Below are 47,522 nucleotides of genomic sequence, written 5' to 3' on the forward strand. Positions count from 1 at the left end.
CAGAAGCTGAAACCCCAGAAGCTGAAACCCCAGAAGCTGAAACCCCAGAAGCTGAAACCCCAGAAGTCGAGACTCCAGAAGCTGAAACTCCAGAAGCTGAAACTCCAGAAGCTGAAACTCCAGAAGCTGAAACTCCCGAGGCTGACTTAGAGCTCGTCGAAGAAGATGCCCAAGAAGGTGAAGTTGCAGAAGGAGAAGAAGGTGCGGTGAATCTTAATGTTTCTGTGCGTGGAGGAGGAGATAATCAAGATGTCCAGACTGTTTCCCTTGATGAGGGGGATGAAGCAACATTGACAATGGGTGAAGAGGAATCTGAGGCAGCGCTTGATGATATTCGCCTTGAAGAAGAAAGTGATGACAGTAATGTTGGTGCGGATGTTGATATTTTGGCAGGAGATAATGAAGTCAGTGCGCAGCTGGATGCTGCTCGGGCTTATGTGTTAGCAGAGGATGTTGATAGTGCCAGAAGGGTGCTGCGCGATGTGCTTAAACAAGGGGACAGTGGCCAACAAGATGAAGCACGTCAGTTGTTGGCAGAGCTTGATGGGGCTGAGGAAGCTTCAACGTAAGTAACGGTGTGCACGAATAGCCGGTAAAAAGGGCTCAGGGTCAATCTTAATATCGGTACGCTGTGCGCGTAATGGATTCTTCTCTTGCTTATTGCCGGCTGCTTTAATTTCAGGGAATGCATCGCCCGTTGCGTGCGGATAAAAAACAGGCAAGGGTGCTTTAAGCATAATACGATTTTTTTCTTCTCCCTTAGAGAACACAATATTGGCGCGTAAATGTGGGGCGAGCTCTTGGACAATGGCTAAAAGTGTATCTGAGCGGAGCTTTTGTACCTTTTCTAATTGTTGTAAAATACCAGGGTCTTTGCCATTTTTTTTGCAGCAAGGTGATACAGTCGGCTGCACTAATACGCTTGATGGCCCGAGTATGGGCCCAGGTCCAGCTGATTTTATTAGGACGTTCTTCAAGCAGGGGGATTTTTCGATAACATTGTTTAAGGTGTAAGCGTGCAAGGCCCATTTTCTGTAAGTGGCTCCGAGTGCCCTTTGAGCGTGTTTGCAAGTGGCTTTCAAAATGAGAGACTAAAGCTGGGTCATGAACGGTTATTTTTGCGGCTTTTAAGGCAAGCATGGCCTGCTTGAACTGTACTTTGGCTTCATTGACTTGTTTGACACAATCGAGTGTTTGAGGCGAAGCTGCAATTAAACCTGCACAAATGAGGGTTTCTTTAGGAGGTTGGTCAGATAAATATTCAAGCTGGCCGATGGCTTGGTAGCTTGATTGACGGGGAGCGCTGGGATTGCCTTCTATCCATGAGGGCAAATGCTGGTCATTATTAATCGCATGCTCTAAGTTTGATAGGGCCTGATTAAGAGCCTCGTAAGCGTTAATAACATCGATTCTAAATTCAGCGTCTAAGGGCATAATATGCCTATTATCTATCTAATTTATCAGTATTTTTCTATTATCGATGATCGCTAAAACTAGGTCAATGGCTATTGGGAGGTGTATAGTGATAAAACTCTCCGTATAATAGAGCGGTAGATAATAAGTTTTGGGAATGAAGAGGTAGGATAATGACGGATGCAACCGCCGATAAAGGCCAGTCTCAGGAATGGCAGCAATTTTCTACAATGACCGAGGAAGTGTTTGCACAAAGCCAAAAAGCATTTGCACAATTTATCGAAGGCCAACAGTCAGGCAATGTCGGTATGGGGAGTGTGAAACAAATACAGCAAGTCGTTCAAGATACCATGCTAGCCTGGATGAATAACCCCATCGGCTTTGTTGAATCACAAGTGCAGCTTTGGAATAACTACATGACTTTGTGGCAGCGGACAATGCTTGGATTTATGGAAGGCAAGCCGGTATCTCCATTGATTAGCCCAAGTAAGGGAGATCGTCGTTTTAAGCATGAAGACTGGGAAAACATGCCCTTATTTGATTTTATCAAGCAAGCTTATTTGCTGACGGCAGATCATATTACCGAAACGATTAATAACCTTGAGCATTTGGATGAAAAGCGCTCACAACAAGCGGCTTTTTATACCCGGCAGTTTGTTGCTGCTTTATCGCCGAGTAATTTTGCGGCGACAAATCCCGAAGTGCTTAGGATGATGGTCGAAAGCAAGGGTGAGAACCTGATCAAAGGGATGCAAAACCTGATTGATGATTTTAAGCGCGGTAAAGGTGTTTTAAATATTCGCATGACCGACTTAGAAGCCTTTGAAGTCGGCAAAAATATTGCGACCACACCCGGGCAGGTCGTTTATGAAAACGAAACCATGCAGCTGATTCAGTACACACCGACGACGAAAAAAGTGTATGAAAAGCCAGTATTAATTATTCCACCTTGGATTAATAAATATTATATTTTGGACTTGCAAGAAAAAATTCATTTGTTAAATACTTGCTTGACCAAGGCTTAACTGTATTTCTAGTCTCTTGGGCTAATCCAGATGGTAGTCAAAAAGCTGAAAATTTCGCGGATTATATGCAAGAGGGCATTTTTGATGCGCTCACTGCTATTGAAAAGTCAATCGGTGTTAAAGAGACGAATGTGATTGGCTATTGCATTGGCGGCACGCTACTGGCCTCGACACTCGCTTATATGGCAAAGAAAAACGATGACCGGATTAAGAGTGCGACCTTCTTTACGACCTTGCTTGATTTTGAAGAGCCGGGGGAAATCGGTGTCTTTATTGATGAAGAACAAGTCACTGAACTTGAGCAACTCATGAGCGAAAAAGGCTATCTGTGTGGCCGCAATATGGCGCTGACTTTTAATATGTTGCGTGAAAATGATTTGATTTGGTCTTATTTTGTGAATAATTATCTGTGTGGCAAAGAGCCATTCCCGTTTGATTTACTCTATTGGAATTCAGATTCGACGAACTTGCCAGCTAAATTGCACAGTTATTACTTGCGCAATATGTATCTGAAAAACGCATTGACGACTCCGGGAGGCTTAGAATTTAATGGCGTGCCTATTGATCTAAGCGCAGTGAAAGTGCCGAGTTATTTCTTGTCGGCTGAACAAGATCATATTGCGCCTTGGAAGTCGACCTATGCGGGTGCAAAATTGTTGGGTGGTGATGTGAAATTTGTGCTGGGAGGTTCCGGGCATATTGCCGGTGTGGTCAATCCACCGACCAAGAATAAATATGGTTATTGGAGCAGTGATAGTTTGCCACCATCATCGGATGCTTGGTTGGAAGCGGCAGAACAAAATGAAGGCTCGTGGTGGCCGCATTGGGTGAGCTGGGTGGCCGAGTATTCGGGTAAGAAGGTCGCTGCTCGTAATCCGAACGCTGGTGGCCTTAAGCCCCTCGAAGCAGCTCCTGGGCGCTATGTGAAGGTGAAAGTTGATGATATGTTTGAATCACATGCCTCAGACGTTGCTTAACGCGTAAGTAAAAATTAAAAGAGCGATAAAAAAGCCTCGATACAGAGGCTTTTTTTATGACTTGATCTTATTGTGTTTGTTGCTCGGCTTCTTGAGGTGATAATTTTTTTTGCTCGACATAATCGAATACTTTGACTACTTTTCGTACTCCATCGGTGGTGCGGGCAATTTTAGTGGCTGCTTGAGCTTCAAATGGAGTGACGATGCCCAGTAGATAGACAGCACCATTTTGAGTGACGACCTTCACACGGGTTGGGTCCACTTTGCCAACCATGCGTGTCTTGACTTTGGTGGTAATCCAGCTGTCTTGAACTGCTTGGCTGGTGCTTTCAGGAGCTCCAACGGTGAGTTGGTTGTAGACGACACGGGGTTTAATAGAAAGGGCGATTTTGGTGATTTGGTCTTTATCGGTGCGACTTGCAACTTGACCGGTAATAAGCAGTGCACCGTTATAGGCGGTAAAGTTGATATAGTTATAGGCTTGGCCTTTTTCTAGTTGTGGCATTTCCTTGATCATTTTTTGTCTGGCGTCATAGGCTAAGTTGACATCATCCCAAACACCAGAAGGCGGATTGCGATTATGGGCGACGTAAGCGCCCGAGGCGGCTGCAGACACTGCGATGACGGCAGGAACGCAGCCTTGTAACATGAAACTTGTGAGTATCAGGCCACCTGCAAGGACGGGGAGCGTGCGTTTTTTGACTGAGGACAGTTGAATCATAAGTGCTCTCTATGTGTTTATTGTGCTGTATTGCTAATTTTAAAGCTTTAGTGGTTATTGATTATAATGTCTTTGTTTTAAATTAGAATTAATTTTAATATGATCGCTTGTTTTGTTAATTAGAGGATTATTTTGACAAGATTTAAGATTACCGTTATGATTGCGTGCTTATGTTGAGTCAAGATTTACTACCGCAACAGATTGATATTGTGAAAAGTTGCCAGAATCGCACGCGATTCACAGGCCAGGTTCCGTTAGCGAAGTTACCCCGTCTTGGTGACATGTTAGCTGGGCAACATGGCAATATTAACGCTGATTTTGTATGCTCTGTCGATGAGCAGGGTTTGTTGTATTTTGATGGGGCGATTGAGGCCTCATTAGAACTAAGCTGTCAGCGTTGCTTGGATATCTATAATGAGCAGGTGGCCGGTGACTTTTGCTTTAGTCCCGTTTATGGTGAGCAAGAAGCAAAGCGATTACCAGAGAGTTATGAGCCTGTAGTGATTGAAGAGAGCGGTGTAATTTCCTTGTATGAACTCATTGAAGATGAATTAATTGTTAATATGCCTCTTGTGCCTAAGCATCCGATTGAGGACTGCAAGGCAAATGGGTATACTAGGGCATTTGGTGATGATCAGGTCGAGGAAGTGGTTGAAAAACCGAATCCGTTTGCGTTGCTTGAGTCACTTAAAGTGAAATAGTGATTAGGAGTTTTAAAGATGGCTGTACAGCAAAACCGTAAAACACGTTCTAAGCGTGACATGCGTCGTTCTCATGATTCATTAACTGGACCGACGTTAACTGTTGATGCAACAACAGGTGAAACGCACCGTCGCCACCACGTCAGCCCAAATGGTTTTTACCGTGGTCGTAAAGTCATTGATGTTGAGTAACTATCGACCTTATAATTAGTTATCCATAACAATAACAAAAGAGTAATTTTTTGATTACCATTGCTTTAGATGCGATGGGCGGCGACTTTGGTTGCGAGGTTGTCGTCCCTGCGGCCTTTGAAGCGCTCTCACGATGTGATGATATCCAGGTTGTTCTGGTTGGAGACCGTAGCACTATAGAAGCTGAGCTTGCCCGTGCAGGCCAGACTTCGGAGCGCTTGTCTATTCATCATGCTTCAGAAGTTGTAGAGATGGATGAGTCCCCAGCGCTTGCCTTACGTGGCAAAAAGGACTCATCAATGCGTGTATCGATTAATTTGGTCAAAGAAGGCCAAGCCCAGGCTTGTGTGAGTGCAGGTAATACGGGAGCTTTGATGGCAACCGCACGGTTTGTCTTGAAAATGATCCCTGGCCTTGACCGTCCAGCCATTGTTTATGCGCTTCCTACCATGAATTTCTCAGATCCCCAAAGTATTCTTAACGAGCGTGTGTATATGCTGGATCTTGGTGCAAATGTCGATTGCACGGCTGAGCATTTGCACGAATTTGCCGTGATGGGGTCTGTTCTTGTTTCTGCGGTTCGTGGCATCAAGCAGCCGCGAGTGGCACTTTTAAATAACGGTTCAGAAGAGATCAAAGGCAATGAGCAGGTGAAAGCTGCCGCTCAGATTCTTGCTAATAACTCTATGCTTAACTATACCGGTTATGTGGAAGGCGATGATATTTATAAGGCGCAAGCAGATGTTATTGTCTGTGATGGCTTTGTTGGTAATGTGGCCCTTAAAGTGACCGAAGGCGTCGCTAAACTTATTAAAATTTTAATTGAAGATAGCTTCACTTCTTCAGTATTCCGTAAACTCTGTGCGGTGACTGCGATGCCAGCGCTACAAGGCTTAAAACATCAATTAGATATGGATCGCTATAACGGCGCGAGTTTCTTAGGTCTTAAGGGTACTGTGGTTAAAAGCCATGGGAGTGCCTCGGTTTCAGCGTTTGCGACAGCCATCGAAGAGGCGCGTTTAGAAGCCATTGAAAATGTTCCTAACCGTATTCAGCAGCAAGTGCAGGCCTTGCTTGAAAAGAAGGAAGGGTAAAGCTTATGAGTTATACACGTATATTGGGAACAGGAAGCTATTTGCCGAGCCAAATAGTAACAAATCAAGAGCTTGCAGAGCGTATGGAAACCTCTGATGAGTGGATACGTGAGCGTACTGGGATTCACCAGCGTCATGTTATCTCAGGGGATGAATCAACAGCGTCCATGGCGACTGTTGCCGCTCAAAATGCCTTAGATATGGCTGGTGTCAGTGCCAATGAGATTGACTTGATCATCGTCGCTACAACGACGGCAGATCGTGTTTTCCCAAGTATGGCCTGTGATGTGCAGCAGCGTTTAGGTTTGAGAGGTTGTGCGGCTTTTGATGTTCAAGCGGTATGTTCAGGCTTCATTTATGCGCTGGCAACTGCGGATCAATTTGTTCGTTCAGGCATGGCGAAAAAAGCCTTAGTGATTGGTAGTGAAGCGATGTCTCGTATCCTTGATTGGGATGATCGGGCCACTTGTGTTCTATTTGGTGATGGTGCTGGTGCTGTCGTTCTTGGAGCGGATAGCCAAACAGGCATTTTATCGTCTCATTTACATGCAGATGGTAATCAAAGAGAGCTACTGTGGACGCCAGCAGAGCAATTCAATGATGAGCCTTCTTATATCGCGATGGAAGGGCGTAAGGTCTTTAAAGAAGCGACAACCGCACTGGGCCGTCTGGTGACTGATACCCTTGCTGCGAATCACTTAAAATCAGAAGATCTAGATTGGTTGATCCCTCATCAAGCCAATTTACGTATTATTCAAGCCACCGCTAAAAATTAGCAATGTCAATGGATCAAGTCGTTGTGACTGTCGATCAACATGCGAATACCTCGGCAGCATCGATTCCTTTAGCTTTGGATGTCGCCGTTCGCGATGGTCGTATTCAGCGTGAGCAATTGTTGTTGCTTGAGGCCTTTGGTGGTGGATTCACTTGGGGCTCAGTCTTAGTCCGCTTTTAGTAATAATTCCAGAGTAGTTAGAGTTTAACGAGGCGATTATGAGTGAATTATCAGCATTTATTTTTCCAGGGCAAGGTTCACAACATGCAGGCATGTTAAGTGAAATAGCAGATACGACTGGTATTATTCAAGACACCTTTGCCGAGGCATCGAGTGTTTTAGGCTATGATTTGTGGGCGCTCACTCAAGAAGAGTCTGCTGAACGCTTAAATCAAACAGAGTATACCCAGCCAGCATTATTGACTGCGAGCGTTGCTTTATGGCGTTTATGGCAGCAACAAGGGGGCCAGGTGCCGGATTTTTTAGCCGGTCATAGCTTGGGCGAATACTCTGCACTGGTGGCGGCTGAATCTATAGAATTTAAAGATGCAGTAAAGCTTGTTGCCGCGCGTGGTCGCTTTATGCAAGAGGCTGTTCCAGTGGGTGTTGGCGCGATGGCTGCCCTATTAGGTTTAGATGATGAAAAAGCCGTTGAAGTGTGCCAGGTGGCTGCAAAAAAGGGTGGTGTTGTTGAAGCGGCGAATTTTAATTCTGTCGGCCAAGTTGTCATTGCCGGAGAAGCTGCCGCGGTGGATCAAGCGATTGAATTAGCGAAAGAAGCCGGCGCTCGTAAGGCCATGAAATTAGCAATGAGTGTACCTTCACATTGTAGCTTAATGAAGTCAGCAGCCGAAAAGTTAGCGCTTGAGTTAAAAAATATTGAAATTAAAACGCCAAAAATTCCTGTGATTCACAATGTTGATGTTGCAAGTTATACAGATGCTGAGCAAATCCGTGATGCTTTGGTTCGTCAGCTTTATAACCCTGTACGTTGGGTCGAAACAGTGAAGGAGCTTGAAAAGAATCAAGTTACACGTTGTTTTGAATGTGGGCCAGGAAAGGTATTGGCGGGTTTAGGTAAGCGTATTGCCAAGCAAGTTCAATGCTCACCGCTTTCGGGAGCAGAAGGCATCGCTGCTGCGATGTGTTCATAAGAGTCTTGATGGAGTTTAACATGAGTGAAAAATTAGCATTAGTGACCGGGGCGAGCCGAGGCATCGGTCGTGCCGTACTTAATGAATTGGGGCGTCAAGGCTTTATCGTTGTTGGCACGGCGACAACAGCAGCGGGTGCTGAAAAAATTACTAGCTTTATCAGTGAACAAGGCTATAAGGGTCATGGACTGGCTTTGAATGTCACTGAGCCTGAGCAGATTACATCAGCCATTAGCCAAATGACCAAAGAATTTGGCCCCGTTCAAGTTTTGGTCAATAATGCGGGCATCACACGTGATAATTTAATGTTGCGAATGAAAGATGATGAATGGGATCAAGTCATTGATACAAACCTTTCTTCTATTTTCCGTGTGACTAAGGCGTGTCTAAAAGGCATGATGAAGGCGCGCTGGGGACGCATTATCAATATCGGTTCTGTGGTTGGGGCGATGGGAAACCCGGGGCAGGCGAATTACTGTGCAGCGAAAGCCGGCTTAGTGGGTGTGACTAAATCGATGGCGCAAGAGTTCGCCAGTCGTAACATTACAGCAAATGTTATCGCTCCGGGCTTTATTCAAACGGATATGACCGATGCTCTGGGTGAAGAGCAGCAAGCGACGCTGTTAGAGCATATTCCAGCAAAGCGTTTAGGCCAGCCTGAAGATATTGCCCACATGGTGGCATTTTTGAGTTCGGAACAGGCGTCTTACGTTACTGGTCAAACTTTGCATGTCAACGGTGGCATGTTGATGCCCTAATGGTTTTGATTTTCTGTGATTGTGGTACTATAAGCGAAAATTTGTAACTGACCTATATTAGGTTTTAATTGATAACTGAGGTGAAATGATGAGCACTATCGAAGAACGAGTTAAAAAAATTGTTGTAGAACAACTAGGTGTTAAAGAAGAAGATGTACGCAACGAAGCGTCTTTTGTTGATGATTTAGGTGCGGACTCTTTGGACACTGTTGAGCTTGTTATGGCATTGGAAGAAGAGTTTGAAACTGAGATTCCTGATGAAGATGCTGAAAAAATTGCAACAGTTCAAGATGCAATGGACTATGTGAAGCAGCGCGAAAACGCAGCTTAAGGTCAAGATTAAGCATCTTTTGTTTGAATTTGTTTGAGACTGGGAGAGAACATTGAGTAAACGACGTGTTGTTGTTACAGGTTTAGGTATGGTATCGCCATTAGGCTTAACAGTGAAAGAAAGCTGGGATGGCATTTTGGCGGGAAAAAGCGGTGTAAGAGCGATTACATCCTTTAATACTGATGATCTCTCGACCAAAATTGCTGCAACGGTCGAAGGCTTTGATCCCTCTGCGCATATTGCGCCAAAAGATGCTAAGAAAATGGACTTGTTCATTCAGTATGGTCTCGTGGCCTCTGATGAAGCGATTGCTGATGCAGGTCTTGAGGTGACCGAAGAGAATGCCTCACGTATTGGTGTTGCGATTGGTTCAGGGATTGGCGGATTAGGCACGATAGAAAAAGCCTATGAAACCTTGCAAGAAAAGGGTGCGCGTCGCGTGTCGCCCTTCTTTATTCCGGGAACAATCATCAATATGATTTCTGGCAATCTTTCTATTAAACACGGTTTTAAAGGACCAAATATTGCCATTGTGACGGCTTGTACGACAGGGACACATAACCTGGGTTATGCTGCACGCGCGATTGCGTATGGCGATGCAGATGTCATGATTGCAGGTGGTGCTGAAAAAGCAGTGACAACGCTTGGTATCAGTGGTTTTGCTGCGGCGCGCGCTTTGTCTAAACGTAATGATGATCCGGCTGCGGCAAGTCGTCCTTGGGATAAAGACCGTGATGGCTTTATTTTAGGTGATGGTGCGGCTGTTCTGGTACTCGAAGAGTACGAGCATGCGAAAAAGCGCGGTGCGAAGATTTACGCTGAGCTTGCAGGCTTTGGTGCGAGCGCGGATGCTTATCATATGACCTTACCTGATGGTATTGGTGGTGAGACAGCGATGCGTAATGCCTTGGCGGATGCGAAGATGAACCCAGAGCAAGTGCAGTATGTCAATGCGCACGGGACATCGACGCCTGCTGGAGACCAAGTCGAGAGTGCAGCGATTGAACGTTTATTTGGTTCTGATATTAAGGTCAGTTCGACGAAATCAATGACAGGGCATTTGATTGCAGCAGCCGGTTCTGCTGAAGCGATTTTCTCGATTCTTGCGATTCGTGATCAAGTCGCACCGCCAACGATTAATCTTGATAATGTTGATGAAGGCTGTAATTTAGATTACATTCCTCATACGCCAAAAGAGATGAAGATCGAGGGTGTGATCTCTAATTCCTTTGGTTTTGGTGGCACGAACGGCACCTTATTATTCAATAAAGTATAGACTCCAGGCTATCGGCCATGTTTGCGGCCTTAGTCAATGGACAAAAAGACCACGCCAAGGTATCTATCCTTGAGCGTGGTTTTTGTTATGGTGATGGCTTATTCGAAACGATTCTAGTCAAAAATAACCGAGCTATTTTATTAGATTATCACTTAGAACGCTTATCCCAGGATGCTAAGCGTTTAGGTTTTACTGGGGCTGATCCAGTATGTTCACGTCTTTATCAGGAAATTGAAGAATTATTAGCGCTCTCTCCAACTCACTGTATTTTAAAAATCATGCTAACGCGTGGTTGTGGCGGCCGTGGCTATAATCCTGCCGGAATAGTAGAGCCGACACGGGTATTAGCAAGTTTCCCTTTGGCTGACTATCCAAATAATTATTATCATCCCGGAGTAAAAGTAAGAGTATGCCAGACACGTTTAGCCCGTCAGCCGCAGCTCGCTGGCATTAAGCATTTAAATCGCTTAGAGCAAGTGCTTGCCCGTGCAGAGTGGCAAGATAAAAGTATTGCTGAAGGCATTGTGCTAGACACCGTAGGTAATATAGTTGAAGGGACCTTTACTAATTTATTTATTATTGACTCAGCGGGAGCTATTAAAACCCCTGATTTATCCTACTCTGGCGTTAAAGGGGTGATGCGTCGCTTTATTCTTGAACAATGTAATGCGCTTGGTTTTAATGTGAGTGAGGATGAATTATCACTAAACGACTTGGAACAGGCTCGTTCTGCCTTCTTAACCAATAGCATTATTGGTTTGTGGCCGATATATTCTTGTAATAATTGGCAATACTTAGGCTCTCGTTGTCAAACCACGCTAAAATTAAAACAAGCAATAACAACTTTATTTGGCGTAAAGTGAAAGTAAAATTTATTTTAATAAGTCTAATGAGCCTGATCGCATTAGCTTCATTTGTATCGGGTGCTTATTTAAGCTTACGCAGCGTGCAGTTTCAGCCGCTACATGTTGAAAAAAAAGAGCGCGTGCGTATTCAGCCGGGAGATTCTCTAAACACGGTTGCCTATGAGCTTTATAACAAAAAAATATTAAATTATCCGCGATTATGGGTATTTTGGGCTTGGCTGCATGGCAAATCCAGACTGGTTCAAGCTGGTGATTATTCGATCACACCAGGCTTAAGTGCCGAGGCTTTATTAGTGAAAATGGTTACAGGGGATGTACTGCATTATGATTTCACTATTATTCCCGGTTGGACATTGCAGCAATTACTCGCTGCTTTAAATCAAGATCCGAATCTCGATCATGAGTTAACCGGCTTATCTACTGGGCAGGTTATGGCCAAGTTAGGTTTGGCTGGATTGGACGGTCAAGGGCAGTTTTTTCCAGAAACCTATCGGTTTTTAGGTCAAACCAGTGATTTGGATATTTTAAAGCGTGCGCATAAATTACTAGTGAAGCGTTTGGCGAAGGCTTGGCGTCATCGTGCTGTCGGTTTGCCTCTAAATAACCCTGAAGAAGCTTTGATTTTGGCCTCTCTTGTGGAGCGGGAAGGGCGATTAAATCGAGAGCGCCCTTTGATTGCCAGCGTGTTTTATAATCGCTTAGCAAAGAATATGCGTTTACAAACGGACCCTTCGGTTATTTTTGCAATGGGGGATAAGTATCAAGGTAAAATCACGCGTAAAGACTTGCGTATAGACTCGCCTTATAATACTTACCGTTATAAAGGCTTACCGCCGGGGCCGATTGCGATGGTGAGTGAGGCATCACTGCTGGCGACTTTGCACCCACTTAATACCCCTTATTTTTATTTTGTCGCACGGGGGGATGGTAGTCATGTCTTTTCTAAAACTCTAAAAGAGCATAATCGCGCAGTCAAGCGCTACATTCTTGATGCGAAAGCACGGCCATTTACCTGGCGAGATTTATTACTTCAAAAAACGGCTTAAGTTTGCTTTTTTATGGCTCACAGCGCACAATAAGCTGATATTTTAAGGCGAATTTTATTAATTTTTATGAGGCTGAGTGTATAAATGTCAGGTCAGTTTGTTGTCGTTGAAGGCTTAGAAGGTGCCGGTAAATCAACCGTTCTAAGTGTTATAGAAGAGTATTTAATTAAAAAAATCTGTTCCGTTATGAAAACACGAGAGCCTGGAGGAACAGCGCTTGCTGAGGAAATTCGCAGTTTATTACTCAAGCATGATGCAAATGAAGTGATTGTTCCTGAGGCTGAATTATTATTGATGTATGCCTCGCGTGTGCAGCATATTGAATTAAAAATTAAACCTGCTTTGCAGCAAGGTCAGTGGGTGCTTTGTGACCGTTTTGCGTTATCTAGCTTTGCTTATCAGGGGGGTGGGCGTAATTTATCCATGAGTACGTTACAGCAGGTACATGATGCAGTGGTGCAAGGTTTTAGCCCGAATTTAACTTTTTATCTGGATATAGACCCCTTATTAGGCTTAGAGCGTGCAAAGCGCCGCGGCGAATTAGATCGTATTGAACAAGAAAAAGTCGACTTTTTTATCCGCGCCCGTGAAGTTTACTTAGAGCATGCTCACAGTGACCCTACTGTTATTTTAATTAATGCAGAGCAAAGTATGGAAAAAGTTGCAAATGATGTATGTCAGCAACTGGATAAAGTTATTCTATAAGATTTTTAGGCTTGTATCGTAATCTTAATTTTTGTTTTAGAGGTCTTTGATGGAGAAAAGCTTAACTTTAAAGCTTGCGGTTTTGCTCTATGATGGCTTTGAATTGCTCGATGTGTTTGGTCCCTTAGAGGTTTTCGGCCAGTGTGATAATCAGTTTGAAATTAGCCTTATTGGTGAAAATGAGATTATTCAGGCTTACCAAGGCCAAAGGTTGGTCACAGATTATAAACTTGATGATAATACAGAGAAATTTGATGTGATCTTAGTACCGGGTGGGTTAGGTTCTCGTCAGCAGATCTATAGTTCTAAATTAGGTGACTGGCTGATCAAGCATAACCAAGCGGCTCAATATATTTTATCCGTATGCACAGGCGCTGTTTTTCTGGCTCAATATGGCTTATTGAGCAATAAGCGAGCAACAACGAATAAAATGGCTATGGATTGGGTGATGGAATTTGGTGAAAATATCCATTGGCAGAAAAAGGCGCGCTGGGTGGTTGATGGGCAGATCTGGACTTCTTCGGGGGTTTCTGCCGGAATAGACATGAGTCTTGCTTTTGTTGCTGAACTTTTTGGTTTTGAGTATGCAAAGGCCGTTGCTGATAAAATAGAGTATGTTTGGAATGCTGACTCTGATTGCGATCCTTTTTATCTTCATGGGCTATAGGTGATAATTTTCACTAGGCTTGCATTGGTATTTCCTTATAAAACATGATGGTAGGAGACTATATTTTTCCATAAGGAAATGCTAATACAGTCTAATTATTCCGATATTAAAATGAACTATAATTTACATTAAAGTTTATGATTATGCAGCGGTGCCAATAGCGATGAAATCTAATTGTATTCTAGCTAGCTTTGTTAGTTTAGTGTTTGTTGGTAATTTGTATGCTACTGAAAGTATTAGTATTTGTGAAGATGGTGCCGAGTGGCCCCCATTTAATTACATAAAACGTGATAATGGCAAAAAAGTTATGGATAGCAGTGAAGGCTACTCTGTTGATGTTATCAACAAAATTTTTCAAAAATCACAATTCAAGTATTCGAAAATAGATTTTATACCCTGGAAGCGCTGTTTAAAAGAAATGTTAAAAGGCAGGTACGATTTAGTATTAAATGCATCATGGAATAAAGAAAGAGCAAAAAATTATTTGTACTCAAAAGCATACTATGAAATGAGGCCGGGATATTTTTATTCGTTGAAGAGGTACCCAAATGGGTTGTCAAATGTAACTTCAGGTCCATCATTGTCTAAATATAAGCTTTGTGGTTTAGCCGGCTATTCTTATAATTCGTTTAATATTGACTTAAGTCAACTAGATACAGGGTCTAAAAACTTCGCTTCGGTGACTAAAAAAGTGCGTGCAGGTCGATGTGATGCCTTTGTTGCCCGTATAGAATTAATGGCTGGATTCAAAGTAATAGGTCAGGATTTATTAAAGGACGATTTAGGCTATAAGCCAATTCCTGGTGCTAAAGCCAGTAAGTTCTACATGATTATATCAAAAAAATCGAAAAATGCTGAAACTTTGAAAAGTGTTATTGACCAGGGGATAGATAAGCTAAGAGCAGATGGAGAATTGAAAAAAATACTTGATAAATACTTACAATAAATATTGGGTAGGCAGTAGAGACTTTAGTAATGATATTTAAGTTCAACAAGGTCACTCTTTATCTAACATTAATCTTGATTATGTCTAGTTTTAGTACTTATGCGAGAAGTTTAGAAGGTCAAACTATTCGTGTGTGTGATGATGGTGCTGAGTGGCCTCCGTATACTTATTTTCTCAGAGAAAATGGTGTCAAGACAGATAAGGTTGTTGGCTTTTCTGTCGATGTTGTAAACTCTATCTTAGAAGGTGAATACAAGGCGAAAGTGATCTATAAGCTCCCACCGTGGAAACGCTGTTTGCGAGAATTAGCACAAGGGCGTTACGATTTAGCAATGAACTCATCCTACAATAAAGAAAGGGCAAAGACATATACTTTAACATTACCATATTACAAGGTAACACCCAGCTATATATTTTTTAAAGGTGATTATCCCAACAACGATGATGGTCCAGATATTAAAAAGTCATCAGATTTTAGTAAATATATCGTTTGTGGACTACGTGGTTATAATTATGAAGACTTTAATATGGATGTATCAATTATTAATTCCAATGCAAGCACATTTAAACAAGCTTTTGCAAAATTAAGATATAAACGTTGTAACCTCATTCTTGCTAGAATAGAAATTCTTCGAGGATTCAAATTTCTTGATCAGGACTATTTAACAGGTGCATTTGGTTATAGGCAAAACCCAGGAAGTGAAGCTAGTCAATTTACTATGCTCATTTCAAAGGAGTCCCCCTATCATGACCAGCTTAAGTCTGCACTAGATCAAGGAATACAGAAGCTTAAAGACACTGGAAAACTCAAAAAAATGTTAAATAGATATTTGTATGATTAAAAAAAGAGTTGCCTTACGTTTGATCTTGGCTATTTAGTTGTAGTATCTCGAATTAATAGACATGTTTTGTCCCGCATTATTTTAATCTATACTGTTTACTTATTGAAAATATATTTTATTAAAACATAAAATTTGTCTTATTTGTGTTGATAAATATAATTATCGTTCAGAGGTAAATTTTTTGTGGCTAACCTCCAAATTCTTCTTAGCCCTAAGCGGTTCTTTTTTGATAGCACGGGCCATAGGATCATTTTTTCAGAAAATTCTAACTCAGCTTTACTTATAGAGTGCTGGTTGAGAGAATTATTTTGTAATATCTCTTTTCTTATTACAGGAAAGTTGCCGAGCTGACCAATCACAACTTCAACTTGAAAATTAGGTGAAAGGGTGTGGTTTAGCCACTCCTCTGCTACCATTTTGTGCTGTGGTTTGTTTTTGAGTCTATGAGATAGTGCATATGAATCAATCCACGCAGGAACACCCTCTTGAGGGATAGTCATTGACCACTTCTCATTATATTTATCATTTAATGCGTTAATAGAAAACCCCCAAGAGGTAGCCATTCTTAATCCTTTCAAATTTTCAGGTTTATCTACGCCTATCCAAAATCTAGCTGAATTTTTAACAAGTTGACGAAGCTTCAAGATGAACTTTTTTATTATTCAAAGTATCGTAACTATGTATTTGATTCCCACGATAACCTAACGATAATGCAGTAATGTATATATTAACTTCATAATAATCTTTACTAATTGCATACTGTTTTTTTTGTTTGGAATTCCAAAGTGAGAGCCAACTTTGTGGTGGAGACTCAATATAGCGTTTATTATAGGCAAGGCCATAGTAACCATAAATAAAAGGGATGGAGTAAATTTTGTCTTGATCTTTATTGTACTTTATATTCTTAATTTTTACTTCTAAGTTTTTATAGTTTGGAACATTGTTTAAATCAATAGGCAGTAATAATTGATTTTTAATCATTTTGTATCTTTCATCTTTTAAAAGGTTGTGTGTGGGAGCAATTAAATCTACCTTTTTACGCTTAAGAGCATGAAAAAAATCTTCTGGATTAGAGATGTAATTAACTTTCATTTTTACATCTAAGTTGTATTTATCTCTTATTTTTTCTGTAAATTCTCTAATCTGGTTTTCCGGAGCATAACCCTCCCAAGTCAGTAAAGTTAGGTCAATTGTTTGTTTAGTAAAACTAAGTGCAGGGGGAAAAAAAATGATATAAAAATCAAAGCCGTTTTAAAAAATACATTACTTTTGGATATGTTTTTCATTTGCTTTATTATGTGTCTATATATTGTGATTTTATTATAGTTTACAGGCAAAATAAAATGTTGATTTTTACTTTCATATATTGGTAATTGAAACACGCTGTAACTACAATCTCATTTTATCTACTATGTTAGCTTTTATACGGTTTTTATTGGCAGTACCAAATTTGAGGCCTAATATAGTCACCCATTATTACAATAAGGGTTAGCTCATAAAATGTTTCAATATTTCCCTATAGAGTGAAATTCTCAGATGCAAGTAATGTAGGGCAAAACATGACTATTAATGTGAGACACTACATTTAGTCTCCAGTTGAGGCACCATATTATAAGAGTTGAGGTATGTGAGTGAATAGTTTTATACTTCTTTTTGGGATGTACTTTCTCATTTTTTTTTGAAAGGCGACATAAATGGTTTATAAGTTGTACTTTGCTATTCTGGCGGGTGACCTCAACTCTTGAAATTGCAACAGAGAGTGACTTTTGAGGTCCTCTAGATTTGGCATTCGCATAGGTGAGTGATTTAGTTTTCAAATAATGATCAAGCTCCTTGCAAAAGTTATTGATTTGGAACAAAATAAAGGTTTATTGATGTGTTTTATATCTATATTAAAATCAAGCCATAATCAATATGGCACACATTAACCTCTTGCTTTAAAACTCAGAACTCAGCTACTTATATACTAAGACCAATTGATGGAAATGGGGTTTAATAAAGAGGATGATTTTTAAGTTGAAGGCTGAAGTATAATGCTGATAGCCTTTGGTGCTGCTCACAACTGCCAAGTTGATGATTGAATCACAGGATGCTGGGAAAAGGCTTAATATAGATATACTCGTGAAATTAAAACTCGAACTGAGATTTTAAATTAAATTTAGATAGGGAAAAATTATGAAAGAATACAGTCCTGTATGGCCGCATGGCGAGATCAAAAATATTTTTGAAAATATTTATATTGTGCGTGGTACGAATATAACAGAGTATGAAGGGATGAAAATTCAACACAGTAGGAACATGACAATTATTAACCAAAATGGTGATCTGACGCTCATTAATACAGTGAGGTTAAGTGATGATGGCCTTAACCAGTTGGATAATATCGGTCAGGTTAAGCACGTTGTGCGTATTGGTGCATTTCATGGTCGGGATGATGCATTTTATTTGGATAGGTATAATGCAGAATTTTGGGCTTTTGGCTCTATTGAAAAGCCTGTTGGTCAAAAAATAAATCACTCTTTGAGTGATAGTAGCAGCCTACCAATAAATGATTATCAGTTTTTTAAATTCTTAGGGTCATCGCCTGAAGAAGGTTTTATTTATTGCAATTGCCATGGAGGCATTATTTTTACTTGCGATAGTATAAAAAATTGGATAGAAGTTGATCAGTTCTTTAGTGGTGAGTCTGGCAGGGCTGCTAGTGAAGCAGGAGAAATCGCAAAAGCGCGTATATCGCCTATTTGGCTTGAAGCAACAGGGATGAGAAAGGAAGCATTTAATCAAATATTAGGTTTAAAATTTAAGCACCTTATCAGTGCTCATGGCGATGTTTTAAAAAATACAGCGTATGAAAGTGTAAAAAAATCGATTTTAGAATTGTAGTCGCAAAGACTTATGCTTTTTCATTGTCATTACGAATAGTATGAGGTTATTTGAGAATAGCTGGTTATAGAAGCTTTAAGCCTCTATAACTAACTTATAGGCTGGAAAAGAACAGGTAAACTCGCTGCCTTTTTGCTCTATGCTTTTAATACTGAGTTCGCCATCATGGCGAAGTAATACATGCTTGACGATAGCAAGCCCTAAACCAGTACCGCCGACATCACGCGAGCGCCCTTTATCAACGCGATAAAAACGCTCGGTGAGGCGTTGGATGTATTTTTTCGGGATGCCAATGCCAGTATCTTTGACGGTAACATGAATGCCTTGGTCATCTTTATAGGCTTGAATCGATATTTTGCCTTCTTTTGGCGTATAACGAACGGCATTATAGGAAAGGTTAGTAAAGGCGCTGCGCAGTTCTGAGCGGTTGCCTTTAATCTTGATTGTTTCGTCGATTTCAAGCTCGATTTCATGAGATTGCTGGCTTAGTGTTAAAGTATCTTGGTAAACACCTTGCAACATATTCGCTAGAGGAATGACCTCATCTTCTTCTTTATTGGGTGCTTGACCTTCGAGTCGTGATAATAATAATAAATCGGCAACAATAGATTCCATACGTTTGGTTTGTTGCTGCATTTGATTATAGATATGTAAATAAGGGTTTTGTTCGTTTGTGCTGTCGTTTTCACTAAAATCGATGAGAGTTTCTAGATAGCCGTGAATAACAGTGAGAGGGGTGCGTAGTTCATGAGAAACATTAGCGACGAAGTCTTGGCGCATTTTATCTAGAAAATAACTTTGCGAGATATCTTTAGCAACAAGCAGTTGTTCACCACTTTCAACCGGTAATAGCATAGCGGTGATGGCTTTATTGATTTTTTAATGTGCACTGCACACTGTCTTTTGGGTCTTTTAGAAATTCAGTAAAGTCAGTGTTATTAATGATCCCGGTGATGGCTTGATGTTTGTGTTGGCTTTTTAAGCGTAGTAATTTGCGCGCGGCCGGATTCCACCACTTGATTAGAAAATCCTGATCTAAGCAGACAATCGCATCGGAGAGACTAGCGATGAGTGGGTTATTATAGTGGAGGTCGACACTCATGAGGCGTTGTCCTCAGCAGGTAAGCGTAAGCTGTAGCCAGAGCCACGAGTGGTGTGAATATAGTTGTCACAACCGGCGGATTCAAGAATCTTCCTCAGGCGGCGAATATGTACATCAACGGTGCGCTCACTGACATAGACTTGAGGCCCCCAGACGCGATTAAGGAGTTGCTCGCGACTAAAGACTTTATTGGGGTGAGTGAGGAAAAAGCAGATCAGTTTATATTCAATTGGACCTGTTTTAACGGCTTGATCATGAACAAACACTTGTTGACTGTCTTGATTGACCGAAAGGCTGCCGAGGCGGATAAATTGCACTTCTTCTGTAGTGCTATTTGTTTTTGATTGGCTGCGGCGCAGTACGGCTTTAATACGGGCGATTAACTCACGTGGGGAGAAAGGCTTAATGACATAATCATCGGCTTGTTCTAAACCACGGACTCTAGATTCTTCTTCAGCACGGGCAGTGAGCATAATAATGGGTAGGGCCGGGTATTGCGCTTTTAGGGTTTGGGCAAGGTCTATCCCTGCTTGGTCCGGGAGCATCCAGTCGAGTAACAATAAGTCTGGAGTGTCCTCAATGATTTTACGCTGGCCTTCTTTGGCGGTTTCAGCTTCGATCACTTCAAAGTGTGACAGCTCTAGGGCAAAGCGTACCATGTCTCGTATTGGTGCTTCATCATCGATGATCATAATACGGGCAGTCATAAATCAATCTTCCTCACTGTTTGATAGGTTTCAACTATATACCACAAATACCGGTTAGACTCATAGGTTTTTTGATTGGGACTAAAAAATAAGCTGCTAAATTTATATAGAAATTCTATTAACTGAATGATTTTTTTAAAGATGTTGATATTTCATTGAAGCGTAATTCCACTGTAACAAAGCTGTAACTTTGCCTGCCTATACTCCAATTGTACTCAATGAGTTAATACTAATTTTACTTATATGTGGGATAGAAAAGATGAAACGATTGATCGCTGTTCCTGCAAGCATTGCTCTTGTTTGTGGTTTGGCAGGTTCTGCATTTGCTGCTGGAGAGGCTGTGACAGGAGCGGGTTCTACGTTTATTTACCCTGCCTTGGCAAAGTGGGCGGCGGCTTATAAAGATAAAACAGGTCATAAAATCAATTACCAAGCGATTGGTTCTGGCGGCGGTTTACGTCAGTTGGCCAAAGGTACGGTTGATTTTGCTGCGTCTGATAAGCCATTAACAGCAACAGAGCTTAAAGAAAAAGGCTATATGCAGTTTCCTGCTATTGTCGGTGGCATTGTGATGAGTTACAACCTCCCTTCGGTGAAGAAAACATTAGTATTAAATGGGCAAACAGTTGCTGATATTTATCAGGGTAAGATTAAATATTGGGATAACGCAGCAGTTCAAAAATTAAATCCTGGAGTAAGCTTACCTCATAAATATATCACAACGGTTCACCGTGCCGATGGTTCGGGAACCACTTTTAATTTTACTTATTATTTAAGCAAAGTATCAAAAAGCTGGAATAAAGAGGTCAGCTACAATACTGTCGTTGCTTGGCCAGGCGTTGGTGTAGGGGGTAAAGGTAATGCTGGGGTTGCAAATTACATCAAGCAAATCCCAGGAGCCATTGGTTATGTCGAGTATGCTTACGCCAAAGAAACCCATATGCCTGCAGCTAAAATGGTGAATGCGTCAGGTCATGTAGTTGAAGCGGATATGGAAACTTTTAAGGCGGCTGCCAAAAATGCAAAATGGCAAGCTAAAAATGGTTTTCATCTGATTTTAGCAAATGCACCTGGAGAGAAAAGTTGGCCGATTGCAGCCAGTACTTTTGTCTTGGTTCACAAAGATGAGAGTGCTAAGAAAGTTGATGAGGTATTAAAATTCTTCCACTGGTCATACCATCATGGTCAAAAAATGGCTGAGAAGCTTGATTATGTTCCGATTCCCAAGCCAGTATATCAGCTCATCGGTCAAGAGTGGGCTTTCGCAAATTATAAAGTCGCTTAACTAGGTTGATAGACTTGATGAGCATAATGATTACAAACACGAAGGCAGGTTCCTCTAACACCCTTCGTGGAGATCGCTTTTATTTATTAACAAAAGCAGCAGGGCTATTTGTCATTGTTGCCTTAATTGGCATCTTAATTAGCTTAATTGTTCAAAGCTGGCCGGCCTTAGAAAAGTTTGGTTTAAGTTTTATTTGGGCGAATGTTTGGAACCCTGCGGCCGATAACTTTGGCGGGCTATCAGCGCTGTCTGGTACATTAATTACCTCGGTCATTGCTATGATCATCGCCGTGCCGGCAAGTTTTGCTATTGCTGTTTTTATGACCGAGCTGACTCCGCGCCGTTTTAAGCGCCCCTTGAAGATCTTAATTGACATGATGGCAGGCATTCCAAGTATTATTTATGGGATGTGGGGGCTTTTTATTTTTGTCCCCTTTATGTCTAATGAGATTCAGCCTTGGCTCACTGAACATATTGGTACTTTGCCTTTGATTGGGACTTTCTTTTCGGGTCCGCCCTTAGGGATTGGTGTGCTCACAGCTGGGATTATTCTATCGTTTATGATTATCCCAATGATGTCATCGATGCTGGCTGATATTCTAGAAACAGTACCCGTGCCCATGAGAGAGGCAAGTCATAGTTTGGGTGTAACGCGTGCAGCGGTTGTTTGTAAGGTATTGTTTCCTTATGTGCGTAGTGGCGTGATTGGGACCTATATGCTGGGCCTTGGACGTGCATTAGGGGAGACGATGGCAGTAACCTTTGTGATTGGTAATAGTCATTCGATTTCGAACATGCTTTTTATGCCAGGGACGACGATTTCTGCATCCATTGCCAACGAATTTAATGAGGCAACCGGGCATTTATATCCAGGTGCATTAATGGAGTTAGCGCTGATTTTATTTGCGTTGACGTTTTGTGTGATTTTATTCTCACGTTTATTATTAGCACGTTACCGGAGACATTGATCATGAGATGGTATCGTAAGTTACAAGACTATATTTTTACTGTAATTTGCTCACTGTTTTGTTTGGTTTTATTAAGTGTTCTTGTCTCTATTTTATGGACATTGATTTCACATGGCATACAGGGCCTGAATTTGTCATTATTTACTGAAATGACACCGGCCCCTGGCAGCTCAGGCGGTTTGGCCAATGCAATATTTGGCAGTGTAGTGATTACAGCGATTGGGGCAGTGCTTGCTGCGCCGATTGGTATCTTAGCTGCAACTTATTTAGCTGAATATGGCCAAGACAGTAAATTAGCCCAGTTAATTCGCTTATTAAATGACACGCTATTAAGTGCACCGTCGATTATTATTGGCTTATTTGTCTATGCTATTTTAGTACAGACTTTAGGGCATTTCTCCGCGGTTGCAGGTTCGGTTGCCTTGGGGTTAATTGCGTTGCCAATGATTATCCGTGGTGTGGAGGATGTGCTGGTATTATTACCTGAGCAATTGAGAGAAGCGGCGATTGCTTTAGGGGTGCCACGTTGGCGGGTGACAGTGATGATTATTTACCGTGCGGCAAAACAAGGTATATTCACGATTATTTTGCTAGCAATTGCCCGGATGCTCGGTGAAACAGCCCCATTATTATTTACAACCTTAAGCAATCAATTTTGGAGTGCTGATATTACGCAACCGATGGCAAATTTACCAGTGGTTATTTATCAATATGCGATGAGTCCATACAGCGACTGGCAGCAGCTAGCTTGGTCAGGTGCACTTTTAATTACTTTTATTGTGATTGCCATGAGCTTAATCACACGATTTGTTTTGACACGTAAGGGAGCATAACCCATGAATTCAGCGAATAATGTAATTACATTTCATCCGAAAGAGAGAAAAACTGTGATGTCAATTGAAGTGAAAGATTTAAACTTTTACTATAACAAGGACAGTCAGGCACTATTTAATATCAATTTAAATATTGAAAAAAATAAAGTCACCGCATTGATCGGACCATCAGGATCAGGTAAATCAACCTTATTGAGAGCAATGAATCGGATTTATGATTTGCATGCCAAACAGATGGCAACCGGCGAGGTCTTATTTGAAAATAATAATGTCCTTAAAGCAAGCAAAGTTGCAAATTTAAGAAAGCGTATGGGCATGGTTTTTCAAAAACCGACGACCTTCCCAATGAATATTTATCAAAATATTGCTTTTGCTTTAAAGCATCATGAACGCCTATCACGCAAAGAGTTAGATCAGCGCATCGAAGATGCCTTACGTCAAGCTGCACTTTGGGATGAAGTCAAAGACAAGTTAAAAGCACCCGCGACCGCACTTTCAGGGGGGCAGCAACAACGTTTATGTTTGGCAAGAACCTTAGCTATGTGTCCTGAAGTCTTGTTACTTGATGAGCCAACTTCGGCCTTAGATCCAGCATCGACGCAGAAGATTGAAGAGCTCATTTTAACGTTAAAAGAGCGTTATACCATCGTTTTGGTGACACATAATTTGCGTCAAGCACAACGTGTTGCTGATTATACCGCGTTTATGCGTCAAGGTCGTCTAGTTGAGTTTGCATCGACAGATAATTTATTTAAGGCACCGCAGGAGCAAGCGACGCTGGATTATATTCAGCATGCTTAATTAATAATCTACTTGCGAGCATTGATTAGATTGTTTGTCGCCTAGTTTATTTTTATTGATCAAGGTTAAGACTAAAAAGAGCCATTCCATCACTTTGCTTGAACCCTTGCTTAGCATAGAAGCGAGCAGCAGGAAAATTTTTGTTTGTCATTAAATTAATTTTAATCTCTTGATCTGAAAACTGCTTTTTTAGTTGTTCTTTTAGTTCATCCATTAATTGGGTGCCGATGCCGAATTTTTGTTTTTTGGGATGGACGAAAAATTCTTTGAGTTCGAAAATATAGCCCTCTGTTATAGGCATGGCAGAACCCAATGCTGCGGCTATAGGAGTATTATTCTCGGTGGCCATAATGCCTGAAAAATTAGGGAAGTTAATAAAATAATCAAGTAGATTTTCAGAAATTTGTCGGTTCCATTGAAGACTCCAAGGTTCTGCTATAAAGCTTTCATAAAAGAGTGTATTAATTTTTTGGATATTATGTTTATTGAGTGTTTGGTATTGAATGGTATTTAGCATAATTTGAATTGAGCAATACTGTTAAGGCTGATAATGATACGAAGTAATCGCTTGGGTGATATGGTGGCACTGGGCGAGCAATCGCTCTGGAGAGTTAATTAAATTTAGTTTTTTTGGGCGTTTCAGCTTTTTAATCAAGGCTTCTATTTTGAGTGTATTTGATAATGTACCGTTGATTTGCCAACAGGCAGCTAGGCACTTTGGTGGAAATGCACGGGTATATTTACACTTAGAACTGCCTTGCATATGCTCCTGGTAGCGGCGCTCGAGATTGGTGGTATAGCCAGTGTAAAGAGCGCCATTGCTGCATTCTAAAATATAAATGTAATAAGTCGTCATGTTATTGTCTTTATAATTATTGCAGAGAATGAAGCAAAGCAGTGAGAGGGTGCTTTGGCTTAAACCCTTTTAGGCGTTTGGTTTGACAACGACAAGAAAATCCAGTGGCAAGGATCTGTTCTTCTTTGTGTTGCTCTATCGTTTCTTGCCAGTTTTGTTTAAATAGTTTTTTTGAATTACTTAAATGTTCTATTTCATGGCCGTAGGTTCCTGCCATGCCGCAACAGCCACTCGGAATAATATCTAGGTTTAAATTGAACTGTTTAAAGACATTCAGCCATTGTTTAGTACTTTCAGGCAATAAAGACTTTTCTGTGCAGTGCTGCAATAGTGTATATTTAATGGTTGATTTATTGTTTGAAATTAAATTTTGATTGATATTAATAGACTTTAGCCACTCTGAGAATAGTAAAATATTAAACTGATTATTATTAATGGTGGGTTGCGTCTTTTGATCCTGGTATTCATCACGATAACAGAGCACGGTGCTAGCATCGAGACCAATCATGGGAATATTAAAGTGAGCAACTTGGCTAAAAAATTGACTGTTTTCTTCAACAAGGTTACTAAAATGCGTTAAAAAACCTTTTACATGCATTGCTTTGCCATTTTTTTTAAACGGTAAAATTAATGGCTTGTAACCTAGATTTTTTTATGAGTTGATACATGTCAGTGACGAGTTCTGCCTCATAAAAACTGGTAAACGGATCTTGTACGAGAAGAACTGTGTTTTCTCTGTCAGTTTTTGCGAGTGTATTCAAATCATTTAGCGTTGAAAAGGAAATCTCTTGCTTTTTGAGCCTTGATTTTAAGCTCGGGGTGCTGAGTTTAGGTAAGTCGATTAAGCCTAAACTTTTAATGATGCGACTGCTGATAGGGTTATGAGATAATGCATTAAAAAATCGAGGTGCAGCGGCTTGTATAGACAGTAAAGATTCGATATTAGCGACTAAATAATCTTTTAAAGGACGTTTGTGCGTTTGGTAATATTGATTTAAAAACTTTGCTTTGGTATTAGGAATATTGACTTGCACCGGGCAAGCGGTCGCACAACCCTTACAGCCTAAGCAGCCTTGAATTGAATGATAAACGTCTTCTTCAAAGCTAGGAGTTAACTTGCCAGTAGAGTGTTGTCGGCTCCATTCACGCAATAAACTGGCTCGACCTTTAGGCGAGTGTAAGCGATTATTGGTGACTTTGTAGGATGGGCAAATCACTTGATTTTTTTGATAGGTAAAGCAAGCACCATTCCCATTGCAGCGGAGAATATTTTGATAGTCTTGTTGGTAAGCTGAGTTGATTTGACGGTCATAATCACCACGTAGTGTGCTTTTTATTGGTAATAAAGCGTGTGGTTTATAGGGCGAAGAAACGAGCTTGCCGGGATTAAGTTGATTAAAGGGGTCGAATAATCCTTTGATTTCGGCCATAAGTTGGTATAAATTTTCACCGATATAGTCTTTAATATAATGACCGCGATAGCCTTTGCCATGCTCTCCCCACAGCAAGCCGTGGTATTTTTTGACGAGTGTTGCGGTTTCTTCGGTAATGGTGGTAATTAATTGGGCATCATGCTCTTGTTTTAAGTCTAGTGCAGGGCGCACATGCAGGCAGCCAACATCGACGTGCCCAAACATGCCATATTTTAGTCCATGCTTTTCGAGTAAATGCCGCAGCTCAAAAATATAATCAGCAAGGTGTTGAGGGGGAACGACAGTATCTTCTATAAATGGCAGTGGACGACGTTCACCCGGTGTATTCCCTAATAAACCGACGCTTTTTTTGCGTAAATTCCAGAGTATTTCGATTTGGCCTGGATCTTGGGTGCCGGTATAGCCTGCTGGAATAATGTGCCCTGTTTTATCTTTAAGCTGGGCTTGTAATGGCTTGATTTTATCTTGTAGTTCTTCAAGGGTATCTGCGGTGAACTCGATTAAGTTTAATGCACTTAAACTATCTGGTAACTTCCCTTGGGAAAAAATCTTCAAGCTCTGTATAGATCGGATCTTTTTTGGCAAGGCTTAAGACGTTATCGTCTATGGTTTCTATTGATGTTGGGTGAATAGCTAAAAGCTGGTGAGCGCTTTTTAGGGCATCTTGGAAATCAGTATAAAATAAAGCAAAGACATACTTAAATTTTGGAATTGGCATTAAATTAAGTTTAAGCTCGGTGACTATGGCAAGCGTACCTTCAGAGCCTGCAATGAGCTTATTTAAGTTTAAGTGGTTATTATTGTCATGATTTTGGCACTGGGCGAGATTATAGCCGGTCATATAACGACTTAATTTAGGAAAGCGCTGACTAATTTCTTGATGATGTGCTGTAAGTTGATTAGAGAGCTTATCAGATAAGGACTGCAAGCGAGTTGAGTTTTGTTTTAAGTCTTGTTTTGTTGGCTTAGATTTGATGATATGGCTGGTGCCATCTGCAAAAATGCAGGTGCTTTCAAGAATATGATCGCTGGTGTGACCATAAATTCGCGAGCCTTGACCGCAGGCATCGGTATTGGTCATGCCACCTAAGGTTGCGCGGTTACTGGTCGATAAGCTCGGTGCGAAAAATAAACCATATTCTTTTAAGGCATCATTGAGTTGATCACGGATTACCCCTGACTGGACACGGGCCCAGCGTTGTTCGGGGTTAATTTCAAGGATATGAGTCAGGTATTTTGAAGTGTCTAGAATAATGCTACTGGTTAAAGATTGGCCGTTGGTTCCAGTGCCGCCACCACGCGCGCTTAGAGCAATATGGCGAAATTTGCTATGAGAAAGTAGCTGAGTTAAGCAGACAATATCATCATGATGATAAGGGGCGATGACCGCCTGTGGTAAATTTTGATAAATGCTGTTATCGGTGGCAAAGACGATGCGGGTGGCAAGATCGGTATTGATATCACCTTTAAAATCACTTTTACCGAGTTCATCAATAAAGGTTTGGTAATCTGCTTGAAGAGAAAACGACTGACTGCTCATTACTACTTTCGAATCCTTTGAAAAGAACGTATTGTTAACTTTAATTTTCTATTTTTCACAACTTTTAATTGAGGAGGCTGTGAGACGAGGGCAAGCTTTAATATACGCCCTTTGCGAATGTCAAAAGGACGGGCGCTATAAAGCTCTATCACTGTAATTTGTGGGACCGTAAAAAAGCAGGTTTTGCTTTAAATGTCCAAACGTCTTTACCCGGAGAGCCGACCATATTCGTTTTAGGGGCATCGTAACGGTGTTTGACCGCTTCGATGAGGTTATGATTGTAAGACTTTAAGAACCATAAATAGCCTGTGGTTGGGTTGGCCGGAACTTTAATTTCGAAAGTATGGCCTGGTTTAGAAATAACGAGCGCTTTGCTATTGTTAAAGCGCATTGATTGCTGTTGGTTGGTATTCGTGTTTGCGGTTGCTGCATAGTTTAGGCTGATTGCACCTAAGAATAAGCAGGAAGCTGAAATTAGGCGGCTGTCGCGGATGAATTTAGTAAATTTCATGAGCTGTCCTTATTTTGAGATTATCTTCATTTAAATTTAATTGAACCTACTTTCTTTTCTTATTTCTATTTTAACTATTATTTTTGTGCTTTTGATTGTTAGCGGCGGGTTCTAAGGGGTAGTTTTTATTGAGAGCAGCAAGGACTGCCAGACTCGCAGGTTTGTTTTCATTTGTGCTATTGATATGGGCTTTGAGGTAATTATAAACGGTGAAAGCGCGTTCACCATTATTGATTTTGCCATAATGGATTTTAGCATAGCTTAAGCTTTCTTTATCAGCTTTTGCTGCAAAAGCTAAACGCGTTTGCCTGACCCCTTCAATAAAGCGAATGCAATTGAGTGCAGGTAGCATGGTTTTGTTATTTTTAGGCAGTTCGCGTTTTTCAATTTTGACAGCAATCGCACATTCTTTTGCTAATTGGTTGGCTGAATAGAGAGATGCATGAGCATTGAAGCCCAATCCAAACATGAGAAACAATAGAGTGAAAATGAGATTTTTGCTGCATGGTGAAATTCTCGCTTTACTACAGGCTTGTGATAGAGTTTATTGGGACATTAGCATTCAGATGGAAAAATGTGAAGAGGTTAGGGATTTTAGTATGGTTTCAGAGATCAAAATAGTAACAGGCTTTGGCACACTGGGCGCGAAGCGCTGGGGGCAGGGAAGGCATAAGGTATTGGCAATGCATGGCTGGCTGGATAATGCGGCGAGCTTTGATCATGTCGCACCGTTATTGCAAGATACGGAGTGTGTTGCGCTAGATTTTTTAGGGCACGGCCTGTCAGATCATCTCGCTAAGCAAACGCCTTACACTCTGGATGTGCAAATTCGGGCGATTGAAGAGGTGATAGAGTATTTAGGCTGGTCGCAATTTTCTATTTTAGGTCATTCTTTAGGAGCGATTGTTGGGACCTGTATTGCGGCGAGTCATCCGAAGCGAGTGAACAGTTTGGTTTCATTGGATGCTTTAGGGCCTATATCGACAGATTTAATGGAGTCAGATCATCCAGTCGCTGAAACGGTGGATAAGATACGTTCACGTAGCAATGCGGCACCTCGTATTTATGAATCGATTGAGCAGATGTATCAGTCGCGTGCACGAGCCAATCGAGTGGATGCAAAAGTAATACAGGGGTTGGTCGAGCGCAGTGCAAAAGCGGTTGAAGGGGGTGGGTTTGGCGTTTTGACCCAGCACTGCTTACACAGACGAAATTAAAATATGCGGATGAAGCGGGTGTATTAGCTTTGTTGGAAAAGTTGGAGTGTCCGGTTGCTTTTGTTCGTGCAAAAGAAGGCATTTTACCGCATAGCGCTTGGTTTGATCGGCGTTTAGCCGCGGTAGCGAAGCTTTATACTTATGAGCTGCCAGGAAGTCATCACTTTCACTTAGAAGTGCCTGATCAGGTCTCTGAGTGCATCAATGCTTTTTGGCAGCAAACACGCATGACTTGAATCCAAAGGCGATGGGTGTGACAATAGCTGCGCTAAAATTTTTATATGATGAGGTGGCGTGTGAGTTTACAGCCTATTGTTTGGCAACGTGATGCTACAGTGATTGGGGCAAGTGACCATCGGCAACAATGGTTAGAGAAGCCTTATTGTTTAACATCGGCGATCAAGCGCGCGACCCATGAATTTTCTGTGCGCGTATTAGCTGAAAGCTCCAAGCCTTTACAAACAGTGTATCAGTCTGATGATATCGTCTATCAACAAGATCATGCTTGGGAACGTGAAGTTTATCTTTGTGGAGATAACACGCCTTGGGTTTATGCGAGTGTCGTATTTTCTTTGGCCAAGCCTCCAGAAGTCTTGGAAACTTTGGGTAATCGACCGTTAGGGGAAACCTTGTTTTTTCACCCCGACGGCCGTGATGTTGCCCGTTCGGTGATGGAATATGCGTGTATCGATCAAGCACAAGACGTTTACTTGCCTGCCTTTAATGTCTCAAACCAAGATAAGCTCTATGCGCGCCGGTCTGTTTTTTCACCGAGTTGGGGACAGGTATTGGTTGTTGAAGTTTTTCTTGATGCTTTACCTGATTACCCTGAAGAAAACTAGCTTAAAGGCGAGATTATGGCAGAGTCTATCAAAGCACAAATTTATCCTTACTTGCAATTGATGCGTCTACATAAACCCATTGGTGTCGTACTGTGCCTATGGCCGTCGTTATGGGCGCTCTGGTTGGCGACTTCAGGCCATCCTTCTGCATTTTTAGTAACCATCTTTGTAGTCGGTGCGATTGTCGTGCGTGCTGCCGGTTGTGTGATTAATGATTATGCAGATCGCAATTTTGATGCGCATGTAGCAAGAACGGCATATCGACCTTTGGCCCAAGGACTCATTTCTAAAAAACGAGCCTTGAGCCTTTTTGCTACGTTAGTCTTGATTGCTTTTCTATTAGTTTTGCAATTGAATACGTTAACGATCCTGCTTTCTGTGGGCTGTATCGTGATGGCCGTGATTTATCCGTTTAGTAAGCGCTTTACTCACTTTGCCCAGCTGGTTTTAAGTCTGCCGTTTAATTGGGGAGTGATCTTAGCTTATAGTGCAACCATGAATACGATACCGCTGGAGGCATGGATATTATTCGCTGCTTGCTGTGCTTGGACATTAGCTTATGACACCATGTATGCCATGGTTGATCGAGATGATGATATTAAAATTGGCTTAAAATCCACGGCGATTTTTTTTGGTAATTATGACAGATTAGCGATTTTAGGCTTTCAAGCGTTATTTATTGCTGGATTAATTTGGTTAGGTTTTTTATTGGGATTAGGGGTTTGGTATTTTATTGGCTGCTTAAGCGCGGTAGCCTTTTCGCTTTACCAGCAAAATTAATCTTAAGCAAGAGGGTAAACCTTGTTTTCTGGCATTTATGAACAATAACTGGCTGGGGGCGGTATTTTTCCTATTTGTCTGCATTAATTTCATTTTTTTAGTGAGTAAGCAAGCAGGAGGGAGCATGAGTATAGTGCAAGGAGCAGAGTTACCGGATCATAACCTTCCTGCTGAACTTTTAGCGTTATTTTCTAAGTGTTGGGCAGACTGGCTTGCACTCGAATCTATTCCAGAACTTCCTACTGACTTTTATAAAACAGTCGCGCGTGTGTGGGTGAGCAGTTGCTTTGTTTCTGATTATTGTTTACAGCAGCCGAAGCAACTTGCTGAACTGTTTAAAAAGCCCTGTCTGGGTAATGAGTTACTGACTCAAGAAAACTATCGGCAAACCTTATCTGAGATGATTCATGCGGTTAAGAGTATTGATGAATTAAAGCGTGAATTAAGGCTGTTTCGCCGTACAGAAACTGTACGCATTGCTTGGCGTGCATTGGCAGGCTGGAGTGACGATGAACAGACATTAAGAGAGCTTTCAGCCTTGGCGCATGCTTGTTTGGTTGAAAGCTTTGACTGGCTGAAGTGTTACTTCAAGCCGATTTATGGTGAGTTAGTGAACGCTGAGTTATTGGTATTGGCGTTAGGTAAGCTCGGCGGCGGTGAGCTTAACTTTTCTTCGGATATCGATCTTATGTTTGCGAGTCGTGGTGTTGGCATGACCGAGGGCGGCCGCCGTCAGGTTGATGAAAAGTATTACTTTAATCAGGTAGCTCAGCATTTAGTTCAGGTACTCAATGAAGTCACAGAAGATGGTTTTGTCTATCGGGTTGATGTGCGTTTGCGCCCTTATGGCAATAGTGGACCGTTGGTGATGCCGCTGGATGCGATGGCGGTTTATTATCAGCGTCAGGGCCGAGCGTGGGAGCGTTATGCTTTAGTCAAAGCACAGTTAGTGATTGGTTCGGAATCTGGCTTGCAAGAATGGCAGGAGATTGGCCTGCCTTTTGTGTATCGGCGTTATGTGGATTATGGTATTTTCTCGGCGCTCAGAGAGCTAAGAGAGCAAATTTTGGCGGAGGCCAAGAGAAAGTCAAAAGATTGCATTAAGCGTGGTATTGGTGGGATTCGTGAAGCCGAGTTTAGTGTACAGGCCTTACAGCTAGTTTATGGCGGACGCTTAACAGCCTTGCAAACCAGCTCGTTTATTCAAGCATTAATACACAGCCATGATTTAGGGTTAATCAGTCAAGATGATTTAAATACTCGCTTAGAAGATTATTTATTTTTACGTCGCCTTGAAAACTATTTACAGATGTATGCAGATGGACAGGAACACCAATTGCCGACCGACTCGTTGGCGTTACTGCGCTTAAGTTATGCTTTAGGCTTTGAAAATGATGAGAAATTTAAAGAGCAACTTAATCGCGTTCAAAAGCGTGTGCATGATTATTTTTTAGAGTCTGTGCATGTACCAGAAGACAGCATGCAGGCTGTTATTATGCCTTTGGTTGATTTAGAGCATCATCGTTTAGAGGATTTGACTGTTCAGAAAATTACCGCTTGGCTAGTGAAATTATCAGTGATTGGCACTGCGGCAGAAATTATTGCGAAACGGGTTAAACGTTTATTTGATTCACGCGCCTGCCGGCAAATGTCAAAGCAAGCGGCAAAGCGGTTATTAGCGATTTTACCTGCGGTTTGCTTATCGTTACAGGGTCAGAGTAATGAAAGTGCTGTAGAGCAAGTTTTTAACGTATTAGAGGCGATTGTTCGTCGTAGTGCTTATCTATCAATGCTTGCTGAGCACCCAGTGGCTTTGCAGCGCTTTGTTGATATTGTTAGCCAGAGTGCGTGGGTCGCTCAGCATTTACGCGATTACCCGTTTTTATTGGATGATTTGATTACGCCTGGGCAGATCACCGAGTTTGATATTAAAAGTTTAGAAGCGCGTTTGTCTCGCCAGTTGCATTATTGTGAAGATAACGAAGAACGTCAATTTGAAGCTTTGCGTGAGTTTAAGTTGATGGTGCAAATGCAGGTTGCTGCAGTGTATTTAGATGGCAGTGCAGATGAATATTTCTCACCTGAGCGCATTTTGAGTAATACTGCAGAAGTCTTGGTTCATGCAGTGTATCATCTTGTTCTAGATAAGTTGAACTTAGATGCACAAAGCTGTTCTTTTGCGGTGATTGCCTATGGTAAGCTTGGTTCTGCTGAAATGAATTATGGCTCTGATCTGGATCTGGTGTTTTTGCATGATGGCAGCAAGATTGACGGCGCTACAATCAGTCGGCTAGCGCGTAAGATCGTGAATGCATTAACCACACGCACTCAGCAGGGTGTGTTATATGAAGTTGATACGCGCTTACGCCCTTCGGGAAGCTCTGGCTTGCTCGTGAGTGATATTAATCACTTTGAACGCTATCAGCATCAAGACGCCTGGGATTGGGAGCATCAAGCGTTAGTTAAAGCGCGCTTTATTTGCGGTCATAAGGAGCTTGCAAAGCACTTTGAGAGAATACGTCGACAGGTGTTGAGCCAAACGCGTGAGCGCCTTGAGCTTATCGGCAGTATTTGCCAGATGCGTGAGAAAATGCATCAATCATCCAGGCAGAAAACACAAACTTCATCATTAAAATCGATTGCTGGTGGTAGCATTGACATTGAATTCATCGCTCAGTATTTTGTGCTGGTTTTCAGTGTAAATTATCCTGAACTTTTGGGCGAACGCGATAGCTTATCTATACTCAAAATAGCTTTTAAGAGCCAACGGATCAGTGAAGCAGACTATGAGCAGTTAAGTGCAGCCCTAACGCTTTATAAGTCTGCCCTAATGGATCATATTCTGCTCGCTGTAGAGCCTGTTGATCAATTGCAGCGGCATCGTCACAAGATTCAGCAGCTCTGGCAACAGTGGCAGCAAGGGCAGCTGGATCTGCCATTTGCATCTTAAAGCATTGCAGCAGATAATGTGTCAAAATTACAAAGGGGTTTTATATCCATGTCGAACCAAAAACCAGTACGTGCTTGTGCCGTACCACGCTATGATGTGACCAAAAAAGATTTACCATTGTCGTGCCCGATGCCGCAGATGGAAATTTGGGACGCCCACCCACGTGTGTATTTGCCGATTGAAGAAACAGGCACAGCAACCTGCCCTTACTGTGGTGCAGAATTTCACTTAATCAATAAAAGCTAATTTTTTGTGCAAAATATCTTAGTTGTAGGTCCCTCCTGGGTGGGGGACATGATGATGGCTCAATCTTTATTTAAAGTCTTATTGCAGCAGCACCCTGGTGTTAATATTGATGTACTGGCCCCGGATTGGACTTTTGCGTTGCTCGCGCGTATGCCAGAGGTGCGAGAGGCTATTTCAGCGCCTTTTGCTCATGGTCAATTTGCCTTTAAAGAACGCATTCGCTTAGGAAAAGTGTTACAAAAAAAGCGTTATGATCAAGCCATTGTGCTGCCTAATTCTTGGAAATCGGCTCTGGTGCCCTGGGCGGCTAACATCCCTCAGCGTACTGGTTGGCTGGGTGAGTTTCGTTATGGTTTGCTCAATGATGCAAGAAAACTGGATAAAGAGAAATGCCCTTTGATGGTTCAGCGTATGGTGGCCTTAGCTTACCCTAAAGGTGCTAAAATATTGCCGGCAATGTGTCCAAACCCTGAACTTATTGCTGCTGATAAAAATGTTGAGATGGCACTGGCAAAGTTGAAATTAGAGCCTCAATCGCGCCCAGTTTTAGCTTTATCGCCTGGTGCTGAATTTGGCCCTTCGAAAAAATGGCCGACGGATTATTTTGCAAAGGTTGCCCTTGAGAAAATCCACGCCGGTTGGCAGGTTTGGTTGTTTGGCTCTAAAAAAGATGAAACCGTAGCAAAAGAGGTGTTAGCAAAAGCGCCAGAATGCATTAATCTTGTCGGCAAGACGAATCTAGAGGAAGCGGTTGACTTATTATCGGTTGCAGCGCAAGTGGTATCGAATGATTCTGGACTGATGCATATTGCCGCAAGCCTTGGCAAACCGACAGTTGCTATTTATGGCTCGACCGACCCTGGTTTTACGCCGCCACTGGGTAAAAAGGTAACGGTGCTAGAAAAAGAGCTAGAGTGTCGACCTTGTTTTAAACGAGAGTGTCCATTAGAGCACCATCATTGTATGCAATATATCAAGCCTGATGAAGTTTTACGGGCGCTAGATCAGCTATCATGAAAGTTCTCATTGTTAAAACATCATCACTCGGGGATGTGATTCACACCTTGCCAGCTTTAACGGATGCTCTGCATAAGATTCCTAACCTTGAAGTTGATTGGTTGGTGGAAGAAGGCTTGGCTGAAATCCCTAGTTGGCACCCAGCGGTTAAAAGTGTTATTCCGGTGGCTTTGCGGCGTTGGCGTAAAAATTGGCGTAAGGCTTGGTCTTCGGGTGAGTTAAAGACGTGTATTCAGCAACTAAAACAAACGCCCTATGATAAGGTCATTGATGCACAAGGCTTATGGAAAAGTGCTTTGCTTGCGGTGTGGGCACAAGGGGAACGAGTAGGCTTAAATCAGCGCAGCGCTAAAGAGAAAGGTTTATCATTATTGTATGAAAAAACCGTGGATGTGCCTAAAGGCCAACATGCAGTTGAGCGAGTTAGGCAATTATTTGCCAAGGCGCTAGGTTATAACTTATCCAGCTTAGAATTAGATTATGGCTTAGATTCAAAGTCTAGTCAGACTCTTTTAAGCAATCATGAAGAGTATCTAGTATTTTTGCATGGCACGGCTTGGCAAACGAAAAAATGGCCGGTGAGTTATTGGCGAGCGCTCTGCCAACTTGCAGCTTGTGCGAATATGAAAGTGAAACTCCCCTGGGGCAGTGAGAGCGAAAAAGAAACAGCTTTGCAAATTGCTAAGGGCTATGAGCATGTTACTGTACTGGACAAAATGACGCTAGCGCAGATGAGGGAGTGTTTACAAGCGGCAAAGGGGGTGGTTGCTGTAGATACGGGACTTGGGCATTTATCTGCGGCATTGGCGGTGCCTTGTGTGTCTGTCTATGGGCCAACAAACCCCGTATTAACATCAACTTATGGGAAGAATCAGCGGCATTTGCATGCTGATTTTCATTGTGCGCCATGTTTGAGTCGACGTTGCCAATACGATGATGATCAAAAGTCACCCTGGCCCCCCTGTTTTGCAACCGTGCAACCTGCCACAGTTTGGAGTACACTAGGCCAATTAATGAGTGGAGTGCGACCTTGAAAGTTTCGGCCTATGTCATCGCCTACAATGAAGAAGAGAAGATTAGAGATTGTGTTCAGACTTTACTCTGGGCCGATGAGATTATTGTTGCGGACTCTGGTAGCACGGACAGAACGGCCAAGTGGGCGGAAGCGCTTGGTGCGAAGGTCGTACAAGTGCCCTTTAATGGTTTTGGTGATTTGCGTAATCAGGCCATCTCACACTGTACGGGGGATTGGATCTTTAGCCTAGATTCAGATGAACGTTGCACTGCTGAAGCTCGCGATGAAATTGTTGAGATTGTTAATAATGCTGAAAGTTTGGATATTTATCTAGTGCCTAGGCGCAACATTTTTTTTAGGGCGCTGGATTAAGCACTCGGGTTGGTATCCTAATTACCGTCAGCCGCAATTATTTCGTCGCGGCAAGATGAGTTATGATTTAAAGCCAGTTCATGAAGGGTATATCTCTCATAGTGACAAAGAGATTGGTGAACTAAAATCTTCTATCTGGCAAATTCCCTTTAAAAACTTAGATGAAGTCGTACATAAGGCCAATCGTTATTCGACCTTGGGGGTGGATAAACTGATTGAGCGCGGTAAACAAGGCTCTTTTGCCAAGGCGCTATTTCATGGTTTTTGGTCGTTTTTAAAGCATTATGTATTAAAACGTGGTTTTTTAGATGGTTGGCCAGGGTTTATTATCGCTTTAGGCAATTTTGAAGGGACGTTTTATCGCCATGCTAAGCTCACTGAGCGTCAAGCGGGGTGGCAGTTACCTAAAAGCGAAAAGGTAATGAAAAAAGACTAATCATGGATATTTCTATTGTCTTAGCGACCTATAATTGGCCACAAGCCTTAGAGCGTGTTGTGAAAAGTTTTTTATCACAACAGACGCAGGCCAGTTTTGAAGTGGTCATCGCCGATGATGGTTCAAAAGATGATACTAAACATTTAATTGATCAAGTTAAATCAACGAGTCATATTCCGATTCAGCATATTTGGCAAGAAGATCAAGGCTTTCAACTTGCTAAAATCCGTAATAAAGCAGTTGTAGCGGCAAAGGGTGAGTATATTATTTTTGTCGATGGCGATTGTATTGTGCCGAGTTATTTTATTCAACGCCATTATGAGCTTGCAAAAACTGGCTTTTTTGTCGGTGGTAATCGTATATTGCTCAGTGAAAATTTCACTCAGGTAGTATTAGAACAAAAAATAAATTTAGCTGACAAGAGTTTACTTTATTGGTTTGTTAAGCGTTTATCAGGGCACTGTAATCGCTTATTGCCTCTGGTTAAAAGAGCATTAGGTTCTTGGCGTGAAAGTAGGCAAAAATGGCAAGGGGTACGGGGTTGTAATATCGCCGCTTGGAAAATGGATATTATTGCTGTCAATGGTTTTGATGAAAGTTTTACCGGCTGGGGTTATGAAGATTCGGATTTTATCATTCGCTTATTACGGGCAGGAATAAAACGTTTGGATGGGCGTTATTATGCGCCGTTATTTCATCTTTGGCATCAAGAGAATAGCAGGGGCCAAGAGCAAGAGAATTTATCACGTTTGCAGCAAGTGATTGATGGCACACATACTCAGGCCCATGTGGGCATAAATCAGTATTTAACGTAGGAGAGTCATTTATGATTATTGTCACCGGTGGTGCAGGGTTTATTGGTAGTAATTTAATCAAGCAGTTAAATGAGCAAGGACATCGCGAGATTTTAGTGGTCGATGATTTATCCGATGGCAAAAAATTCGTGAATTTAGCCGATTGCGATATTTTAGATTACCTGGATAAAGATCAGTTTATCGAAAAAATTAAAGCTAATGATGATTTTTCTGACTACGTTAAAGCGGTATTTCACCAAGGGGCATGTTCTAAAACGACGGAGTGGGATGGCCGTTATATGATGAACAATAACTATGAGTATTCAAAACAGTTATTGCATTATTGTATGGCCCGTGGAATTGCCTTTATTTATGCATCCAGTGCTGCTGTGTATGGTGGTAGTGATACTTTTAAAGAGGTGCGTGAATTTGAAAAGCCGTTAAATGTGTATGGTTATTCTAAGTGGCAATTTGATCAATATATCCGTCAATGCGCTCTATCAGCTTCGAGTCAGGTGGTAGGTTTGCGTTATTTCAATGTCTATGGTCCTCGTGAACAGCATAAAGGTTCAATGGCGAGTGTGGCTTATCACCTGAATAATCAAATGCATGAAAGTGGCAAAATTAAACTGTTTGCAGGCTCTGGCGGTTATGAAGATGGTGAGCAGCGCCGCGATTTTATTTATGTTGGCGATGTTGTCAAAGTAAATCTATGGCTGTTAGAAAACCCTGATGTCTCTGGAATCTTTAATTTAGGCACTGGCTCAAGCCAGAGTTTTAACGATGTCGCTCGTGCGGTGATGGAGTGGCATGGCCAGGGTGAGTTAAGTTATGTGCCTTTCCCAGAGCATTTAAAGGGGGCGTATCAAAGTTTTACTGAGGCGGATATGCATGATCTACGTCATGCCGGGTTTGATGAGCGCTTTTTAACGGTTGAAGAAGGCGTAAAACTTTATTTAGATTGGTTACATTCGAGATAATATATTCATGATACGTCGATTTTATACTTGCTGTTTTTACTTATTATTGCCTGTTATTTTTTTGCGTCTATGGTGGAAAAGTCGGAAGTTACCGGCTTATCGAAGCCGCTGGTTAGAGCGTTTAGGCTGGGCGAAGGTTCCTAAAGAATATCAACATGGCTTGTGGATCCATGCGGCGTCTGTCGGTGAGGTGGTTGCTGCGAGCATGCTGGTCAAAACCTTACGTGAACAAGGGGATAAGCGGCCGATTGTGATGACAACGATGACGCCGACAGGCTCTGAGCAAGTTCAACGCAGTTTGGCCGATCAACAGGTTTATCATGTTTTTGTGCCTTATGACTTACCCTGTGCGGTGCGTCGATTCCTTGATTTTGTCCGGCCTAAAATTTTAATTTTAATTGAAACAGAAGTCTGGCCGAACTTGCTGGCTGAAGCGAAAAAAATATGATATTCCTTGCGTGCTCGCCAATGCTCGATTATCTGCACGCTCTGCTGCAGGCTATCAGCGTTTTAAAGGCTTTAGTTCGTGGATGATGCAACAATTTGATTTGGTTTTGCCTCAAACTGATGCAGATGCTGAGCGCTTTATTAAATTAGGTGTAGATAAAGAGCAGGTTAAAATCTGTGGTAATGTTAAATATGATTTGTCTTGGCCAGAAGGTTTAGCTGCTAAAGCAAAAGTGATTCGCGAAGCTTTAGGCACAGCGCGGCCGGTTGTAACGGTGGCAAGCACTCATAAAGGTGAAGAAGAGCTTGTTTTAACGGTGTTTGAAAAAATTTGGCAGAAATTAGATGTGATTCTAGTTTTAGTACCGCGCCACCCCAATCGTTTTGCAGAAGTGAAAAAGCTTTGTGAGAAAACAGACCGGAAATTTTCTTGCCGCAGTGATAATGATGCCTCTCTTAATCAAGAAATTCAGCTCTATTTGGGCGACTCGATGGGGGAGATGGGGCTTTATTATCAGCTTGCAGATATTGCCGTGGTTGCAGGAAGTTTTCAGCCGATTGGCGGGCATAATATGCTAGAACCGGCGTCGCTCGGCAAAGCGGTGATTACCGGGCCACATGTCTTTAACTTTACTCAAGTGGCTCAATTATTGCTTGATGCGAATGCGGCGATAAAAGTCGAAGAAATGAGTGATAGTTTAGCTGAGAGCATTATTGATCTATTGACTGACTCTGAAAAATGCTTGGCTATGGGCAAGTGTGGCCGAGAAGTGGTTAAAAAGCACCAAGGGGCGAGTCAGCGGACTTTAGATGAAGTACGTCGAGTGATGAAGTGTCGGCAGTAAAGTAGCGGCCTCTGCAATATGAGCTGCAATACTCAGTTGCCATTAAATTCTTTTAAAAACATGACTGGTTGGGTGCTAAATCCCCACCGATATGCACCGCAAATCTCCTTTCCATCAATACTGTTGGGTACGGTAAAGTTGGGATGGCCAGAAACAATACAGCCGCCCATCAGTTTTTTATTTTAAAATTTCGAACTCAGACTCAAAAATTTAAACCTGTGCCTCTCGCTAGTTTAGGGTGATCCCATGCAAAGGATAAGGTATTTGTTTTACCAAGTGCAGTTACTGCCGTGTCTTTGCCGTTATATAAATAGTCTGCCATGGCTGCACCACCACTAGTCCCTGGTAGCCATGCAGCAATGATGGCATCACTAAGCAGCCAAGGGGAATTGCCCCAACCTTTTTGCTGTAAAGTCACGGGGCGTCCAGAATAAACAACACTTAATAGTGGAATATGACTGTTTTTAAGTTGCTTAATTGCTTGTAGAGCACTTTTATCATAGCCTAGTTTTAAGTTTGATTTTTCTCTCGCAGCTAAATAAGGGTTTTGCATTGAACCTGCCGAATTTTTATAGAGTGGGTTATTATTGCAAACATCTCCCATATACTCAGCATAAGGGTATTCACCTAGCGATCCGATTGCTAAGGTATTAGCACCCGTCAATTGATACTGATTAATATAACCTTGTAGTTCGTTTAGTGTTAGCACAACGAGAGAAGGGGATAGCTTTGATGGGAATAGTTGTTTATCTTTCAGCTTGTCAACAACAATGGCCAATTTCTGTTGGCTGTTAAGATTTTTAATCATGCCGTCTAACAAAGATGTTGCATATGACTCTTTTTTATTTTGTCCTCTCCAAAATGTATTCCCAAGGTAACCTTGCCAGCGTATAGTCCAACCCCCATTTTGCATACCTATGTTATTGTAATCATAAACAGTTTCCCCGCCTTCAATTTGAGGCAGATGCTCATGATTGCCTAATAAAATAATATATTGATAATTATGCTGATTAATCGGTTGAATGCGATGGTTGTTTTTTAGCAAAACAAAGGACTCCAGCGCTGCTTTTTGAGCAATTACAGCTGCTGCCTGATTATTTTGACCTTTTAAAGATAAAGGCTTTTTATAATGATTATTTTTGACGCTAATATGAATTCCTTGAATTAGGCCCATAGCTAATTTAATTTCTAAAATTCGTTTAACATGGTCTTTAAGCGCATTAATATCTAGTGATTGAGTGGAGGGGTGATTAGACTTTAACAGCTTGCTAAAATCAGTTTTAAATTGATCAATAGTCTTGTAAGATGAGAATGTGTCCATCATAAACATATCAATGCCCGCATTTTCAGCGTGTAATAATGCGTGTTGATAGCGTTCATCTGAGTTTTTATTGTGTTGAAACGGGTTTGCCTTAGGACTTTGCGTTGGCCAACCTTGATTTGCTGCACGGTCAGTTGCAATATCATCAGAAACCACCAACCCAGAGAATTTTAACTGATTTGGGTTTTCACCATCAAGTAGGCCATGTCTTAAATACGTTGTATTGACTGTCATCGGAACATAACGCCCAGAATTAGAGCCAACACCAGTAATTGAGCTATAAGACACCATGACAGAACCCACATTAGCTCCATCTATAGCGCCAATATATCCAGGGATATTTTCCTTATAAAAGGTGCTCACGTTTTGTTTGTTTAATTTAACATGGCCTTCATCTTGCCCATGTTCTGTATTTCCATCACCAATATAATGCTTTGCTGTTGCAAGGATTCCAGTTATATTATTTTGTGTTGTTTTATATCTTGGATATTGCATACCTAGAATATAACTTTTAGCAAGTGCTTTCACTATACTTGGATCTGAGCTGAATGATTCATAACTACGACCCCAGTTCAAATTATGTGCAATTGCAAGTGTTGGAGCAAAGGCCCAATTAACCCCGCTTTTTTTTACGTCTTCACTAGTATAACGACCTATTTCCCTGATGAGTGAAGGATCATGTGTGGCTCCTAAAGCAATATTTTGAGGGAACAATACTGAACCTAAAATATGCTGATTTCCATGTACAGCATCTGTTCCTAATAATGGAAATATCTTATATTCCTGACCTGATTTATTTTTAACAATAACAGGTTGATTTAAAAATTGAGACAAACTTCTCCAGTTACTCAATGTAGAGTAATGTTTTAATATGTTAGTATCTGTTAAAGGGTTGAGATTAGTGTGAATCGCCTTTGCATCTTTTTGAATAGCTTCTTTAGGGGCATTGTTCCCTCCAACGAAAAAACCGCCAATTTTGTACTGTAGGATTTTACTCTTAGGCATTCCATCGACCAGTCCGCTGGAAGCCAACATAGATTGACCAATTAAAAAGTCAATACAGTGAGCACTAGAGATGCTGTTATTAGGAGTGGGGCAAACGGCAGCGATAACCTTGTTTGCCTCACTTGCGTAGTGAGAATAAGGTAAAAAAGCCAAAGAATAACTACAGCAGCTTAATAAAGAAATAGGCAAAATGCATTTGATCGTAAAGCTCACTAAAATCTCCAAATTTTAAGGGTGTTCCATCTTGGATAAAACTAATATTCTATCCTATTTTGAAAACATTTTAACCTGGTAGAACTACTATGTTTTCAATTAATAAAATTTTATATATTAAAATTCATAATATTAATTTTTTATGGGTAGATGAGCCTTGTAAGGGTAACATGTCTTCCTGTTTTCATGATATTGGTGAAATAAATTTATATCATTTTATTTCCTCTGTTGAAATAGTCTCAAACTGAGAGTACACATTGGTAAAACTACATACTTATTTAATTTTTAGTTTTTGGTATAGTTCTCCTAAATATTTTAATATTATATGTTTTATTTTAAAAATAGTTGGAAATTTAATGTCAAAAAAAAGTATTTAACTACCTGTTTTATTTTTACTTTGGCCTTTTCAAGTACAAGCTTTTCTTGGAGTAACTACTTTAGATTCGTTAATAATTTTAACTATCCTGTTATCGTGTCTATTACACCTGATGCTGGTTGGTACGACCCGTCAGGGATTCATAATTTATGCAACAGTGCCAAAAATAATACCGTTGCCGATCAGTCAGTAAGCTGTGAGTACCAGTTTACTGACGGAAAAATGAACTGGTATAGTCAATATGGCTCTAATGAGGGAATAATTAAAGTTTCAAAAAAAGATGATACAACGAGTTATTGTACGTTTCATTACTATTACAGTCGCTCTTCTTATAAATCATATTTTGATGTTCGTTCAGAAAAAATTAGTTTGCCGGATTGCCATGGTCAATTTAGCCAAAAAGAATTTTCTGTGGTAACAGACCATAATAAAGCGCTAGCTCGACCATTAGATGGAAATGTTATTTTTAATATTGATGGTTTAAAGGCTGCCGAGGTAACAGAAAGCTTATCTCAAGCAGACTGTGGTGGTAAAGGAGGGGATAATTGTATTATTTTTTCACCAGACCTAAATAAGAAATATATTAATAATGGAAGTTCATTAGAAGAAATGCTAGGTTTACAGGCTAAACTAAGTGAAAATGAACCTTTAAATTTCGAACAGTTTCTAGGGGGTCATAACTCTGCAGTATCAAGACATTATACTGGAAGCAATAGCCCGTATAATTTAAGTTATTCAGATCCAGATGCCTACAGTAACTTAACTGACCAATTAAATGAGGGTGTTCGCCAAATTGAGCTAGATATTCAGTGGTATAATAATAAAATTGTTCTCTGTCACAACCATGTCTCTGACTTATCTATCATGAAGAATATTTTATGTGCAGACAGTTATCCTGTCGTTGGCGATAATAAAAAATATCCGCTTAATGAAATATCAGAATGATCATCCTGATGACATGATGATTATTTACCTTGATATCAACGAGCCTTTAGATCAGCATATTAATAATTTGGATCAAGCGATTAAAAAAACACTAGTATGGAAAAGTGGTCCTTATAAAGGCCAAACTCTATATTTTTGCACCAGCAGACTCAAAAAAATTATTTTAACGTAAGTTCGCTTCCTGCTTATAAACTAACAGCAAAAATATTAATCAATAAATATCATAAAAATATTGTCATTGTTAATGACGATGGTAGTTCTGGTGGTGGCCCTGATTTGACTAAAAGTCAATATGTTTTAACTGCGATTGATCACTCTCAAGCAACACCTTTAATTCATCGATCTATTGATGGATTTTTACCTAATAAAATTAAATGTGTTAATAATACGAGCAAGTATCAAAGAATAAATAAGTTTTATTCTGATGACTCTAATCACTATAATTTATTTAGAATGAATGCAGATAGAACAACAATTAATTATGTTAGTTCTGTTGGTAATAAAAAGCCAGATCAGTATAGCGATTATTTTACTACAGGGAACATTGCTAACTTGCAAGCTTGCCCTGTTAATATTTATGCGATGAATATGCTCGGCTTTACATGTGGTTCTTCCTCATGTGATACGCATCCTACAGATCCTAGATTATATTCATTTTTATGGAGTTGGGGCTTAGGGTATCCGTTAAGGTCTTCAAGTTCGAAGATTGCTTATATTAATCCGAAAACAAAGCACTTTGAAAATGAAGAAATTATAGCAAATAACAAGTATAGCGTACTTTGCTATAAACGGCCTGTTTTAGGCCAAATAACGCCGATGGCTAGTTTAAATTGGTATATAAAATCGATTGATTTTAGTCAGGCTAATAAAAGAGATTTAGTTAAATTATGTAATGCTTCGGGAGGATATTTTGCTACACCTGTGACATCGTACTGGATGGATGATGTACTAACCAAGTTCAAAGCTAACAATCGCTATTTATTGGTTAACTACCAATATCAAAATGGTCAATGGATAGCAAACGATGGAAAATCACTGGTTAGTGCTTCATAAGTCTAAGTGAGTTAAATTAGTTTTTATATTTAAATTAGGTAGGTTATTAAAATGATTAAAAAGGTATTATCATTATGTTTTTTGCCTTTATTATTGGGGCTTGGTATTATTCATTGCTGTTAGCTGGATCATGGGAAGCATTCAATATTAAAAATAACACATCAAAGATAATTTATGCGTGTGTTTTACCAGATAGTACTTACCATATGCATGTAGACAACCTTTCTTGGGATTGTAATCAGCCAACAGCAATTGCACCTAAGTCATTTGCCGCTGTATTTAATCCAGGATTCCATGCATTTGCTAGCTCACAAGGCAGCTTGCATCTTATGTTTGGAGATTCTAAGCCTTTAAGTGTCGGTAATGTTAAACCTGGACATGTAGGGGTTTCTGCTTACCTTTCATGCAATGACGATGGTGATTGCAGTTGGGATGATAGCAAAACGGTGAATTTACAAACTTCTCATGAGGTTAATGCGAAGGGTGAAAATCAAGTGATGGTTATTAATTCTATAAAACCAAATAATCACAGTATGGTTTGTGTAACAAACTCAATGTCAGTAGGTGGAGATTTGTACCTTAAAGTGGGTGAAAATGTTTCTGGAAGTTTAGGAGAAGGGTTTACTAGTGGGCATACTCGGTGTTGGTTCGGAGCACATAGTGTGAGTGTTTATGGCTGCTCTTCGAAATATACAGGGGCTAGATGTTGGCACTATGCTAATTTTTTTATAAATCCAGAAGTTTCTTCATATGGTGAAGTTGAAATTACCGGTAATGATGAAACTCAGGGTAAGACGCTATGGCATCATAATCTGGGGATGATAATAGAAGGATATACTATATGGGATTCATGGAATGACAACTAGTTAAAATTTTTAACCGCATAGCGAAAATTTCGGGGGCTTGCCCCCGTGATGAATAGCGTATAATGAGCTAAAGGCTCATTATACGGTGTTCGTTGCATAGATTTAGATAGAAATAGTCAGAATTATGTATCATTTTGTCTGGGTTACTAAATATAAGCATAAGGTTTTGAAGAGCCTTACAGAAGTACATTGAAACAAGTTATAGAAAAGACTGGTTATGATTATAATATTGAAATTGTTGTGCTAGAGGTTCCGATTGATCATATACACATGGTGGTTAGGCCAGAGCCAAAAGTATCGCCATCAAATATAATGTAAGTGGTAAAAAGTATTTCAGCAAGGCAATTTTTTAAGTTATATCCAGATATTAAAAGCGATACCTTTGGGGAGGTAAGTTATGGGCTCAAAATTTTTCGTAGAAACGATTGGTAATGCTAGTGAAGAGGTGATTCACGAGTATGTAAGAAACCAGCTTAAGGTGATGGATAAAAGTGAGAAAAATGAGGTCCTGTTGGAGTTGTATAGTATTAAGTGATCATATTGAAATAAGGTCATGAAACTTGAAATATTCAATGAGTGATTTTTTTGATTTTATATTAGACTTTAATTTTATATTCTCGATATGCGTTTTCACTGTTTCTCTGGATATATCAAGCACAGTTGCAATGTCGGTATAGCTTAATTCATCGAGTAATAATGTTAAGCACTTGTGTTCCATCACTGTTAGGTAAGCATCAAGAGATTCATCGATATAGTAGCGTTTTGTGTGTGTCAGTCGATAAATTTTCTATAGTTGGGTATACGTCATCAAAGGATGTTTTTTTTAAAGAGCGTTTGCGAACTACTGGTGTATCATTTTTTATGAAAACTTTTGCTGAGCGGCGAAAGCTTTTAATGAACTTAATGAAAGTGTTTTTATAAATTAAAATATTTTTATTGAAGTTAATATTTTCTTTTTTTGTTGAGAAAAAATCAAAATTCTATTTGCGTTAGTGTGAACATAAAAATATATACACCGTGATATAAACCAAATTTATCTTCAATCGGTTTTATAATAAATTTCCAGTAGTTTTTATTTTTATCTAAATCATTTGCAAAAATAACTTTATTTTTTATAAAATTAGGGAGTCCATCTTCAAGGTGGTGGTCGCTATTAATTGCCCAATCTGTTAGCTCTTTATGAGAGCTTAATATGTGCATTTTCTTTGTAAGAATGTTAATGCTGTGATAGGAAAAACAATTTATGTCAAATTTTTAAATAAAATTTCACATTTTTCACTAATAGCACTGCATTGATTGGGGTATGAATATTCTGTGATATAAAATGTGGTTGCTAATTTTTCATTGGCTTGTGAGTAATATGATAAGATATGAGTTTTAATAAATGACGTTTG

General features: G+C 40.8%; 56 protein-coding genes and 2 pseudogenes. 41 read left to right on the top strand and 17 right to left on the bottom strand.

Going from position 1 to position 47,522, the window contains the following annotated elements; translation table 11 throughout:
- Nucleotides 1-569: FimV/HubP family polar landmark protein (locus tag BGC07_RS20730; RefSeq protein WP_317135128.1), on the top strand; the 569-nt coding region annotated here is incomplete at its 5' end.
- Here the strand turns inward: BGC07_RS20730 and BGC07_RS22390 are convergent.
- Together BGC07_RS22390 and BGC07_RS12145 are read right to left on the bottom strand one after the other, a co-directional pair.
- Nucleotides 561-770: a hypothetical protein gene (locus BGC07_RS22390; protein ID WP_235603133.1), complete on the bottom strand. Its 210-nt coding sequence runs from the start codon at nt 768-770 to the stop codon at nt 561-563. The genes BGC07_RS20730 and BGC07_RS22390 overlap by 9 nt on opposite strands.
- The gene (locus tag BGC07_RS12145) at nt 760-1,434 is read right to left on the bottom strand and encodes a DNA replication terminus site-binding protein (protein WP_235603134.1); all 675 of its coding nucleotides are present in this window, start codon (nt 1,432-1,434) and stop codon (nt 760-762) included. Before BGC07_RS12145 ends, BGC07_RS22390 begins: the two co-directional genes overlap by 11 nt.
- Before the next feature lie 152 nt (nt 1,435-1,586).
- On the opposite strand from BGC07_RS12145, the gene BGC07_RS22395 reads away from it, so the two are divergent.
- Both BGC07_RS22395 and BGC07_RS22400 read left to right on the top strand, forming a co-directional pair.
- Nucleotides 1,587-2,438: a class I poly(R)-hydroxyalkanoic acid synthase gene (locus BGC07_RS22395; protein ID WP_235603136.1), complete on the top strand. Its 852-nt coding sequence runs from the start codon at nt 1,587-1,589 to the stop codon at nt 2,436-2,438.
- On the top strand, nt 2,420-3,415 hold the full coding sequence (locus BGC07_RS22400) for an alpha/beta fold hydrolase (RefSeq protein WP_235603137.1): 996 nt from the start codon (nt 2,420-2,422) through the stop codon (nt 3,413-3,415). Before BGC07_RS22395 ends, BGC07_RS22400 begins: the two co-directional genes overlap by 19 nt.
- Nucleotides 3,416-3,482: 67 nt before the next feature.
- Here BGC07_RS22400 and BGC07_RS12155 read toward each other — a convergent pair whose 3' ends face one another.
- Nucleotides 3,483-4,136: a BON domain-containing protein gene (locus BGC07_RS12155; protein ID WP_069313333.1), complete on the bottom strand. Its 654-nt coding sequence runs from the start codon at nt 4,134-4,136 to the stop codon at nt 3,483-3,485.
- 170 nt (nt 4,137-4,306) lie between these two features.
- On the opposite strand from BGC07_RS12155, the gene BGC07_RS12160 reads away from it, so the two are divergent.
- The 14 genes and pseudogenes from BGC07_RS12160 to BGC07_RS12225 all read left to right on the top strand — a co-directional run bounded on the left by BGC07_RS12160 (nt 4,307) and on the right by BGC07_RS12225 (nt 15,489).
- Nucleotides 4,307-4,837 (top strand): YceD family protein, encoded by a 531-nt coding sequence (locus tag BGC07_RS12160; RefSeq protein ID WP_069313334.1) that lies wholly within the window; start codon nt 4,307-4,309, stop codon nt 4,835-4,837.
- 18 nt (nt 4,838-4,855) lie between these two features.
- On the top strand, nt 4,856-5,029 hold the full coding sequence (gene rpmF / locus BGC07_RS12165) for a 50S ribosomal protein L32 (protein ID WP_069313335.1): 174 nt from the start codon (nt 4,856-4,858) through the stop codon (nt 5,027-5,029).
- Between the two features lie 50 nt (nt 5,030-5,079).
- Nucleotides 5,080-6,123: a phosphate acyltransferase PlsX gene (gene plsX / locus BGC07_RS12170; RefSeq protein ID WP_077216888.1), complete on the top strand. Its 1,044-nt coding sequence runs from the start codon at nt 5,080-5,082 to the stop codon at nt 6,121-6,123.
- 5 nt (nt 6,124-6,128) lie between these two features.
- A pseudogene (locus BGC07_RS12175) lies at nt 6,129-7,078 on the top strand (beta-ketoacyl-ACP synthase III).
- A 38-nt stretch (nt 7,079-7,116) separates the two neighbouring features.
- A complete protein-coding gene (fabD, locus tag BGC07_RS12180) occupies nt 7,117-8,052 on the top strand; it encodes an ACP S-malonyltransferase (protein WP_069313336.1) in 936 nt (311 codons plus the stop codon).
- A gap of 20 nt (nt 8,053-8,072) precedes the next feature.
- Nucleotides 8,073-8,810: a 3-oxoacyl-ACP reductase FabG gene (fabG, locus tag BGC07_RS12185; RefSeq protein WP_069313337.1), complete on the top strand. Its 738-nt coding sequence runs from the start codon at nt 8,073-8,075 to the stop codon at nt 8,808-8,810.
- A gap of 88 nt (nt 8,811-8,898) precedes the next feature.
- Entirely contained in the window at nt 8,899-9,141 is a 243-nt protein-coding gene (gene acpP, locus BGC07_RS12190; RefSeq protein ID WP_069313338.1) for an acyl carrier protein, read from the top strand.
- Nucleotides 9,142-9,193: 52 nt separating this feature from the next.
- Nucleotides 9,194-10,417, top strand: coding sequence for a beta-ketoacyl-ACP synthase II (fabF, locus tag BGC07_RS12195; protein ID WP_069313339.1), 1,224 nt, complete (start codon nt 9,194-9,196; stop codon nt 10,415-10,417).
- 17 nt (nt 10,418-10,434) lie between these two features.
- Nucleotides 10,435-11,280: an aminodeoxychorismate lyase gene (gene pabC / locus BGC07_RS12200; protein WP_069313340.1), complete on the top strand. Its 846-nt coding sequence runs from the start codon at nt 10,435-10,437 to the stop codon at nt 11,278-11,280.
- A complete protein-coding gene (gene mltG, locus BGC07_RS12205; RefSeq protein ID WP_077216889.1) occupies nt 11,277-12,329 on the top strand; it encodes an endolytic transglycosylase MltG in 1,053 nt (350 codons plus the stop codon). Before pabC ends, mltG begins: the two co-directional genes overlap by 4 nt.
- A gap of 84 nt (nt 12,330-12,413) precedes the next feature.
- Nucleotides 12,414-13,034 carry a dTMP kinase gene (gene tmk, locus BGC07_RS12210; RefSeq protein ID WP_069313341.1) on the top strand — a complete coding sequence of 207 codons (621 nt, stop codon included), beginning with the start codon at nt 12,414-12,416 and terminating at the stop codon, nt 13,032-13,034.
- Nucleotides 13,035-13,083: 49 nt separating this feature from the next.
- Nucleotides 13,084-13,701, top strand: coding sequence for a DJ-1/PfpI family protein (locus BGC07_RS12215; RefSeq protein WP_069313342.1), 618 nt, complete (start codon nt 13,084-13,086; stop codon nt 13,699-13,701).
- 163 nt (nt 13,702-13,864) lie between these two features.
- Nucleotides 13,865-14,647 (top strand): substrate-binding periplasmic protein, encoded by a 783-nt coding sequence (locus BGC07_RS12220; RefSeq protein WP_069313343.1) that lies wholly within the window; start codon nt 13,865-13,867, stop codon nt 14,645-14,647.
- A gap of 80 nt (nt 14,648-14,727) precedes the next feature.
- Entirely contained in the window at nt 14,728-15,489 is a 762-nt protein-coding gene (locus BGC07_RS12225) for a substrate-binding periplasmic protein (protein WP_235603139.1), read from the top strand.
- Nucleotides 15,490-15,626: 137 nt separating this feature from the next.
- Here BGC07_RS12225 and BGC07_RS23365 read toward each other — a convergent pair whose 3' ends face one another.
- On the bottom strand, nt 15,627-16,133 hold the full coding sequence (locus BGC07_RS23365) for a type 2 periplasmic-binding domain-containing protein (RefSeq protein ID WP_069313345.1): 507 nt from the start codon (nt 16,131-16,133) through the stop codon (nt 15,627-15,629).
- The gene (locus BGC07_RS23370) at nt 16,111-16,581 is read right to left on the bottom strand and encodes an ABC transporter substrate-binding protein (RefSeq protein WP_069313346.1); all 471 of its coding nucleotides are present in this window, start codon (nt 16,579-16,581) and stop codon (nt 16,111-16,113) included. Before BGC07_RS23370 ends, BGC07_RS23365 begins: the two co-directional genes overlap by 23 nt.
- A 1,083-nt stretch (nt 16,582-17,664) precedes the next feature.
- Here BGC07_RS23370 and BGC07_RS12240 point away from each other — a divergent pair.
- The gene (locus BGC07_RS12240; protein ID WP_069313347.1) at nt 17,665-18,372 is read left to right on the top strand and encodes a hypothetical protein; all 708 of its coding nucleotides are present in this window, start codon (nt 17,665-17,667) and stop codon (nt 18,370-18,372) included.
- Nucleotides 18,373-18,447: 75 nt separating this feature from the next.
- Here BGC07_RS12240 and BGC07_RS12245 read toward each other — a convergent pair whose 3' ends face one another.
- From BGC07_RS12245 to BGC07_RS12250, 3 genes are read right to left on the bottom strand one after another with little or no spacing between them, the layout of a single operon-like run.
- Entirely contained in the window at nt 18,448-19,227 is a 780-nt protein-coding gene (locus BGC07_RS12245; RefSeq protein WP_235603143.1) for an ATP-binding protein, read from the bottom strand.
- Nucleotides 19,228-19,240: 13 nt separating this feature from the next.
- Nucleotides 19,241-19,474 carry a PAS domain-containing protein gene (locus BGC07_RS22410; RefSeq protein ID WP_235603144.1) on the bottom strand — a complete coding sequence of 78 codons (234 nt, stop codon included), beginning with the start codon at nt 19,472-19,474 and terminating at the stop codon, nt 19,241-19,243.
- A complete protein-coding gene (locus BGC07_RS12250; RefSeq protein ID WP_069313348.1) occupies nt 19,471-20,181 on the bottom strand; it encodes a response regulator in 711 nt (236 codons plus the stop codon). The genes BGC07_RS22410 and BGC07_RS12250 overlap by 4 nt, the downstream gene beginning before the upstream one ends.
- Nucleotides 20,182-20,440: 259 nt before the next feature.
- Between BGC07_RS12250 and pstS the strand changes: the two genes are divergently transcribed.
- From pstS to pstB, 4 genes are read left to right on the top strand one after another with little or no spacing between them, the layout of a single operon-like run.
- Nucleotides 20,441-21,466, top strand: coding sequence for a phosphate ABC transporter substrate-binding protein PstS (gene pstS, locus BGC07_RS12255; protein WP_069313349.1), 1,026 nt, complete (start codon nt 20,441-20,443; stop codon nt 21,464-21,466).
- 17 nt (nt 21,467-21,483) lie between these two features.
- Nucleotides 21,484-22,434, top strand: coding sequence for a phosphate ABC transporter permease subunit PstC (pstC, locus tag BGC07_RS12260; RefSeq protein WP_077216891.1), 951 nt, complete (start codon nt 21,484-21,486; stop codon nt 22,432-22,434).
- A 2-nt stretch (nt 22,435-22,436) separates the two neighbouring features.
- Nucleotides 22,437-23,267: a phosphate ABC transporter permease PstA gene (gene pstA, locus BGC07_RS12265; protein ID WP_069313350.1), complete on the top strand. Its 831-nt coding sequence runs from the start codon at nt 22,437-22,439 to the stop codon at nt 23,265-23,267.
- Between the two features lie 3 nt (nt 23,268-23,270).
- Nucleotides 23,271-24,068 carry a phosphate ABC transporter ATP-binding protein PstB gene (gene pstB, locus BGC07_RS12270; protein ID WP_069313351.1) on the top strand — a complete coding sequence of 266 codons (798 nt, stop codon included), beginning with the start codon at nt 23,271-23,273 and terminating at the stop codon, nt 24,066-24,068.
- A 52-nt stretch (nt 24,069-24,120) separates the two neighbouring features.
- On the opposite strand, the gene BGC07_RS12275 is transcribed toward pstB, so the two are convergent.
- The 7 genes from BGC07_RS12275 to BGC07_RS12295 all read right to left on the bottom strand — a co-directional run bounded on the left by BGC07_RS12275 (nt 24,121) and on the right by BGC07_RS12295 (nt 28,877).
- A complete protein-coding gene (locus BGC07_RS12275) occupies nt 24,121-24,585 on the bottom strand; it encodes a GNAT family N-acetyltransferase (protein WP_069313352.1) in 465 nt (154 codons plus the stop codon).
- A gap of 21 nt (nt 24,586-24,606) precedes the next feature.
- Entirely contained in the window at nt 24,607-24,924 is a 318-nt protein-coding gene (locus tag BGC07_RS12280) for a GIY-YIG nuclease family protein (RefSeq protein WP_069313353.1), read from the bottom strand.
- A gap of 16 nt (nt 24,925-24,940) precedes the next feature.
- Nucleotides 24,941-25,522, bottom strand: coding sequence for a (Fe-S)-binding protein (locus BGC07_RS19515; protein ID WP_077216892.1), 582 nt, complete (start codon nt 25,520-25,522; stop codon nt 24,941-24,943).
- 16 nt (nt 25,523-25,538) lie between these two features.
- Nucleotides 25,539-26,912 (bottom strand): FAD-binding and (Fe-S)-binding domain-containing protein, encoded by a 1,374-nt coding sequence (locus BGC07_RS19520; protein WP_158006935.1) that lies wholly within the window; start codon nt 26,910-26,912, stop codon nt 25,539-25,541.
- A complete protein-coding gene (locus BGC07_RS19525) occupies nt 26,878-27,897 on the bottom strand; it encodes an FAD-binding oxidoreductase (RefSeq protein ID WP_077216894.1) in 1,020 nt (339 codons plus the stop codon). The genes BGC07_RS19520 and BGC07_RS19525 overlap by 35 nt, the downstream gene beginning before the upstream one ends.
- 148 nt (nt 27,898-28,045) lie before the next feature.
- A complete protein-coding gene (locus tag BGC07_RS12290; protein ID WP_235603146.1) occupies nt 28,046-28,408 on the bottom strand; it encodes a protease inhibitor I42 family protein in 363 nt (120 codons plus the stop codon).
- A 70-nt stretch (nt 28,409-28,478) separates the two neighbouring features.
- On the bottom strand, nt 28,479-28,877 hold the full coding sequence (locus BGC07_RS12295) for a Rap1a/Tai family immunity protein (RefSeq protein WP_069313354.1): 399 nt from the start codon (nt 28,875-28,877) through the stop codon (nt 28,479-28,481).
- A gap of 19 nt (nt 28,878-28,896) precedes the next feature.
- Between BGC07_RS12295 and BGC07_RS12300 the strand changes: the two genes are divergently transcribed.
- From BGC07_RS12300 to BGC07_RS23375, 14 genes are all read left to right on the top strand, one after another.
- Nucleotides 28,897-29,625: an alpha/beta fold hydrolase gene (locus BGC07_RS12300; protein ID WP_235603147.1), complete on the top strand. Its 729-nt coding sequence runs from the start codon at nt 28,897-28,899 to the stop codon at nt 29,623-29,625.
- A 29-nt stretch (nt 29,626-29,654) separates the two neighbouring features.
- Nucleotides 29,655-29,861 (top strand): alpha/beta fold hydrolase, encoded by a 207-nt coding sequence (locus BGC07_RS22415; protein WP_235603148.1) that lies wholly within the window; start codon nt 29,655-29,657, stop codon nt 29,859-29,861.
- A 60-nt stretch (nt 29,862-29,921) separates the two neighbouring features.
- A complete protein-coding gene (locus tag BGC07_RS12305) occupies nt 29,922-30,467 on the top strand; it encodes a chorismate--pyruvate lyase family protein (protein WP_069313887.1) in 546 nt (181 codons plus the stop codon).
- Between the two features lie 15 nt (nt 30,468-30,482).
- Complete coding sequence (ubiA, locus tag BGC07_RS12310; RefSeq protein WP_235603150.1) at nt 30,483-31,247, top strand: 4-hydroxybenzoate octaprenyltransferase; 765 nt, start codon at nt 30,483-30,485, stop codon at nt 31,245-31,247.
- A 124-nt stretch (nt 31,248-31,371) separates the two neighbouring features.
- Nucleotides 31,372-34,197, top strand: a complete 2,826-nt coding sequence (gene glnE / locus BGC07_RS21030) for a bifunctional [glutamate--ammonia ligase]-adenylyl-L-tyrosine phosphorylase/[glutamate--ammonia-ligase] adenylyltransferase (RefSeq protein ID WP_162272284.1) — start codon at nt 31,372-31,374, stop codon at nt 34,195-34,197.
- Nucleotides 34,198-34,245: 48 nt separating this feature from the next.
- Complete coding sequence (locus BGC07_RS12315; RefSeq protein ID WP_069313355.1) at nt 34,246-34,443, top strand: zinc-finger domain-containing protein; 198 nt, start codon at nt 34,246-34,248, stop codon at nt 34,441-34,443.
- A 6-nt stretch (nt 34,444-34,449) separates the two neighbouring features.
- Nucleotides 34,450-35,460, top strand: coding sequence for a lipopolysaccharide heptosyltransferase II (waaF, locus tag BGC07_RS12320; RefSeq protein ID WP_077216895.1), 1,011 nt, complete (start codon nt 34,450-34,452; stop codon nt 35,458-35,460).
- Entirely contained in the window at nt 35,457-36,494 is a 1,038-nt protein-coding gene (waaC, locus tag BGC07_RS12325; RefSeq protein WP_069313357.1) for a lipopolysaccharide heptosyltransferase I, read from the top strand. The genes waaF and waaC overlap by 4 nt, the downstream gene beginning before the upstream one ends.
- On the top strand, nt 36,491-36,847 hold the full coding sequence (locus tag BGC07_RS21225) for a glycosyltransferase family 2 protein (protein WP_201258142.1): 357 nt from the start codon (nt 36,491-36,493) through the stop codon (nt 36,845-36,847). Before waaC ends, BGC07_RS21225 begins: the two co-directional genes overlap by 4 nt.
- Before the next feature lie 55 nt (nt 36,848-36,902).
- Nucleotides 36,903-37,283 carry a glycosyltransferase family protein gene (locus BGC07_RS21230; protein WP_201258143.1) on the top strand — a complete coding sequence of 127 codons (381 nt, stop codon included), beginning with the start codon at nt 36,903-36,905 and terminating at the stop codon, nt 37,281-37,283.
- Between the two features lie 2 nt (nt 37,284-37,285).
- Nucleotides 37,286-38,098 (top strand): glycosyltransferase family 2 protein, encoded by an 813-nt coding sequence (locus BGC07_RS12335; protein WP_069313358.1) that lies wholly within the window; start codon nt 37,286-37,288, stop codon nt 38,096-38,098.
- An 11-nt stretch (nt 38,099-38,109) separates the two neighbouring features.
- On the top strand, nt 38,110-39,057 hold the full coding sequence (gene rfaD, locus BGC07_RS12340; protein ID WP_069313359.1) for an ADP-glyceromanno-heptose 6-epimerase: 948 nt from the start codon (nt 38,110-38,112) through the stop codon (nt 39,055-39,057).
- 7 nt (nt 39,058-39,064) lie between these two features.
- Nucleotides 39,065-39,505, top strand: coding sequence for a 3-deoxy-D-manno-octulosonic acid transferase (locus BGC07_RS22420; protein WP_268801661.1), 441 nt, complete (start codon nt 39,065-39,067; stop codon nt 39,503-39,505).
- Nucleotides 39,506-39,515: 10 nt separating this feature from the next.
- On the top strand, nt 39,516-40,349 hold the full coding sequence (locus BGC07_RS23375) for a 3-deoxy-D-manno-octulosonic acid transferase (protein ID WP_268801662.1): 834 nt from the start codon (nt 39,516-39,518) through the stop codon (nt 40,347-40,349).
- A 202-nt stretch (nt 40,350-40,551) separates the two neighbouring features.
- On the opposite strand, the gene BGC07_RS12350 is transcribed toward BGC07_RS23375, so the two are convergent.
- Nucleotides 40,552-42,888 (bottom strand): glycoside hydrolase family 3 protein, encoded by a 2,337-nt coding sequence (locus BGC07_RS12350; RefSeq protein ID WP_069313360.1) that lies wholly within the window; start codon nt 42,886-42,888, stop codon nt 40,552-40,554.
- A 325-nt stretch (nt 42,889-43,213) separates the two neighbouring features.
- Between BGC07_RS12350 and BGC07_RS12355 the strand changes: the two genes are divergently transcribed.
- From BGC07_RS12355 to BGC07_RS21240, 5 genes and pseudogenes are all read left to right on the top strand, one after another.
- A complete protein-coding gene (locus BGC07_RS12355) occupies nt 43,214-44,209 on the top strand; it encodes a PI-PLC domain-containing protein (protein ID WP_069313361.1) in 996 nt (331 codons plus the stop codon).
- Nucleotides 44,210-44,344: 135 nt separating this feature from the next.
- Nucleotides 44,345-45,262, top strand: a complete 918-nt coding sequence (locus BGC07_RS12365; RefSeq protein ID WP_069313363.1) for a hypothetical protein — start codon at nt 44,345-44,347, stop codon at nt 45,260-45,262.
- A 74-nt stretch (nt 45,263-45,336) separates the two neighbouring features.
- Nucleotides 45,337-46,128 carry a hypothetical protein gene (locus BGC07_RS12370; protein WP_069313364.1) on the top strand — a complete coding sequence of 264 codons (792 nt, stop codon included), beginning with the start codon at nt 45,337-45,339 and terminating at the stop codon, nt 46,126-46,128.
- A gap of 180 nt (nt 46,129-46,308) precedes the next feature.
- Nucleotides 46,309-46,446, top strand: a pseudogene (locus BGC07_RS23905) (transposase); the annotation flags it as partial.
- Nucleotides 46,447-46,525: 79 nt separating this feature from the next.
- Nucleotides 46,526-46,663 carry a hypothetical protein gene (locus tag BGC07_RS21240; protein ID WP_201258145.1) on the top strand — a complete coding sequence of 46 codons (138 nt, stop codon included), beginning with the start codon at nt 46,526-46,528 and terminating at the stop codon, nt 46,661-46,663.
- Here the strand turns inward: BGC07_RS21240 and BGC07_RS23910 are convergent, their stop codons facing one another.
- A complete protein-coding gene (locus BGC07_RS23910) occupies nt 46,664-46,846 on the bottom strand; it encodes a helix-turn-helix transcriptional regulator (protein WP_158006936.1) in 183 nt (60 codons plus the stop codon).
- Nucleotides 46,847-47,522 lie beyond the last annotated feature (676 nt).

Origin of the sequence: Piscirickettsia litoralis (genome assembly GCF_001720395.1) — a bacterium.
In the GTDB taxonomy this organism is placed as follows: domain Bacteria; phylum Pseudomonadota; class Gammaproteobacteria; order Piscirickettsiales; family Piscirickettsiaceae; genus Piscirickettsia; species Piscirickettsia litoralis.

Bases quoted from the DNA above. Each gene is read 5' to 3' on its own strand.
- BGC07_RS12225 (WP_235603139.1), top strand. From the start codon at position 14,728: ATGTCTAGTTTTAGTACTTATGCGAGAAGTTTAGAAGGTCAAACTATT.
- pstS (WP_069313349.1), top strand. From the start codon at position 20,441: ATGAAACGATTGATCGCTGTTCCTGCAAGCATTGCTCTTGTTTGTGGT.
- BGC07_RS12275 (WP_069313352.1), bottom strand. From the start codon at position 24,585: ATGCTAAATACCATTCAATACCAAACACTCAATAAACATAATATCCAA.
- BGC07_RS23910 (WP_158006936.1), bottom strand. From the start codon at position 46,846: ATGGAACACAAGTGCTTAACATTATTACTCGATGAATTAAGCTATACC.
- BGC07_RS12280 (WP_069313353.1), bottom strand. From the start codon at position 24,924: ATGACGACTTATTACATTTATATTTTAGAATGCAGCAATGGCGCTCTT.
- BGC07_RS12300 (WP_235603147.1), top strand. From the start codon at position 28,897: ATGAGATTTTTGCTGCATGGTGAAATTCTCGCTTTACTACAGGCTTGT.
- BGC07_RS19515 (WP_077216892.1), bottom strand. From the start codon at position 25,522: ATGCATGTAAAAGGTTTTTTAACGCATTTTAGTAACCTTGTTGAAGAA.
- BGC07_RS12250 (WP_069313348.1), bottom strand. From the start codon at position 20,181: ATGACTGCCCGTATTATGATCATCGATGATGAAGCACCAATACGAGAC.
- rfaD (WP_069313359.1), top strand. From the start codon at position 38,110: ATGATTATTGTCACCGGTGGTGCAGGGTTTATTGGTAGTAATTTAATC.
- pstB (WP_069313351.1), top strand. From the start codon at position 23,271: ATGAATTCAGCGAATAATGTAATTACATTTCATCCGAAAGAGAGAAAA.
- fabG (WP_069313337.1), top strand. From the start codon at position 8,073: ATGAGTGAAAAATTAGCATTAGTGACCGGGGCGAGCCGAGGCATCGGT.
- BGC07_RS12315 (WP_069313355.1), top strand. From the start codon at position 34,246: ATGTCGAACCAAAAACCAGTACGTGCTTGTGCCGTACCACGCTATGAT.
- rpmF (WP_069313335.1), top strand. From the start codon at position 4,856: ATGGCTGTACAGCAAAACCGTAAAACACGTTCTAAGCGTGACATGCGT.
- BGC07_RS12220 (WP_069313343.1), top strand. From the start codon at position 13,865: ATGAAATCTAATTGTATTCTAGCTAGCTTTGTTAGTTTAGTGTTTGTT.
- BGC07_RS21230 (WP_201258143.1), top strand. From the start codon at position 36,903: ATGAGTTATGATTTAAAGCCAGTTCATGAAGGGTATATCTCTCATAGT.
- BGC07_RS23370 (WP_069313346.1), bottom strand. From the start codon at position 16,581: ATGAAAGTTAATTACATCTCTAATCCAGAAGATTTTTTTCATGCTCTT.
- waaC (WP_069313357.1), top strand. From the start codon at position 35,457: ATGAAAGTTCTCATTGTTAAAACATCATCACTCGGGGATGTGATTCAC.
- pstA (WP_069313350.1), top strand. From the start codon at position 22,437: ATGAGATGGTATCGTAAGTTACAAGACTATATTTTTACTGTAATTTGC.
- fabD (WP_069313336.1), top strand. From the start codon at position 7,117: ATGAGTGAATTATCAGCATTTATTTTTCCAGGGCAAGGTTCACAACAT.
- BGC07_RS12145 (WP_235603134.1), bottom strand. From the start codon at position 1,434: ATGCCCTTAGACGCTGAATTTAGAATCGATGTTATTAACGCTTACGAG.
- BGC07_RS12370 (WP_069313364.1), top strand. From the start codon at position 45,337: ATGTTTTTTGCCTTTATTATTGGGGCTTGGTATTATTCATTGCTGTTA.
- BGC07_RS22410 (WP_235603144.1), bottom strand. From the start codon at position 19,474: ATGAGTGTCGACCTCCACTATAATAACCCACTCATCGCTAGTCTCTCC.
- BGC07_RS12290 (WP_235603146.1), bottom strand. From the start codon at position 28,408: ATGAAATTTACTAAATTCATCCGCGACAGCCGCCTAATTTCAGCTTCC.
- glnE (WP_162272284.1), top strand. From the start codon at position 31,372: ATGAGTATAGTGCAAGGAGCAGAGTTACCGGATCATAACCTTCCTGCT.
- acpP (WP_069313338.1), top strand. From the start codon at position 8,899: ATGAGCACTATCGAAGAACGAGTTAAAAAAATTGTTGTAGAACAACTA.
- BGC07_RS12295 (WP_069313354.1), bottom strand. From the start codon at position 28,877: ATGTTTGGATTGGGCTTCAATGCTCATGCATCTCTCTATTCAGCCAAC.
- BGC07_RS12240 (WP_069313347.1), top strand. From the start codon at position 17,665: ATGAAAGAATACAGTCCTGTATGGCCGCATGGCGAGATCAAAAATATT.
- BGC07_RS12335 (WP_069313358.1), top strand. From the start codon at position 37,286: ATGGATATTTCTATTGTCTTAGCGACCTATAATTGGCCACAAGCCTTA.
- BGC07_RS21240 (WP_201258145.1), top strand. From the start codon at position 46,526: ATGGGCTCAAAATTTTTCGTAGAAACGATTGGTAATGCTAGTGAAGAG.
- BGC07_RS22395 (WP_235603136.1), top strand. From the start codon at position 1,587: ATGACGGATGCAACCGCCGATAAAGGCCAGTCTCAGGAATGGCAGCAA.
- BGC07_RS12155 (WP_069313333.1), bottom strand. From the start codon at position 4,136: ATGATTCAACTGTCCTCAGTCAAAAAACGCACGCTCCCCGTCCTTGCA.
- pstC (WP_077216891.1), top strand. From the start codon at position 21,484: ATGAGCATAATGATTACAAACACGAAGGCAGGTTCCTCTAACACCCTT.
- ubiA (WP_235603150.1), top strand. From the start codon at position 30,483: ATGGCAGAGTCTATCAAAGCACAAATTTATCCTTACTTGCAATTGATG.
- BGC07_RS12245 (WP_235603143.1), bottom strand. From the start codon at position 19,227: ATGCTATTACCGGTTGAAAGTGGTGAACAACTGCTTGTTGCTAAAGAT.
- pabC (WP_069313340.1), top strand. From the start codon at position 10,435: ATGTTTGCGGCCTTAGTCAATGGACAAAAAGACCACGCCAAGGTATCT.
- BGC07_RS12160 (WP_069313334.1), top strand. From the start codon at position 4,307: ATGTTGAGTCAAGATTTACTACCGCAACAGATTGATATTGTGAAAAGT.
- tmk (WP_069313341.1), top strand. From the start codon at position 12,414: ATGTCAGGTCAGTTTGTTGTCGTTGAAGGCTTAGAAGGTGCCGGTAAA.
- BGC07_RS12355 (WP_069313361.1), top strand. From the start codon at position 43,214: ATGTTTTATTTTAAAAATAGTTGGAAATTTAATGTCAAAAAAAAGTAT.
- BGC07_RS19525 (WP_077216894.1), bottom strand. From the start codon at position 27,897: ATGAGCAGTCAGTCGTTTTCTCTTCAAGCAGATTACCAAACCTTTATT.
- BGC07_RS12215 (WP_069313342.1), top strand. From the start codon at position 13,084: ATGGAGAAAAGCTTAACTTTAAAGCTTGCGGTTTTGCTCTATGATGGC.
- BGC07_RS22420 (WP_268801661.1), top strand. From the start codon at position 39,065: ATGATACGTCGATTTTATACTTGCTGTTTTTACTTATTATTGCCTGTT.